The sequence below is a fragment of the Dactylosporangium sp. NPDC049525 genome (genome assembly GCF_040676755.1).
Taxonomy (GTDB): domain Bacteria; phylum Actinomycetota; class Actinomycetes; order Mycobacteriales; family Micromonosporaceae; genus Dactylosporangium.
This window is the reverse complement of record NZ_JBFAPO010000002.1, coordinates 387,926-442,791: the sequence shown is the minus strand read 5'-3', so window position 1 is coordinate 442,791 and position 54,866 is coordinate 387,926. Positions and strand designations below refer to the sequence as shown.

At 73.0% G+C, this 54,866-nt stretch carries 51 protein-coding genes (1 of these 51 cut by a window edge); 19 read left to right on the top strand and 32 right to left on the bottom strand.

From position 1 onward, the window contains the following. The coding region (locus tag AB0K00_RS06345; protein WP_363516229.1) for an acyltransferase family protein at nucleotides 1-1,594 on the bottom strand (1,594 nt) is incomplete at its 3' end. A 517-nt stretch (nucleotides 1,595-2,111) separates the two neighbouring features. Here AB0K00_RS06345 and AB0K00_RS06340 point away from each other — a divergent pair. Then, nucleotides 2,112-5,444 carry a DUF4132 domain-containing protein gene (locus AB0K00_RS06340; protein ID WP_363516226.1) on the top strand — a complete coding sequence of 1,111 codons (3,333 nt, stop codon included), beginning with the start codon at nucleotides 2,112-2,114 and terminating at the stop codon, nucleotides 5,442-5,444. A 175-nt stretch (nucleotides 5,445-5,619) separates the two neighbouring features. Continuing rightward, entirely contained in the window at nucleotides 5,620-6,138 is a 519-nt protein-coding gene (locus AB0K00_RS06335; RefSeq protein ID WP_363516223.1) for a hypothetical protein, read from the top strand. Nucleotides 6,139-6,310: 172 nt separating this feature from the next. Here the strand turns inward: AB0K00_RS06335 and AB0K00_RS06330 are convergent, their stop codons facing one another. The 4 genes from AB0K00_RS06330 to AB0K00_RS06315 form a co-directional block, all read right to left on the bottom strand. Next, nucleotides 6,311-6,646, bottom strand: a complete 336-nt coding sequence (locus AB0K00_RS06330) for a hypothetical protein (protein WP_363516220.1) — start codon at nucleotides 6,644-6,646, stop codon at nucleotides 6,311-6,313. Between the two features lie 80 nt (nucleotides 6,647-6,726). Next, complete coding sequence (locus tag AB0K00_RS06325; RefSeq protein ID WP_363516217.1) at nucleotides 6,727-6,879, bottom strand: hypothetical protein; 153 nt, start codon at nucleotides 6,877-6,879, stop codon at nucleotides 6,727-6,729. Between the two features lie 215 nt (nucleotides 6,880-7,094). Further along, a complete protein-coding gene (locus tag AB0K00_RS06320) occupies nucleotides 7,095-7,907 on the bottom strand; it encodes an MBL fold metallo-hydrolase (protein ID WP_363516214.1) in 813 nt (270 codons plus the stop codon). Next, nucleotides 7,901-8,497 (bottom strand): dihydrofolate reductase family protein, encoded by a 597-nt coding sequence (locus AB0K00_RS06315; RefSeq protein ID WP_363516212.1) that lies wholly within the window; start codon nucleotides 8,495-8,497, stop codon nucleotides 7,901-7,903. The genes AB0K00_RS06320 and AB0K00_RS06315 overlap by 7 nt, the downstream gene beginning before the upstream one ends. A gap of 74 nt (nucleotides 8,498-8,571) precedes the next feature. On the opposite strand from AB0K00_RS06315, the gene AB0K00_RS06310 reads away from it, so the two are divergent. Continuing rightward, entirely contained in the window at nucleotides 8,572-9,069 is a 498-nt protein-coding gene (locus AB0K00_RS06310) for a helix-turn-helix domain-containing protein (protein WP_363516209.1), read from the top strand. 127 nt (nucleotides 9,070-9,196) lie between these two features. Here AB0K00_RS06310 and AB0K00_RS06305 read toward each other — a convergent pair whose 3' ends face one another. Further along, nucleotides 9,197-10,342: a hypothetical protein gene (locus AB0K00_RS06305; RefSeq protein WP_363516206.1), complete on the bottom strand. Its 1,146-nt coding sequence runs from the start codon at nucleotides 10,340-10,342 to the stop codon at nucleotides 9,197-9,199. A 235-nt stretch (nucleotides 10,343-10,577) separates the two neighbouring features. Here AB0K00_RS06305 and AB0K00_RS06300 point away from each other — a divergent pair, with 235 nt between their 5' ends. Together AB0K00_RS06300 and AB0K00_RS06295 are read left to right on the top strand one after the other, a co-directional pair. Beyond that, entirely contained in the window at nucleotides 10,578-10,901 is a 324-nt protein-coding gene (locus tag AB0K00_RS06300; RefSeq protein ID WP_363516203.1) for a CU044_2847 family protein, read from the top strand. Continuing rightward, a complete protein-coding gene (locus tag AB0K00_RS06295) occupies nucleotides 10,859-15,367 on the top strand; it encodes a trypsin-like peptidase domain-containing protein (RefSeq protein ID WP_363516200.1) in 4,509 nt (1,502 codons plus the stop codon). The genes AB0K00_RS06300 and AB0K00_RS06295 overlap by 43 nt, the downstream gene beginning before the upstream one ends. 18 nt (nucleotides 15,368-15,385) lie before the next feature. Here the strand turns inward: AB0K00_RS06295 and AB0K00_RS06290 are convergent, their stop codons facing one another. The 4 genes from AB0K00_RS06290 to AB0K00_RS06275 form a co-directional block, all read right to left on the bottom strand. Next, the gene (locus AB0K00_RS06290; protein WP_363516197.1) at nucleotides 15,386-16,744 is read right to left on the bottom strand and encodes an MFS transporter; all 1,359 of its coding nucleotides are present in this window, start codon (nucleotides 16,742-16,744) and stop codon (nucleotides 15,386-15,388) included. 55 nt (nucleotides 16,745-16,799) lie between these two features. Beyond that, nucleotides 16,800-17,663: a helix-turn-helix transcriptional regulator gene (locus AB0K00_RS06285; RefSeq protein WP_363516194.1), complete on the bottom strand. Its 864-nt coding sequence runs from the start codon at nucleotides 17,661-17,663 to the stop codon at nucleotides 16,800-16,802. Nucleotides 17,664-17,817: 154 nt separating this feature from the next. Continuing rightward, a complete protein-coding gene (locus AB0K00_RS06280) occupies nucleotides 17,818-18,828 on the bottom strand; it encodes an AI-2E family transporter (protein WP_363516191.1) in 1,011 nt (336 codons plus the stop codon). 69 nt (nucleotides 18,829-18,897) lie between these two features. After that, nucleotides 18,898-19,677, bottom strand: a complete 780-nt coding sequence (locus AB0K00_RS06275) for a class I SAM-dependent methyltransferase (protein WP_363516188.1) — start codon at nucleotides 19,675-19,677, stop codon at nucleotides 18,898-18,900. Between the two features lie 170 nt (nucleotides 19,678-19,847). Between AB0K00_RS06275 and AB0K00_RS06270 the strand changes: the two genes are divergently transcribed. Beyond that, a complete protein-coding gene (locus AB0K00_RS06270; RefSeq protein ID WP_363516185.1) occupies nucleotides 19,848-21,029 on the top strand; it encodes a glycosyltransferase in 1,182 nt (393 codons plus the stop codon). Nucleotides 21,030-21,063: 34 nt separating this feature from the next. Here AB0K00_RS06270 and AB0K00_RS06265 read toward each other — a convergent pair whose 3' ends face one another. The 8 genes from AB0K00_RS06265 to AB0K00_RS06230 form a co-directional block, all read right to left on the bottom strand. Then, nucleotides 21,064-21,654, bottom strand: coding sequence for a hypothetical protein (locus AB0K00_RS06265; RefSeq protein ID WP_363516182.1), 591 nt, complete (start codon nucleotides 21,652-21,654; stop codon nucleotides 21,064-21,066). Next, nucleotides 21,644-22,024 (bottom strand): YbaB/EbfC family nucleoid-associated protein, encoded by a 381-nt coding sequence (locus AB0K00_RS06260; RefSeq protein WP_363516179.1) that lies wholly within the window; start codon nucleotides 22,022-22,024, stop codon nucleotides 21,644-21,646. The genes AB0K00_RS06265 and AB0K00_RS06260 overlap by 11 nt, the downstream gene beginning before the upstream one ends. Further along, entirely contained in the window at nucleotides 22,021-22,947 is a 927-nt protein-coding gene (locus AB0K00_RS06255) for a WXG100 family type VII secretion target (RefSeq protein ID WP_363516176.1), read from the bottom strand. The genes AB0K00_RS06260 and AB0K00_RS06255 overlap by 4 nt, the downstream gene beginning before the upstream one ends. Continuing rightward, nucleotides 22,947-23,264: a hypothetical protein gene (locus AB0K00_RS06250; protein ID WP_363516173.1), complete on the bottom strand. Its 318-nt coding sequence runs from the start codon at nucleotides 23,262-23,264 to the stop codon at nucleotides 22,947-22,949. The genes AB0K00_RS06255 and AB0K00_RS06250 overlap by 1 nt, the downstream gene beginning before the upstream one ends. A gap of 89 nt (nucleotides 23,265-23,353) precedes the next feature. Continuing rightward, nucleotides 23,354-24,604, bottom strand: a complete 1,251-nt coding sequence (locus AB0K00_RS06245) for an MFS transporter (protein WP_363516170.1) — start codon at nucleotides 24,602-24,604, stop codon at nucleotides 23,354-23,356. 54 nt (nucleotides 24,605-24,658) lie between these two features. After that, nucleotides 24,659-27,202, bottom strand: coding sequence for an AAA family ATPase (locus tag AB0K00_RS06240; protein ID WP_363516167.1), 2,544 nt, complete (start codon nucleotides 27,200-27,202; stop codon nucleotides 24,659-24,661). 62 nt (nucleotides 27,203-27,264) lie between these two features. After that, complete coding sequence (locus AB0K00_RS06235; RefSeq protein WP_363516164.1) at nucleotides 27,265-27,546, bottom strand: DUF4242 domain-containing protein; 282 nt, start codon at nucleotides 27,544-27,546, stop codon at nucleotides 27,265-27,267. Nucleotides 27,547-29,292: 1,746 nt separating this feature from the next. Next, complete coding sequence (locus AB0K00_RS06230) at nucleotides 29,293-30,087, bottom strand: alpha/beta hydrolase (protein ID WP_363516161.1); 795 nt, start codon at nucleotides 30,085-30,087, stop codon at nucleotides 29,293-29,295. A 52-nt stretch (nucleotides 30,088-30,139) separates the two neighbouring features. Here AB0K00_RS06230 and AB0K00_RS06225 point away from each other — a divergent pair, with 52 nt between their 5' ends. Beyond that, nucleotides 30,140-30,769, top strand: coding sequence for a helix-turn-helix domain-containing protein (locus AB0K00_RS06225; RefSeq protein WP_363516158.1), 630 nt, complete (start codon nucleotides 30,140-30,142; stop codon nucleotides 30,767-30,769). Continuing rightward, on the top strand, nucleotides 30,766-32,184 hold the full coding sequence (locus tag AB0K00_RS06220) for an NAD(P)/FAD-dependent oxidoreductase (RefSeq protein ID WP_363516155.1): 1,419 nt from the start codon (nucleotides 30,766-30,768) through the stop codon (nucleotides 32,182-32,184). Before AB0K00_RS06225 ends, AB0K00_RS06220 begins: the two co-directional genes overlap by 4 nt. Here the strand turns inward: AB0K00_RS06220 and AB0K00_RS06215 are convergent. After that, nucleotides 32,172-32,807, bottom strand: coding sequence for an acetoacetate decarboxylase (locus AB0K00_RS06215; RefSeq protein ID WP_363516152.1), 636 nt, complete (start codon nucleotides 32,805-32,807; stop codon nucleotides 32,172-32,174). The genes AB0K00_RS06220 and AB0K00_RS06215 overlap by 13 nt on opposite strands. A gap of 152 nt (nucleotides 32,808-32,959) precedes the next feature. On the opposite strand from AB0K00_RS06215, the gene AB0K00_RS06210 reads away from it, so the two are divergent. Next, entirely contained in the window at nucleotides 32,960-33,271 is a 312-nt protein-coding gene (locus AB0K00_RS06210) for an STAS domain-containing protein (protein ID WP_363516149.1), read from the top strand. Here AB0K00_RS06210 and AB0K00_RS06205 read toward each other — a convergent pair. Next, nucleotides 33,243-34,559, bottom strand: a complete 1,317-nt coding sequence (locus AB0K00_RS06205; protein ID WP_363516146.1) for an acyltransferase — start codon at nucleotides 34,557-34,559, stop codon at nucleotides 33,243-33,245. The two genes, AB0K00_RS06210 and AB0K00_RS06205, sit on opposite strands and share 29 nt — an antisense overlap. Nucleotides 34,560-34,848: 289 nt before the next feature. On the opposite strand from AB0K00_RS06205, the gene AB0K00_RS06200 reads away from it, so the two are divergent. The 4 genes from AB0K00_RS06200 to AB0K00_RS06185 are packed head-to-tail and all read left to right on the top strand — an operon-like array spanning nucleotide 34,849 to nucleotide 37,145. Beyond that, nucleotides 34,849-35,001: a hypothetical protein gene (locus AB0K00_RS06200; RefSeq protein WP_363516143.1), complete on the top strand. Its 153-nt coding sequence runs from the start codon at nucleotides 34,849-34,851 to the stop codon at nucleotides 34,999-35,001. 18 nt (nucleotides 35,002-35,019) lie between these two features. Further along, entirely contained in the window at nucleotides 35,020-35,856 is an 837-nt protein-coding gene (locus AB0K00_RS06195; RefSeq protein ID WP_363516140.1) for a TIGR03619 family F420-dependent LLM class oxidoreductase, read from the top strand. Next, nucleotides 35,853-36,254 (top strand): TIGR03668 family PPOX class F420-dependent oxidoreductase, encoded by a 402-nt coding sequence (locus tag AB0K00_RS06190; protein ID WP_363516137.1) that lies wholly within the window; start codon nucleotides 35,853-35,855, stop codon nucleotides 36,252-36,254. Before AB0K00_RS06195 ends, AB0K00_RS06190 begins: the two co-directional genes overlap by 4 nt. 9 nt (nucleotides 36,255-36,263) lie before the next feature. Further along, nucleotides 36,264-37,145, top strand: coding sequence for an ABC transporter substrate-binding protein (locus AB0K00_RS06185; protein WP_363516134.1), 882 nt, complete (start codon nucleotides 36,264-36,266; stop codon nucleotides 37,143-37,145). A 177-nt stretch (nucleotides 37,146-37,322) separates the two neighbouring features. Here the strand turns inward: AB0K00_RS06185 and AB0K00_RS06180 are convergent, their stop codons facing one another. From AB0K00_RS06180 to AB0K00_RS06170, 3 genes are all read right to left on the bottom strand, one after another. Then, nucleotides 37,323-37,526 carry a cold-shock protein gene (locus AB0K00_RS06180; protein ID WP_203851697.1) on the bottom strand — a complete coding sequence of 68 codons (204 nt, stop codon included), beginning with the start codon at nucleotides 37,524-37,526 and terminating at the stop codon, nucleotides 37,323-37,325. Nucleotides 37,527-37,779: 253 nt separating this feature from the next. Next, nucleotides 37,780-38,256, bottom strand: coding sequence for an NUDIX domain-containing protein (locus AB0K00_RS06175; RefSeq protein ID WP_363516130.1), 477 nt, complete (start codon nucleotides 38,254-38,256; stop codon nucleotides 37,780-37,782). A 9-nt stretch (nucleotides 38,257-38,265) separates the two neighbouring features. Continuing rightward, entirely contained in the window at nucleotides 38,266-39,864 is a 1,599-nt protein-coding gene (locus tag AB0K00_RS06170; protein WP_363516127.1) for an MFS transporter, read from the bottom strand. An 86-nt stretch (nucleotides 39,865-39,950) separates the two neighbouring features. Here AB0K00_RS06170 and AB0K00_RS06165 point away from each other — a divergent pair, with 86 nt between their 5' ends. The 3 genes from AB0K00_RS06165 (at nucleotide 39,951) to AB0K00_RS06155 (ending at nucleotide 43,527) form a co-directional block, all read left to right on the top strand. Continuing rightward, the gene (locus AB0K00_RS06165) at nucleotides 39,951-41,255 is read left to right on the top strand and encodes an alpha-hydroxy-acid oxidizing protein (protein WP_363516124.1); all 1,305 of its coding nucleotides are present in this window, start codon (nucleotides 39,951-39,953) and stop codon (nucleotides 41,253-41,255) included. A 129-nt stretch (nucleotides 41,256-41,384) separates the two neighbouring features. After that, nucleotides 41,385-42,455 (top strand): acyltransferase family protein, encoded by a 1,071-nt coding sequence (locus AB0K00_RS06160; protein WP_363516121.1) that lies wholly within the window; start codon nucleotides 41,385-41,387, stop codon nucleotides 42,453-42,455. A gap of 94 nt (nucleotides 42,456-42,549) precedes the next feature. Next, nucleotides 42,550-43,527, top strand: a complete 978-nt coding sequence (locus AB0K00_RS06155) for a discoidin domain-containing protein (protein WP_363516118.1) — start codon at nucleotides 42,550-42,552, stop codon at nucleotides 43,525-43,527. On the opposite strand, the gene AB0K00_RS06150 is transcribed toward AB0K00_RS06155, so the two are convergent. Together AB0K00_RS06150 and AB0K00_RS06145 are read right to left on the bottom strand one after the other, a co-directional pair. Then, nucleotides 43,524-44,525, bottom strand: a complete 1,002-nt coding sequence (locus AB0K00_RS06150; RefSeq protein ID WP_363516449.1) for an ADP-ribosylglycohydrolase family protein — start codon at nucleotides 44,523-44,525, stop codon at nucleotides 43,524-43,526. The genes AB0K00_RS06155 and AB0K00_RS06150 overlap by 4 nt on opposite strands. Before the next feature lie 13 nt (nucleotides 44,526-44,538). Then, nucleotides 44,539-44,730, bottom strand: coding sequence for a hypothetical protein (locus AB0K00_RS06145; RefSeq protein ID WP_363516115.1), 192 nt, complete (start codon nucleotides 44,728-44,730; stop codon nucleotides 44,539-44,541). Between the two features lie 169 nt (nucleotides 44,731-44,899). Between AB0K00_RS06145 and AB0K00_RS06140 the strand changes: the two genes are divergently transcribed. Continuing rightward, nucleotides 44,900-46,159: a PQQ-dependent sugar dehydrogenase gene (locus tag AB0K00_RS06140; RefSeq protein ID WP_363516112.1), complete on the top strand. Its 1,260-nt coding sequence runs from the start codon at nucleotides 44,900-44,902 to the stop codon at nucleotides 46,157-46,159. Further along, nucleotides 46,156-46,875 (top strand): pentapeptide repeat-containing protein, encoded by a 720-nt coding sequence (locus tag AB0K00_RS06135; protein WP_363516109.1) that lies wholly within the window; start codon nucleotides 46,156-46,158, stop codon nucleotides 46,873-46,875. Before AB0K00_RS06140 ends, AB0K00_RS06135 begins: the two co-directional genes overlap by 4 nt. On the opposite strand, the gene AB0K00_RS06130 is transcribed toward AB0K00_RS06135, so the two are convergent. From AB0K00_RS06130 to AB0K00_RS06115, 4 genes are all read right to left on the bottom strand, one after another. Beyond that, complete coding sequence (locus AB0K00_RS06130) at nucleotides 46,872-47,990, bottom strand: arabinogalactan endo-1,4-beta-galactosidase (protein WP_363516106.1); 1,119 nt, start codon at nucleotides 47,988-47,990, stop codon at nucleotides 46,872-46,874. The two genes, AB0K00_RS06135 and AB0K00_RS06130, sit on opposite strands and share 4 nt — an antisense overlap. A gap of 131 nt (nucleotides 47,991-48,121) precedes the next feature. Continuing rightward, entirely contained in the window at nucleotides 48,122-49,669 is a 1,548-nt protein-coding gene (locus tag AB0K00_RS06125; RefSeq protein ID WP_363516103.1) for a polysaccharide lyase family 1 protein, read from the bottom strand. 313 nt (nucleotides 49,670-49,982) lie between these two features. Then, nucleotides 49,983-51,578: a right-handed parallel beta-helix repeat-containing protein gene (locus AB0K00_RS06120; RefSeq protein ID WP_363516100.1), complete on the bottom strand. Its 1,596-nt coding sequence runs from the start codon at nucleotides 51,576-51,578 to the stop codon at nucleotides 49,983-49,985. Between the two features lie 125 nt (nucleotides 51,579-51,703). Then, the gene (locus tag AB0K00_RS06115; RefSeq protein ID WP_363516097.1) at nucleotides 51,704-52,525 is read right to left on the bottom strand and encodes a class I SAM-dependent methyltransferase; all 822 of its coding nucleotides are present in this window, start codon (nucleotides 52,523-52,525) and stop codon (nucleotides 51,704-51,706) included. Between the two features lie 75 nt (nucleotides 52,526-52,600). Between AB0K00_RS06115 and AB0K00_RS06110 the strand changes: the two genes are divergently transcribed. Continuing rightward, nucleotides 52,601-53,050: a helix-turn-helix domain-containing protein gene (locus AB0K00_RS06110; RefSeq protein WP_363516094.1), complete on the top strand. Its 450-nt coding sequence runs from the start codon at nucleotides 52,601-52,603 to the stop codon at nucleotides 53,048-53,050. On the opposite strand, the gene AB0K00_RS06105 is transcribed toward AB0K00_RS06110, so the two are convergent. From AB0K00_RS06105 to AB0K00_RS06095, 3 genes are all read right to left on the bottom strand, one after another. After that, a complete protein-coding gene (locus AB0K00_RS06105; protein ID WP_363516091.1) occupies nucleotides 53,007-53,480 on the bottom strand; it encodes a phosphoribosyltransferase family protein in 474 nt (157 codons plus the stop codon). The genes AB0K00_RS06110 and AB0K00_RS06105 overlap by 44 nt on opposite strands. A 90-nt stretch (nucleotides 53,481-53,570) precedes the next feature. Further along, a complete protein-coding gene (locus AB0K00_RS06100) occupies nucleotides 53,571-54,170 on the bottom strand; it encodes a hypothetical protein (RefSeq protein WP_363516088.1) in 600 nt (199 codons plus the stop codon). Nucleotides 54,171-54,263: 93 nt separating this feature from the next. Next, nucleotides 54,264-54,866, bottom strand: the 3' portion of a protein-coding gene (locus tag AB0K00_RS06095) for an alpha/beta hydrolase (RefSeq protein WP_363516085.1). 231 nt of this gene lie beyond the right edge of the window; 603 of the gene's 834 nt are visible here — the last part of the coding sequence; its start codon lies off the right edge, out of view; it ends in the stop codon at nucleotides 54,264-54,266.

Sequence of the window (54,866 nt, the reverse complement as noted above, 5' to 3'; positions counted from 1 at the left end):
CCGCCGAGTCAGCATGCACTGGCAGAGGAACATCAGGCCGCGGCACCGGATCAGCGTGCTGCGGGACAGGGACATCAAGCCGTGGCACCGGATCAGCATGCCGCGGCGCAGGAACATCAAGCAGCGGCACCGGATCAGCGTGCGGCGCCGCCGAGTCAGCATGCACTGGCAGAGGAACATCAGGCCGCGGCACCGGATCAGCGTGCTGCGGGACAGGGACATCAAGCCGTGGCACCGGATCAGTGCGCCGCGAGGCAGGCGCGATTTGCCGCGGCGCGGGGACATCGAGCCGGCGGACAGGGATGTCGAGGCGGCGGACGGGGACGTCGGAGCGGCGGACGGGGATGTCGAGCCGGCGGGCAGCGACGGTTGGACGGGGCACTGGCACGGTCGGCCGTGGGACGGGAATCGGAGGCGGCGCCGGCGGCAGCGCGGGCCGCGGCATCGGCACCGTGGCGGCGAACCGCGGCGCCGGCGCGGCCGTCAGCACCATCCGGTGCCGGCCACGCCACCCCGCGGGCACGACCTCGCCGCGCCCGCTGCGACCGCGGCTGCGCAGCAGGCGCAGCGCCGGCTGTTCCACGCCGTGGTAGACAACCATCGCGGCGATCAGGCTGAACCACAACACGGACGCCGTCGCCACCAGCGCCTGGGCGGGCCCGGCCCGGTGTGGCAGCAGGCCGTACCGGTCGAACCCGGTCAGCACCAGGAAGTGCACGAGGTAGAAGGCGAAGGACAGCTCCCCCAGGTACACCATCAACGGCCGCGACCACAGAGTGGGACGGCCGAGCAGGTCGGCGCGGGCTGCGGCGGCGACGACCAGGGTGACGGGGACGAGGGTCAGGGCGTGCTCGTTGATGGGGTACGGCGCGAACAGCCCCGCGAACATCGTCGGCGGCAGCAGCGCCAGGGACCATCGCAGGCCGGGGCCGCGCCACGCGCCGGTCCGCACCAGCAGCGCCACGGCGACGCCGAGCGTGAACTCGGCCATGCGCACCGGTGGCAGGACGTAGCCGATGTAGGCGGCGGTCGAGTGGGTCGCGGACACGAGGTTCGCGGCGAGCGCGGCGACGCACTCGATCATCATCACCACGATCGCCCACAGCCCGGCCGGCCCCAGCCGGCGCATCCCGGCGAGGAGCAGCGGGAAACACAGGTAGAAGAACACCTCGCAGGACAGCGACCAGCTGACCAGGTTGAGCGCGGCGTAGACGTCGTGGCGCGGCACCCAGCTCTGTGTCAGCGTCAGGTGGGTGGCCAGTTGCAGCGGGCCCGCGCCGCCGACGAGCAAGGCCGCGGCGAGCGTGGTGATCAGGGTCGCGGGGTACACCTTGCTGAAGCGACGCCACCAGAACGTGCCGGCGCGCTCGCCGGGACGGGCCGACCAGGCAAGGACGAAGCCGGACAGGACGAAGAAGAACGAGACACCGAGGCCGCCACCATGGGCGAGCGCGGCCCAGACCGCTGACCGCACGGGTTTCGCCGCGACGAGCTGCGGGTTGTAGTACTGCTCCAGGAGGTGCTGGCCGAACACGATGAGCGCGGCCGCCCACCGCAGTCCGGTGAGCGACGGCAGCCTGCTGTTACGGTCCACCCTCGTTGTCTAACGAACCGCCCGGGTGCGCGATGGCGGACCGCGCGAACCTCACATGATTCCGGCGGCCGCGGTCACATCGGGTTTCACCTCAGGCGCGCGACGGCCTCGTTGCAGGGCACGACGTCGGTGTGCTTGCGGACCACCAATTCCCCGAGGGTCGGGCGTCAGCCGGAGCGCGGCGAGGGGCGACGGCGGTGAAGGCGACCGGCCGGGCCCAGCGGATCTGGCCGGGGGTGTCCGAGAGGCGGGGTGCCGGGCCTGCATGGGCAGCATGCCGAAGTCGGGGTGGGGCACGTCCACAATGGACTGCCGGGCGAGGACGTGCTGCAGGTCCGCGCCCGCTCCCGCGACCCCTGGTCCGGCGACGGCATGTGGTCCCCGGCGTGGCACCGCCTGCCCAGTGTCCGCCGGGCAGGCGGTGCCGTCCCGTTCTCCGCGATTTTTTGTCGGTGGGTGCCGCTATGGTGTTGCCGTTCCGGGGATGCACCGGTGGGACGCGGTCGGGGAGGCCACGATGGGCACGAATGCGACGCTCGACGAGGACACGCTGGTGATTCCCGCCGGATGGCGCGACTGGACCTTTCCGCGGCGCGGCGAGGTCACCGGTTTCGTGCCGCAGCCGACGGCCGTCATCGAGACCAGCGACCTGATTGACCTGCACCGCGACGGGATTCAGGCCGAGCTTGAGCGCGAGGGTGTGCCGGCGGACCTTGCCGCCGCCGGCCGCGCGTGGCTCGCCGGCGACCCCGGGCGCACCCCGCTCGGCGCCGCGGTCGTCGCCGCGGTGCTCCTGGCCCGGCTCACCTGGCGTGACATGGGCCGGGGCCCGTCCATCACCGACGGGTGGATCATCGAGCACGGCCTCGACTTCGCCGCCCGGGCCTGTCTCGAGCTCGCCGGGCTGCATGCGGGCCGGTTCTATGGCGGTCACGTCATGCTGCTGCGCCGGCGCGCGCACGCCGACGTGCCGGACGTCTGGGCCGACACGGCGGCCTCGCGGATCCGTCACGCGATCGCCGCCGCGCCGGACGAGGAGTATGCCGCGATCGTGGCGACCCTGCAGGAGTATCGCGCCGGCGTCGTCAACCAGCGCATCGCCGCCACGTTCCTCGACCCGACCAGGCCCGGGTGGGTCGAGGAGGACATCGCCGCCCTCGCCACGGTCAGCTGGAACGAGGGTGTCGGCCACACCTTGCTGACCTGCGTCACCACGGCCGCACAGGTCGACGCCCTCACCGCCGTCATGACCAGTTTCGGCGTCTTCCGCTCCAACGCGGTGGTGTGCACGCTCGTGCTGGGCGCCGGCGGCGCCGCGCTGGGCCCCTTGCTCGCCTGGCTCGACCACGAACACATCGACCCGGACAGCCGCAAGTTCGTGCTGTCGGGCATCGCGGGGCTGCCGAGCGACGCGGCGTTCGAGGCGCTGCTGGACCGCATCGACAAGAAGCAGGTGGCGGCCGCCGTCATCGGGGCCGCCGCCCGGTTCCCCACCCGCGCGATGCGCCTGCTCGCCCTGCACGGCAGCCGCCGCGCGGTCGCCGACCTGCTCCGCTCCCACGTCGCCCGGCACCGCAAGCTCGCCGAGTCGGTCCTGCCCGCGCTCCCGCCCGACGCGGCCCACCGGATCGTCGCCGTCATCGACGCCATCGACGCCGTGCGGGAGGCGCCCGCCGACGCCCTCCCGCCGATCCTGGTCAGCCCGCCGTGGACCGGCGCCCGGAAGACCGCCAAGCCGATCGTGATCGACGGCCTCACCTGCACTGACGGGCGGTCGGCGGCGTGGGCCCCCGGCGAGCGCGACGCCTGGCGCGGCGGCACGACGCAACTGTCCCGGTTCTGGCGTCCCGGCCTCGACGCCGAGCACATCAGCGCCCAGCTGCGCCTCGGCCCGGTCGCCCCCGTCACCGCGGTCAAGTTCTTCCTGCGGGCGGAGGAGCCCGTCGCGGCCCCGTTGCTCGCCGAGTGGCGCGTCAAGGACACCAGCGACGCCGCCGAGTGGCTGCCGCTGATCGTCGGCCGGTTCGGCGCGGCGGCGTATCCCGTCGTCCTCGCCGTCGCCCGGGCGGAGCCCGCCGCGGCTGCCCGGGCCATGCTGCCCGTCGCCGGCCCGGAGCTCGCCGAGCTGGCCGCCGACTGGTTCTCCCGCGTCAAAACGCTGCGACCCCATGCCCGGGCCTGGCTGACCCGGCACCCGGCGGCCGCGACCCGGGCCCTCATCCCCGCCGCCCTCGGCGAGGCCGGCCCGGCCCGCCAGGCCGCGGGCCTCGCGCTCGCCGTGATCGGCCGGGCCGGGCACCGCGACACCGCGATCGCCGCCGCCGCGGACGCCTACGGGCCACAGGTCGCCGACGTGGTCGCCGGCCTGCTCGACGCCGACCCCCTCATGGGCCTGCCGTCCCGGATGCCGAGCCTGCCGGACTGGGCCGACCCCGCCGTCCTCCCCCCGGTCCAGCTTCGCGCCGACGCCGGCACGCTGCCGTCCACCGCGGCCCGGCACCTGTTGCTGATGCTCGCCATCTCCAAGCCCGACGAGCCGTATGCCGGTGTCGACGTCGTCCGGGACGCGTGCGAGCCGGCCAGCCTCGCCGAGTTCGGCCGGGCGCTGTTCCAGCACTGGCTCAACGCCGACGCACCGAGCAAATGCAACTGGGCCTATGAGACGACGCTGAGCCTCACCGGCGACGACGAGACCGTCCGCCGGCTCAGCCCCCTGATCCGCACCTGGCCGTCGCAGCTCATGCTGGCCCGCGCCGTCACCGGCGTCGAGATCCTCGCCCGCATCGGCTCCGACCTCGCGTTGATGCACCTGCACTCCATCGCGTCCAAGGTGAAAAACCGTGGGGTCCGCGAGCGCGCCACCCTGCGCCTCGCCAGCACCGCCGCCGACCGTGGCCTGACCCCGGAGCAGCTCGCCGACCGCCTGGTCCCCGACCTGGGCCTCGACCCGTCCGGCAGCCTCACCCTCGACTACGGATCCCGCCGGTTCGTGGTCGGCTTCGACGAGCAGCTGACGCCGTATGTCGCCGACGAGGGCGGCGCACGCCGCAAGGCCCTCCCGAAGCCCGGCGCGAAGGACGACCCCGTCCTCGCACCTGCCGCGTTCCAGCGATTCGCCGGCCTCAAGAAGGACGCCCGCACCATCGCCGCCGAGCAGATCCACCGCCTGGAGCGCGCCATGGTCAATCAACGCCGGTGGACCCCCGAGGAGCTGCAGGACCTGTTCCTCAACCACCCCCTGGTCTGGCACGTCGCCCGCCGGCTCGTCTGGGCCGACTACGGCCCGGACGGCTCGGTGCGCACCGCGTTCCGGCTCGCCGAAGACCGCAGCCTCGCCGACATCGACGACACCCCGGCGATCCTCGACCCCGCCGCCCTGGTCGGGGTTGCCCACCCACTGGACCTCGGTCCCGTCCTCGCCCGCTGGTCCGAGATCCTCGCCGACTACGAAATCCTGCAACCGTTTCCGCAGCTGGGCCGCGAGACCTTCGCCCTGACCCCGGCCGAGCAAACCGCCACGGCCCTCACCCGCTTCGCCGACCTGAAGGGTCCGACGGGCCGGTTCGTCGGCCTCGCCCGCCGCGGCTGGCAACTCGGCCCCCCGCTGGACGGCGGCGCCCAGTGCTGGGTGGAGCGCGACGTGCCGGGCGGCCATCGGGTGATCGCCTACCTGTCCCCGGGCATCTTGATCGGCAACCCGGGCCTCGACGCCGAGCAGATCCTCGGCACGGTGCACCTGGCGGAGCCGGACACCGACCCGTATCGCGGCGAACCCACCGTCCCCCTCGGCGTCCTCGACCCCCTCACCGCCTCCGAAGTCCTGCGCGACCTCCTCCTCACCACGGCGTAGGCCCCACCCGCACCGTCCAGCCCCCCGCCGGAGCCACCGGGGGCGCTGGGCAACCCCTCGTCCCGAGTTCCGAAGACCGGCACGTGACGACGCCGGGTCAGATCAGTCGGACTGTGACCAAATACGAAGACGACTGCTGCGTCTCGCACATCGTTGCTGCCATAGGGTTCGGCCGATGATCGACCCTGGTGTCCGGCGCATCGGCCTGTGGCTGGCAACCGCGCTGGTCCTTGTCGTGGCCGTCGCCGCCGGTGTGTTCATTGTCGGCTCGATCGCCGGCACTTGGAACGCGCAGCGCACGGCCGGCCGTCTGCTGGCGGATCCGGGTGCGATCACCGCCGCCCAGGCCGCGGCGCTGCACGACCGGTTCGACCCTCGCGCCGGCGTCTCCAACGGCTTGCTGGTGGCGGTGCTCGTCGCCTTCCTGCTGTGGGGCCTGCTCTGGGAGCCGCTCCGGGCCAGGGCGTTGGACCGGGCCCTCACCTGGTTCCGCTACGCCGTCGTCGGTCTCGTGGTGCTGAGCCTCGTCGCGCAGCGCGTCGTCTACCGGGGCGAGCCGGACCTGCCTGCGGATCTGGTGCGCCAGACTCGCGACGCGGCCCGGCTCGGCCTCGCCCTCGACGTGCTGTGGCTGCCCGCCCTCGTCGCGCTGCTGGTGGGCGTCGTGTCCGCGATCCGCCGCCGCCCGTCCTGACGCGACCGGCGTGGCCACTGCCCCCACAAGCTGGACTTACGCACTTCGCCCGCCGCTCGACCCGCTCAACCCGGTGAATTACTGGCCGCCGAGTAACAGGGATACACCGGGGTTGCAGGGCGCCCCTTGCGCTGCACACTTCGACGACGGTGAGGTCGGCGTCCTGCTCGTGTCATTCGCCGGGTGCGTTGATGAGCCGGCGGAAGAACGAGCGGCGTTTCGGAGCTGCACCCGCCGGTTCGGGCCGCTGATAGCCGCACTCCAGCTCGTTTCCGGCATCGTCGACGACCCAGAACAGGCTCCGGTTGCAGCACACTGCCAGCCGCTGCGAGGACTGCTGGACCTCGAACGGGGCGGAGCTGTCGCCCGGCTCGTCGACGATGACGACGAAGACACGCTCGCCAGGCCTGAGCCAGTAGTCCTCGCCCAGAGGCTCCAGCGCGATCTCCATCATTTCGGTGCCGTCATTGCGGATGCCGAGGCGGACCTCGGGTCCCTCTGTGCCCATGCCACTCCACCCCCGCACGACGACCGGGAGCCCGGTCAGCACGAGCCTACAACTGCTGACCGGGCCGGGCGTTGCACGGATCAGCGGGAGAGGAAGGTGCCGCGGGTTTCGCCGACCAGGGCGCCGGCACGGAAGGCGACCCGGCCCCGCAGCACGGCCGCTGCGACGACGACGCGCTGCTCGGCGGCCTCGGCACCCGGTGGGCGCTGCTGCGCACCGCGTTCAAACCCCACCCGTCCAACCAACTTCGCCCACCCCGGGGCATGGACGCGTCCACTGTGGACTGGGCCGAGTTCGGCGCGCCGGGCCCGGCCCTGCTCACCATTGCCGAACCGGTTGCCGAGAGGGTGCGCCCCCGCAGCACCTGTCACGGCAAGTTCTCCGGCCCGTACACCGTGGCACTCCTGTCCCCCGCCGGCCTTCAGCGGGTGGACGCGTTGCTCGCCGGTCAGGGCGTCCCGTCAGGCCCGCCGCGTTGGGCGAGCTGCTGGACCTGCCGTTCGTGCACGCCGGCCACCCACTCCCAGCCGGGCTTGGCGGACGAGCCGACCCGCGGGTCGCCGGGGTCGTCGCCGTCGCGCAGGGCGTGCACGTACGCCCGGTCCAGATCGATCCGCGTCCGGACCTGATCGGCTCCGCCGACGGAGCCGTGGCCGGGGACGATGACGTCGACGTCGGCCGCCACGCCGTCGAGCAGCCGCAGCGCCGCGAGGTAGCCCTCGATCGGGTCCTCGCCCCCATGCAGGTCGAGCATCGGGATCAGGACGTCGGACAGCATGTCGCCGGCGACAAGGATGCCGCGCTCCGCGATCAGCAGCGCCGCATGGCCCTGGGCGTGTGCCTGATGCTCGATGACCCGGACCTCGGGGCCGTCCCACGGAATCCGCGCGGCGTCCGAGGGCAGGCCGGTGATGCGGCCGAGCAGGTCCAGCGGCACGTCGTCGGGGATGCCGAACCGGCGTGTGTCGATCCCGTTCGACAGCCGCGCCTTGACCGTGTCCGCGCAGCGGGCCGTGCCGTAGCGGGGCGCCTCGCCGAGCGCGGGGTGCCACAGCAGGTGATCCCAGTGTGGATGGGTCGAGAAGCCCACCACGACGGCCTGCCCCGAATCGGACAGGTCGTTGGCGAGGCAGGTCAGCTCGTCGCCGTGCACCCCGGCGTCGATGAGCAGCACGCCACCGCCGCCCTGCACGACAACGGCGTTGCTCTGGCAGAACTCGCTCTCGTGGACCAGTACACCTTCTGCGACCTGCTTCAGCACGAGCCGGCCTCCTTCATGCCGCCGATGGCGTAGTGATGCATCGTGACGCCCTGCTTGAACGAATGCCACTCGATCAGGTCGAGGTCGATCGGCAGGTCGTAGTCGTCGAACAATGGCCGGCCGAAGCCGAGGATCGTCGGGTGGGTCCAGAGCATCAGCTCGTCGAGCAGGCCCGCCCGGAGCAGCTGCGTCGCGAGCGTCGCGCCGCCGACGCTGATGATGCCGTCGGTCCCGGCCCGCAGGGCGGCGAGTTGCTCGATGGCGTCGTCACCGCCGATGATCCGGGTGTTGTGATCGGCGGTGTGGCGGGTGCGGGTGACGAGCACCTTAAGCTTGGCCGTCCAGATCTCGCCGTATTCACGCATGTAGTCCGGCAGCGACGCGTCCTCGCGCGCCCGCGGCCAGTATTCCTCCATCGTCTCGTAGATGACCCGGCCATGGACGATGAGCGCGAGCTCACGCGTCAGCGCGTTGGCCGCGCGGTGCATTTCCTCGTGGATGCGCAGCCACTCGCCCGCGCCGTTGTCCCCGGGAACTTGCTCGATCCGCAGGTCGAGGGACACGTTCATCGAATAGACGAAGCGACCCATCCTCTTCCCACCCCCTTAGTGATTGCGTTCTGCAACTACTATATTGAGGGCGAAATACCTGTCAAGGAGGAATCGTGGAATCACGGTCCGGGTGTCCGGTCAACGCCGCCGTCGAGGTGCTCGGCGACCGCTGGTCGTTGCTCGTGCTTCGCGACGTCATCTTCGCCGACCGCCGCTACTTCCGGGCGCTGCTCACCGGGTCGATCGAGGGCATCGCCTCGAACATCCTCGCCGACCGGCTCGTACGGCTCGTCGAGGCAGGCATCCTCACCCGCGGCACGGCGGCGCGGGGGCAGCGCGCCCGCTACAGCCTCACCGAGGCCGGCATCCAGACGCTGCCGATCATCTACGCCCTCGGCAACTGGGGCCTCGACTGGCGCTCGGGCAGCGCCGAGCTGCGGAGCCGGCAGCAGCTCATGCGCGACGAGGGTCCGGCGTTCATCGAGGAGCTCATGGACGAGCTTCGCGCCCGCCACCTCGGCGCCCCGCCGAAGCCGCACGACGGCCCGGGCCCGTTCGAGCGCCTCGACGCCGCCGCGGCCGCCGGGCGGGAACACGTCGAAGAGCAGTGACGGGACGGCCCCCGGCCGCGCGATGGGTTGCGGGCCGACCAGCGCATCGGTGCAGAGGGGTCACGCCGGCGGAGGGCGGCCGCGATCGCGACCCGTTACCGGTGACGGGCGCGGCGCCGCTCACGCATCATGGCAGCCAGGCGATCACGCGGGAGGCCGCGTCGAGGCCGTCGGCAGGGACGGGGACGGCCGTGCCGGCGTGCATGTCGACGATGACGACCTGCTTGTCGACCACTGCGGCGAGCACCTCGGCGCCCTGCGCCGGCTGCCAGTTCGCGGGCTCGTCGAACAGGTGGACCTCGATGCCGCCGCCGGGCAGGGTGGCGACCGGGGTGGCGCCGACCGCGCGAGTGGCCGGGTCGACGGTCTGGAAGGTCCGCTTGTCGACGGAGAACAGCAGCGGGCGGCAACTGCCGGGCACGAAGAGCACGCCATGGGTGCTGCCGGCGGTGCCCGTGATGGCCAGTTCCGCGCCGGTGAACGCACCGGCCTTGGTCACGTCGCCGTCGCCGGTGCGTTGCCGCAGGTGCAGCACGTCCTTGTTGGTGCCGTTGTTGGCCACGACCCAGTTGCCGCAGATGGCGGTGGGGTGCCACATGCTCGGCGAGTCGAGCAGCTTCGGGTTCTTGCCGCCGAGCACCGCGACGGTCGTGGTGTCTGCCTCGACGACGACGTCGGTTTCGAGGGCTTTGACGTTGATGGTCTCCGGCAGCGACTTGCGCCGGTCGAACGTGACGTGCGTGTTGTCCAGCCACTCGCCGCAGCCCAGCGCGGTGGTGGCGGTGATCGTGCCGGTGCCGTACTTGTCCCGCTTCACCTTGTCCAGCACGGTCACCTTGCCGGCGAGGTCGGCGACGACGAGGTCGTCGGCGCGGCGGAACGAGACCCGCTTGCTGTCCGGCGAGGTCCGCAGGCACAGCTTGTTGCTCTTCGCGTCGCTCGCGAGCTTCTTCTCGCTGCCGTCGGCGAGGTTGCGGGCGGTCACCACCGCACCCGTGCGGTAGACGAGGGTCTTGTGGTCGGCCATGACCTCGTACTCCTCGAACTGCGGCACGTCCAGGGGCGCGTTGGACAGGTGCCCGTCCGCCTCCTGGGTCAGCAGCTTCAGCCGGTTGCCCGCCATGACCAGCAGCTTGCCCGGGACCTTCGGCGGCGGTGGCTTGGACACCGGCGCCGACCCGGACGATCCCGCCGTTGCCTTCGCGTCCGTGGCCGACCCGCAGCCGGCCAACCCGACGATGAGCACCCCGAAAACCGCACCAAGACGGCGCATGTGTACCTCCCCCGTACGGAGGAGTTTCTAGCACACCTGGCGTTCTGCCAGGGGGCAAGGGTGAGCAGGCGCCGACCATGCGGCCATCGACGTCGATGAGGACGCCGGCGGTGCCGGGCATGTCCCCCACCGCCTACCCCGGGTAGACCAGCGCGATTCGGGATGGTCCGTTCGGGTGGTACGACCCATCAGGTATGTCGATACGCTGTCGGCAACCGTTGACGGATGGGTGGTCATGGGATCGCAGGTAGTGACATACAGCGCGAACGGCGTGGCGGTTTCGTTCGAGATCGAGCCGGTTGCCGGGTTCGTCCCGGCGGCCGCGCCGGGCGATCTCATCGGCCGGGTCCGGGAGGCTCTGGAGCCCGCGGTCGGTGCCGCCCGTGAGGTGCTGGAGCAGGTGCGCAAGGTGGCGCCGGACCGGGTCGAGGTCAAGTTCGGCGTCAAGGTCACCGGCACGATGAACTGGCTGGTGGCCAAGGCTGCGTCGGAAGGCAACTTCGAGGTCACGCTGGCGTGGGAACCCGAGCCGCCGGCCGGATCGGCGCCATCGGCGTGACCGCCGGCACTGGCAGGCCGGGCGAGCAGGTGACCGGTCCCGCGGCGGACCCGTGGACGGTGGCGATCCACGCTGCAGCCGACGACTGGCAGCCGCGCGGCGCCGGAGTGCTGGTGGACCGCAGTCACGTGCTGACCTGCGCACACGTCATCGCGTCGATCGGTCCGACGGCGGAGCTGTGGGTGGCGTTCCCCAAAGTCGACGGGGTGCTGGAACGCCGCCGGGTGGCCTCGGTCATCAACCCGGTCGGCGTGCCGCCGTCGCTCGCCGATGTGGTCGCGCTGGTCCTGCAGGATCCGGCCCCACCGGAGGCGGCGCCCGCGCCCCTGCGCGACCCCGCGGCGGCGGGCCTGGTCGGCGGGGAATGGTGGGCGTTCGGGTTCCCGCAGGGCGATGCCTGGGGCAGCGTGGCGTTCGGCTACGTCGACGCGGCGCTCGGGTACGGGTGGGCCCGCCTGCGCACGGTGTCGGGCTACAAGGTCGAGCAGGGTTTCAGCGGCGCCGGGCTGTGGTCCGACGCGTACGGCGCGATCGTCGGCCTCGTGGGCCAGGCCCAGGCGGCCGGCGATCACCAAGGCGACGGGCGGGCGCTGACGCTGCGGCAGATCGCCGCCTGGCTGCCCGGCCTGGACGTCGTCGCGTTGACGCGCTGGTCGGTCGAGGCCTCCGGCGAGGCGGCGCTCGCCGCCTGGGGTTGGCGGCTGGCCGACGACCCGGAAGCAGGTCGGCACTGGCGCCCGCGGGCCCGCGGGGTGAGCAGCGACAGCGAGGCCGGGTTCAGGTTCCGGGGGCGCACGGCGGCGCTCACGGTGCTGATCGACTGGTTGGTCCGGTCGGCGCCGGACCTGCGGCCGCTGGTCCTCACCGGGTCACCGGGCGTCGGCAAGTCGGCCGTCCTCGGCCGGATCGTCACCACCGCGGACCCGGTGATCCGGTCCGCCCTCCCCGACGACGACACAGGCCCCAAGGCGCCGTTGGGCTCGATTGCCTGCGCTGTGCACGCCAAGGGCAAGACCGCGCTCGAGGTCGCCGTCGAGATCGCCCGGGCCGCGTCGATCCCGCTGCCGACCCGGCTGGACGAGCTGGCTCCCACGCTCCTGGCCAGTCTCGAGGAACAGCCGGCCCACCGGTTCAACCTGGTGATCGACGCGCTGGACGAGGCATCCGGGCCGGCACAGGCGAGGTCCATCGTGACCGACATCGTGCTGCCCCTGGTCGAGACCTGCAGCGGGGCTGGTGTTCAGGTGCTCGTCGGCACCCGCCGCCGCGACGACGCCGGTGATCTGCTCGGCGCCTTCGGTCCCGCCGCCGAGGTGGTCGACCTCGACCACGACGCGTACTTCACCCAGGACGACCTGGTCGCCTATGCGCTCGCGACCCTGCAGCTGACCGGCGACGAGCGGCCCGGCAACCCCTACCTGAACGTCCGCCACGGCGAGCCGGTCGCCCGGCGCATCGCCGACCTCGCCGAAGGCAACTTCCTCATCGCCGGTCTGGTCGCCCGCCGGCACGGGCTGTTCGACACCGTGCCGGTCGCCCCCGAACAGGTCGTGTTCGCGCCCTCGGTCGGTGCCGCGCTGCGGATGTACCTGGACGACCTGCCGCCCGTCGGCACCGTTCCGGCGACCGAGGTGCTGACGGTGCTCGCCTTCGCCGAGGCGCCCGGCCTGACCGTGGGGCTGTGGCGGGCCGGCGTCCACGCGCTGGACGGCACAATCCTGACCGATCGGGACCTGCAGCGGTTCGCGCAATCGGCGGCGGCGAACTTCCTGATCGAGACGTCGGACACGCAGGGACCGGCGGACGCCTCCACCGTCTGCTACCGGCTGTTCCATCAGGCACTCGACGACGCGCTGCTGGCCGCCCGCGGCAGCACCCGGCGCCGGACGACGGATGAAGCCGCCCTCACCCGGGAATGGCAGGCGATCGGCCTGAAGTCGGGCTGGGCGTCGGTGCCGGCATACCTGTTGCGCAGCCTGCCCGGCCATGCCGAGCAGGCCGGTCTCATCGACAGCCTGCTGCTGGACAGCGCCTACCTCTGCCACGCCGACCTGACCCGGCTGCTGCCGGTCGCCGAGCAGGCCGTCACGCTCAACGGCCAGGACCGCGCCCGCATGCTGTATCTCACGCCGCAGGCGACCGACGCGGCGCCGGCCGTCCGGGCCGCGATGTTCGAGCTCACCACCATCGTCGAGCAGCTCCAGCCCCGGTTCACCAGCCTGCCGTCGTCGCCCTACCGCACCCGCTGGGCGGCCGCGTCACCACGCACCGAACGCAACGTCCTCGGTGGGCACAGCGTGAACGTCACGACGCTGTGCACGGTCGACGTCCTCGACGGGCGGCAGCTGCTCGCCGCCGGCAGCTCCACGATGATCCGCGTCTGGGATCCGGTCAGCGGCCAGGCGATCCACACGCTCACCGGCCACACCGGGCCGATAAACGCCCTGTGCGCGGTCACCGCGACCAAGCCGCTGCTCGCTTCCGGCGCCGACGACGGCACCGTGCGGATCTGGGATCCGGCCAGCGGTCAGGCCGTCCGTGCCCTGACCGGGCACACCGGGCCGGTCCGAGCCGTGTGCGTGGCCGCTGACCCCGCCGGTCGTCACCTGCTCGCCTCCGCCGCCGACGACGCGACGGTGCGCATCTGGGATCCCCTCACCGGGCAGGCAATCCACACGCTCACCGGCCACACCGGACCGGTCCGTGCCCTGTGCGCGGTGCCCGACCCCGTCGACCGGCCGCTGCTCGCCTCCGCCAGCCTCGACGCGACGGTGCGCGTCTGGGATCCGATCTCCGGGCAGGCGATCCACACGCTCACCGGCCACACCGGGCCGGTCGACGCGCTGTGCGCGGTGCGCGACCTCGCTGGCCGGCCACTGCTCGCCTCGGCCAACGTCAGCGGCAAGGTCCACCTCTGGGACCCGCTCACCGGCCGGGTCGCACACACACTGGCCGGCCACACCGGACCGGTCTACTCGCTGTGCGTCGTCACCGACTCGACCGGCCGGCAGCTCCTCGCCTCCGCCAGCAGTGACGTGGTGGTCCGGATCTGGGATCCGTCGACCGGCCTGGAGATACAGACGCTGACCGGCCATACCGCCTGGATCGTCGGCCTATCTGTCGTCCCGGGCGAGGACGGGCAACTCCTCGTCTCGACCAGTCACGACCGGTCGGTCCGCGTCTGGAATCCGGTCACCGGCAGCGAGGTGTACACAGTGACGAAGCGCGCCGACGCCACCAGCATCCTCTGCGCGGTGTCCGGGGCGGGTGGCCGCGGGTTGCTCGCGACGGCCGGCGCCGACCGGACGATCCGCCTCTGGCGGGTCGCCGCCGGCCACGCGGACGTCGCCCATGGTGCCCTGCAGACCAGGGTCCGGGCGATTCGCACCGCGCCAACCTTGGTCGAGGGTTGGCTGGCGTCCGCCACCGACGATCGGAAGGTTCGCGTGTGGGACACGGCGACCGGCCAGGTCCTGCACACGCTGACCGGTCACACCGGCCTGGTCTACGCGCTGTGCGTGGTCACGGACCCCGACGGCTGCCGGCTGCTGATCTCCGCCGGTGAGGACAGGACCGTGCGGATCTGGGATCCGCTCACCGGTGCCGAACTGCGCACCCTGCTCGGCCATGTCGGCATGGTGTACGCGCTGTGCCTGCTGACCGACCCCGACGGCCGCCAGGTGCTCGCCTCGGCCAGCAGCGATCGGACGGTGCGGATCTGGGATCCGTTCACGGGCCTGCAACTACCCGGCCGGGAGCTGGTCGGGCACACCGACTGGGTCGTCGCGCTGTGCGTGCTCACCGACGCCGGCGGACGTCAGCTGATCGCCTCGGCCAGCGATGACAAGACCGTGCGGATCTGGGATCCGCTCACCGGCACAGCGATGCACATCCTGACCGGTCACACCGGCTTGGTGCTCACGCTGTGCGTGGTGACCGACGCCGCCGGGCAGCAGTTGCTGGCATCGGCCAGCGACGACCGGACGGTGCGGATCTGGGATCCGCACGACGGTCGCGCGATCCATGTCCTCATCGGGCACACCGACGCCGTCAGCACACTGTGTGAGGTGACGCTCCCCGACGGACGACGGTTGCTCGCCTCAGCGGGAGAGGACAGGACGATCCGGATCTGGGACCTGGACACCGGTCGCGCGGCCGGGATCATCACCGGCCACTCCAGGGCCGTGAGCATGCTGTGCACGGTGGTTGTCGACGGCAGGGAGTACCTCGCGTCGGGAGGCAGCGACCAGACGGTCCAGGTCCACGACGTCGGCACCCGCCAACGGGTCTGCCTGGTCGACACGCATTATCCCGTGACCGCCGGCGCCGTTGAGGACAACACGCTGTTCGCCGGACTATCAGCCGGTCTCGTCGCGGTACAGATCCGGCCCGACGGGCGGGACCACCTCCGCGCGGCCGTTCGGGTAGTTCGCCGGCTCTTCAGCGACCCCGGCGGGCCAGGGTGAGGTCGGCGGCGGGCGGGCTCAACGGGACCGGCGGGCGATGGTCACGTCGGTCACAGCGGCGGCGAGGGCGAGCACCAGGGAACCGATCGCGACCATCAGTGCCGTCTCGAACGCGGCCGTCCAGTTGCCGGACGCCGCGGCGAGCCGGGCGAAGAACACCGCGCCGATCGCCGCGATGCCGAAGGCCGCGCCGACGCGTTGTGCGGTCTGCACCACGCCGGCGGCGCTGCCGGCCCGGTCGACCGGCACGTCGGCGAGGGTGAGCGTCTGGTTGGGGGTGATGACGAGGCCGCTGCCGACGCCGGCGACCAGCAGCGGCGCCGCCAGGGCCCACGGTGTGTCCACGGTGTACAGCACCGCGATCGTCCCGGCCAGGCCGGTGATGACGGTGAGCAGCCCGACCACGACGAGGGGGCGGCCGAACCGGTTGACGACCCGGCCGCCGGCGAACGCGGCCAGCCCCGAGCCGAGCGCGAACGGGGTGACCGCCAGGCCCGCCTGCAACGCCGTGAAGTGCTGCCCGCGCTGCAGGTACAGGGTGAGGATGAAGAAGTTCGCGGTGAAGCCGGCGAAGTACAGCAGCACGACGATCGTGCCGAGCGCGTAGGACCGCCGGCGGAACAGTTGCAGGTCCGCGAGGGGCACCCCGGGGTAGCGCAGCTCCCACCAGACGAAGCCGCCGAGCGTCACGATGCCGGTGCCCACGAGGTACCAATGGCGCTGTTCGATCAGGGGCAGCAGGATCTGCATCACGGCGAGGCCCAGCAGCAGCACGCCGACCGGGTCGAGGCTCTCCCGCCGGCCCCGGGGCGCGGCCCGCTGCGGCAGCAGCCGCCACCCGAGCACGGCGGTGACGAGCCCGACCGGCACGTTGATGTAGAACACCCAGCGCCAGCCGTCGGTCGCGCCGCCGAACTGGATGATGACCCCGCCGAGCAGCGGTCCGGTGGCGGTGGCGATGCCGATCGTGGCACCGAGCAGCCCGAATGGCCGGCCTCGTTCCGGCGGCGGGTACAGCCGCTGGATGAGGCCGGTCACCTGCGGGTTCACCACGCCCGCGAACGCGCCCTGCACGAGGCGGGCGGTGACCAGCCACGCCTCGCTCTGCGCCGCGCCGGCGGCGGCGCTGGCCGCGGTGAACCCCAGCAGCCCCACCACGAACACCGGCCCGATGCCGCGGGCGTCGCCGAACCGGCCGGCGGGCACCAGCAGCAGCCCGAACGTCAGCGCATAGCCGGACAGTACCCATTGCAGCCCGCTGGCGCCCATGTGCAGGTCGGCCTGCATGGACGGGATGGCGACGTTGACGATGCTGACGTCGAGCAGCGTCATGAACGACGCGACCAGCGCGATCGCGAGCGCCCGACCCCTCATCATCGGCGCCGGTGATACCCACCGGCCGGCGGACTATGCGGACCGCACAGCCGGCCGCTCACGTGCCGGCCGGCTCGGTCAGTGAGCGGACCTTCGCGCGGTCGGCCTCGACGACCGGCACCTGCACCACCATCAGCAGGTCGGCGTGCTCGACCGGACGGACCTGGAACATCTCCAGCTCAACGGCGCCGATCCCGGGGTGCGCGATCGTGATCGTCGCCGGGCGGAAGTAGCGGATCGGGTGCTCGTCCCACCAGTCGCGAAACTCCGGGCTCGCGTCACGCAGCCGCGCCACCATCGCCGGGAACCGGTGGTCGTCGGGGCGCTGGCCGACCGCGGACCGGAACTGGCTCAGCACCGCCCGCGCGGCGGACTCCCAGCCGCCCATCGTGGTCCGGCACGACGGGTCGCCGAACAGGTACCACAGCAGGTTGCGCCGGTCGGCGGGCATCGCCGCGGGGTCGTGCCGCAGCCGCGTGTAGCACGCGTTCCACACCACGTAGTCGAAGTGCAGGTCGTAGACGGAGGCGGCCCACGGCAGGGCGACGTCGACCAGCCGCTGCAGCCGCGGGACGGCGCCGTCCACGGCGGTCAGCGGCACCGGCGCGGTCAGCCCCGCCAGGCCGCGCAGGTGCCGGTGGTGGTCGGAGTCCAGGCGCAGCGCGCGGGCAAGGGCATCGATGACCTGTTCCGAGGCCGAGACCGTGCGGCCCTGCTCCAGCCACGTGTACCAGGTGACGCTGACCTTGGCGAGCTCGGCGACCTCCTCCCGCCGCAGGCCAGGGGTGCGGCGCAGGGCGGGCTCGCCGTGCGGGGTCAGACCGACGTCGGCGGGGCGCAGCTGGGCCCGCCGCGCCCGGAGGAAGGCCGCGAGCTCGTCCCGGCGGGCCGCCTGCCCCTGCTCCCGGTCACCTCTCGCCACACGCCGCTCCCCATGTGCGTCCCGGCGCGAGTCGCGGCACGCACCCGCGCCGACCGCCTCCCGCTCCGGCGCCGATCGTAGCCGGAGCCGAAAACCGGAGCCCGGAGACGGAGCCCCGGAGACGCCGAGGCGGCGAGGCGGCGAGGCGGCAGGGTCACCCGTCGCGGAGCATCGCCCGCCACGAGACCGCGATGGCGGCGAGGGGCGGGGCGAGCAGCACCCCGACCAGCCCCGCGAGCGCACCCCCGGCAATCGTCACCGCAAGGATTGCGACCGGGTGCAGATCCAAGGCCTTGCCGAACACGTACGGGCGCAGCACACCCTCCAGGACGTTCTGCGTCACCAGCACGATCACCAGCATCCAGACGGCGGCCGTCACACCGCCGGCACCCAGGGCGACGACCACCGCGAAAATGGCCGACACCCACGCGCCGACGTACGGCACGTAGGCGGCGACGAACGTGATCAGCGCGATCATGCCGATCAACGGCAGCCCCAATGCCACCGCGCCGACCGTGATGACGAGGGTGTCCATGGCCGCGACGACGGTCGTGCCCAGGACGTACCGGCGCAATCGGAGCGCGGCACTGTCCAGCATCTCCCGGGCCAGCCCGGGGCGCAGCGGCAGCCGCCGGTCGAGGTGTGCGACGCCTGCGGGGCCGTCCTTGAACAGGTAGTACAGCACGAACGCGCCGAGCAGCACGCCGATCGCGGCCTGCGCGGCCAGTGCGGCGCTGCTCAGCACGGCCGAGCCGACGCCGAGCAGGGCGCTCCGCCACTCCTGCGAGCCCAGCAGCGTGTCGAGGGGGTCGGCGCCCAGCACCGAATGCAGCTGCCGGCCCGCGTCGGCGGTGACGCCGGTCCAGGTCGCGCCCGCGGTCGACACGGTGTGCACCACGAGCACGGCGATCAGGATCAGGAGGGCCGGCACCAGCAGCGCGCCGGCGAGCGCGGCGAGGGTCGGCGGGACCCCGCGCCGGCGCAGTCCGCCGACGAGCGGTTGCAGCGCCGCGGCGACGACCAGGACGATGAGCACCGGCGCCAGGATGGCCAGCACCAGGCTCAGCCCGACGACCAGGGCGGCCGCGCCCACGAGGACGCCGGTGACCAGCCAGCCCGACCGGCCCAGCCGGGACAGCCAGGCCGGCGGGTCCGTGGGACGCATGCCGCGGCACTGCCCGCAGACGGCGCCGTTAACCCACGTCCACGCAGGGCACCCGTCGCGGGGTGACGGTCAGGGCGCGGTGGCGGTGGCGGACATCCGGCGCAGCGAACCGAACGTCTCCAGGGCGCGGCTGCCCTCCTCCTGCAGCGACCGCATCGCCGCGTCGGGTTCGGGCTGCGCCGCCACCGTCTCCCACAGCGTCCGCTCCGCCTGCCGCCAGTCGGGCCGGTCCCGGACCTCCACGTCGGCGAAGCCCGCCGCGGTCAGGTCCCGCAGCAGGTCCACGGCGCGGATCCGGGGCGGCACCAGCGGGTCGTCCGGGTCGACGGCCTCCCAGCAGGTCAGCGCGAGCCGGCCACCCGGCTTCAGCAGCCGCCGGAATTCGTGCAGCGCCGCGAGGGGCGGCTCGGCGAACTGCACCGCGTCCACGCACATCAGCGCGTCCGCGGCGCCGCCGGGCAGCCCGGTCTCCAGCAGTGTCCCGACCCGGAACTCGGCCTGCCCGGCCGGCAGCCGCTCCGCCGCGGCGGACTCCGCCTGCCGCAGGGCGGTCGCGGAGAAGTCGACGCCGATCAGCCGCGCGCCGGTGCGGTGGGCGATCTCGATGCCGTAGCCGCCGCGGCCGCAGGCGATGTCGAGCAGCAGCCCGTCGCGGGGGACCTGGAGCCGGTCCGTCAGCTCGGCGATGCCCTGCCAGGTGAGCAGGCTCGTGGACCGCAGGTGTGCCGGCAGCCCGAGCATGCGGGCGACGATGGCGTCACGGCTCGTCGAGTCGGCCATGTCGGCATACCACTGGTCGAAGTAGTCGGCCCCGGGCATCGCCGCCGCGGCGGGCTTGTGCGTCGTCATCCGGGCATTGTGTCCCAGGGGGTCACCTCGCCACAGACCCGTTCCACGCAGCGCGAATTCCCCCCATTGGAACGTATAGCACGGTGGGGGTCTTGCGGCAAGACCCGGGTCCTCGGCCAGAATTCGTGACCGCGAGCCGGCCCGGCTCGCGGTCGACGAAGGAGAAGAGCATGCGTGTGCTGGTGTCGTCCGCAGGGACGCGCGGCGACGTCCAACCGGTGCTGGCCCTCGCCGTGCAGGTCCGCGGGCTGGGGCACGAGGTCCGGTTGTGCGTGCCGCCGAACTTCCTGGACTGGGTCGGCGGCCACGGGTTCGACGCGGTGCCGATGGGCGTGCCGATGCGCGCACCCCGGCCCGGCGCCGCGCCCGTGCCGGTGCCCGATCTCATCACGGACCAGTTCGACACGCTCGACACGGCCGTCAAGGGGTGCGACGTCGTCCTCGGTGCGAACGCCCACCAGTACGCGGCCCGGTCGATCGCGGAGCGGGAGGGCGTGCCGTACGTCAATGCCCTCTACGCGCCGGTGGCGCTGCCGTCGCCGGAGCACGCGCCGCCGCCCGCGCCCGGTCAGGCGTGGGAGCCGGGCAGCCGCGCCGGCAACGAGCGGCGGTGGAGCGACACCCGTGCCGCCTGGAACGCCAGGGCGCTGGAACGGGTCAACCACAACCGGGCGCGGCTGGGCCTGGCCGGGATCGACGACGTGCTGCGGCACAACCTGACCGACCGTCCCTGGCTCGCCGCCGACGCCACGCTCGGGCCGGCGCCGGCCACCCCGGGCATGGACGTCACGCAGACCGGCGCGTGGCTCCTGCCGGACCCGGATCCGTTGCCGCCACCACTGCAGGCGTTCCTCGACGGCGGTGACCCGCCCGTGTACGTCGGCTTCGGCAGCATGCCGATGCCCCCGGACACCGGCCGCATCCTCATCGACGCGGCGCGGGCCGCGGGCCGGCGGGTCGTGCTGTCCCAGGGCTGGGCCGAGCTCGGCCCGGTCGACGACGGCGCCGACTGCATCGCGGTCGGTGACGTCAACCAGCAGGCGCTGTTCCCGAGGGTCGCGGTCGCCGTGCACCACGGCGGCGCGGGCACGACCGTGGCCGCCGCTCGCGCCGGGGTGCCGCAGGTGGTGGTCCCCATCTTCAGCGACCAGTTCTATTGGGCCGCTCGGGTCGCGACGCTCGGCATCGGTACGTCGGTGCCGCCCGGCGTGCTGAGCACCGGCACCCTGGCCGCGGCCCTGCACGAGGCCCTGCTCCCGGCCGTCGAGGAGCGGGCCGGCGCGACGGCGTGGGAGGTCAGCACGGATGGCGCCGCCGTCGCGGCCCGCCTGCTCGTGGCGGCCGCCGGCTGACGGCGCCGGGCGCGCACCGGGTCGGGCCGCCGCCTCAACCGTTGAGGGCGGCCACGATCGTGCTGGCCTTGCGGCGTCCCATCTGGAACAGGCTGGCGAACGACGCCCACGACCCGTCGGTGAACTCGATCGTCAGCCGGTTGCGGTGCAGGCGGTGCCAGCCGACCCGGGCGGAGCGGACGGCGGAGCGCGGCGTGTCCCACAGCGGCAGCAGGCGTTCGGTCGCGGGCTTGGCGGCGTTGCCCGCGTCGTCGACGAAGTACGCGCCGTCGCGCGGCTCGTACAGGCGCAGCCGTGTGTCGGTGACGACCAGCATCAGCGGGTGGTGCCCGAGGCAGGCGCGGCGGGACGCGGCGGCCGTGGAGGTGGGCGCGCCGGCGGCCGAGCGGCCGAACAGCAGCCACCAGAAGAACCCCTGACCGGGCTTCGGCGGGGACAGGATCGTCGCGGCGACGGACCCGGCGGCGGACCCGGCGGTCGCCGGGTGGTCCCCGCCGTCGGGCGGCAACGGCGGGTCGAGGCCCATCGGCGCGTTGGTCACGACGGCGGCGAGGACCCGCTCCCCCGGCGCGAGCTCAGCCAACGGCGCCGCGTAGACCTGGAGGACGTCAGGGTCAAGGTTCATCCGGATACCACCCCGCGTCGCGCCGGTCGGCCGGGTCGCGCCGGTCGGCGGCGCCGGGGATCGGGTCGAGCAGCGCCCGCACCGCCTCCTTGGACAGCTCCGCGGCCTGCTCCTGGGCCCGGGTGGCGGCCTGCAGGAACTCCTCGGCCAGGTCCTGCGACCCGGCCCGCATGGCGCGCGGGTCGATGCGCACGTCGGTGATCGCGCCGTCGGCGGACGCCCGGACGAGGACCAGCCCGGAGTCGCTGACGCCCTCGGCGCTCTGCCCGGCGAGCGCGCCGAGGCGGTCGCCGAGGTCGCGGCCCATCGCGTCGAGGCCCTGGACCAGCGCCTCCAGCCGGTCCAGCGACGGATACTCCCTGCTGCTCATATCCCCACCAGGTCGATCAGGTCCTGAATCGGTCTGAAGTACTTGCCGGTGACGTCCTTGTAGGTGCCGTCGTGGACGTAGTTGCGGTCCTTGTGGCCGTCCTTGAGGTCGTTGTACCCCACGACGGCGTCGAGCGAGGCGCCGCCCAGGCCGGGGATGTTGATCGGCGAGGCGACGTTGATGGCCAGCTTCCCCGGCAGCGACCAGAGGAACTTCTCCATCTGGAAGTTGAGCCCGGCTCTGGAATACATCGCCTTCTTGAACGGGGAGAACTGCCGCTTCATGGCGAAGAGCTGCTTCATCTTCGACGCGTACTTCATCAGCAGCTCGGCCACCTTGCCGATGCGGGTGGCGAGCCGGCCGAGGACGGTGGCGAACCGGCCGATCACCCGCCACATGCGCCCGAGCGTGGCGGCTAGCCGGGCCACCGCCCGCACCGCGAACGCGACCGCGCTGGCGCCGAACGACACGGCGGCCGCGACGGCGGCGATGATCAGCTCGGCGACATACCACAGGATGAACTCGAAGATGATCTCGCAGAGCAGGTTGAACGCCTCGACGGACGCGTTCGCCGCCTCGACGAGGATCTCCGCCAGCTGCTTGAAGCCGTCGGCGAGGTCCTCGACGGCGCACGCGAACTCCTCCATCGGACCCTTGAACGCGTCGCACGCGGGTCCGCGCCAGTGCGGGGTCAGCAGCGCCACGTTCTGGCGGTGCTGCCCGGCCGCCTCGCGCACCCGGTCGCCGGTCATGGCCGCCTGGCGGGCCGCTTCGATCAGGTCGTCGGGCTCGCCGGCGACCAGCTCCAGCAGCTGCTCGAACGGCCACAGCACCGCCTGGGTCAGCCCCTTGAACGGCTCCGGGCACCACGCGACCAGCTGCTCGAAGTAGGTCTTGTTGCGCTCCAGCGCGACGGCGCTCATCACACCTCCCGCGGCTTGAAGAGATCCAGGTTGGCCAGCTCGTTCGCCTCATACGCGTCGCGCTCGTCCGCGACGCCGGCGGCGACGTCCTCGAACGCGGCGAACCCGTCCGACAGCCCGGTCCGGCACGCCTCGGCCACCTGCTGGTAGACGTCCCACAACTGGAACGAGGCCGGCAGCAGCCCGAACGCCATCCGGCCCACCTCGGTGCCGGCGCCGCTGCCCTGCAGGTGCTCGAACCGGTCCGCGACAGCGTGGGTCCTGTTCACGAACGCCGTCATCTCCGCCGGGTCGACGTAGCTCTCGTCTGTGGGCATCCGTGCCCCCCGTCCTGCTCGAATGCGTTCGAGGTTATCAATCCGCCGCGCGGCCGTGGGGGCGGCGCCGCACCGGTATCCGCGTGACGTCAGGCCGTGGCCGGGTCGTGCTGCTCGTCGGCGTGGGCGATGCGGGTCAGCTCCCGCCACAGCAGCGCCACGAAGACGGCGGAGCCGGCGAAGGCGAACCAGAACGGTGCCGTCACGCCGACCCGGGTCGCCAGGACACCGCCGATCACCGACCCCACGACCAGGCCACCGAAGACGCTGATCGTGTTGACGCTGCCGACGCGGCCCTGCAGATGGGTCGGCACCGCCCGTTGCCGCACGGTGATCGACGTGGTGCCCCAGATGAACGCGTGCGCGCCGAAGACGAAGAAGATGGCCGAGGCGACCCACGCCGACGTGGTGACGGCGAGCGCGAGGTGCGTGAGGGTCTCGATGATCAGACCGGCCCGCATCACGTTGCCGAGGCTCACCCTGCAGGTCAGCCAGCCGTACATGCCGGTGCCGAGCAGGCCGCCGACGGCGGACACGGTGCTGAGCAGGCCGAACCCCACGGCGCCCAGGCCGAGGCGCTGCGACGCGTACAGCACCAGGACCGACCAGGCGGCGCCGAACGTGACGTTGAAGATGAGGATCGTCAGCGACAGGGTCCGCACGGCGGGGTGCCGCACCGTCCAGCGCAGCCCCTCGAGGACCGCGTGCCACGCCCCAGTGCGCGTCTGCGCCGCCGGCGTCTCCTGTTTCGGCAGGACGAGCCGGGTCACCAGCAGCACCCCGGCGCCGACCAGGACCGCCTCGGCGACGAACGGCCACGCCAGCCCGGCCGCGAACAGCGCCGCGCCGATCGGGGGACCGACGAGCTGGTTGACGGTGAGGAACCCGGCGGTGATGCGGGCGTTGGCGATCGCCAGGTCGTCGCGGTGCACCAGCATCGGCGTGAGGGTCGCGGCGGCGTTGTCGGCGAACACCTCCGCCGTCGTCAGCAGCCCCAGCGCGGCGAGGGCGAGGGCCACCGTCAGCCGGTCGGTGACCATCAGGGCGACCAGCGCGACGAGTACGACGGCGCGGAACCCGTCGGCCGCCATGACGATCCGCCGCCGGTCGAGCCGGTCGGACAGCACCCCCGCATATAGGCCGAACACCAGTGGCGGCGCCCACCGCAGCAGCGCGGCGAGGGACACCAGGAACGCGTTGCCGGTGAGCGACGCCACGAGCAGCGGCCCGGCGGCGACCGCGATGCCGTCGCCGAGGTTGCTCGTCCACGACGACGCCAGCAGCCACCGGAACCCGGTGCCCAGCCGTGCCGGTACGAGACCTTCGACGATGTTGCCCATGAGGTGAGGACCTTACGGCGGCCGGCGCCACCCCGCACGCCCGTTACCGCCCCATCAGGAGAGTTTGAGCTCCTCGGCCTGGACGACGACGGCCCGACGGTTGGCGAGGCCGAGCTTCGTCAGTACCGCCGAGACATGGTGATCCGCGGTCTTGACGGAGATGAACAGCTTGCCGGCGATCTCGGCGTTGGTGAGCCCGCGGGCGACGAGCTTGGCCACGTCCAGTTGCCGGTTGGTGAGCCCGGCGGGGTTGGCGCGGGTGACGGCCCTGGGCCGCTGCGGCAGCTGGGCGACGCCGCGGCGGCGCAGCTCCCGCCGGAGCCGGTCGGACACGGCGGTGGCACCGAGCAGGTCGAGGCGTTCGATCGCCCCCACCTGGTCGTCGACGTCGGGGGCGTCGGCGAGGGCGAGGGCCTCGTCGAACGGCGCGCCCGCGCGGCGCCACCAGGCGGCCGCCTCGTGGTGCCGGCCGGTCAGCGTGAGCCGGTGCGGCTCGGCGACGGGACCCGGGTCGACGTCGACGCCGAGCCGGCGCAGCCACACGGCGAGGTCCCCGGCCGCCCAGGCCAGCGCCGGGGACTCGGCCGCCCCCGCGACGGTGTCCGCGGTCACCCGCGGGTCGGGTTCGCCGGTCAGCCACACGCGTTCGGCGAGCGCGGCGAGCACCGGCAGCCGGCGCAGCGGCTCGTCGAGGCGTTCGGCGACGGCCCAGGCGGCCTCGAGGTGCTCGTTCGCGGCGCCGTCGCGGCGCAGCGGCAGCAGCCCGCTGATCAGGTGCGGCCACAGCGTGGCCAGGGGCATGCCGGCCCGGCCCAGCACGTCGGTGGCGTCCTCGGCGGCGGCGCCCCACCGCCCGTCGAGGAACCGCAGGCGGGCCCGGACGGCGGTCTGCCAGTGGTTGCAGATCGGGATGTCGCGGGCGACGGTGAACGCGAGGGACTGTTCCAGGACGTGTTCGGCGTCGCGCAGGCGGCGCTGCTCGACGTCGAGGTAGCTGAGGTTCGAGTAGCCGCTCGAGGCGACCTCGTCGAGGCCGTGGGCCTTGGCGTCCTCGATCAGGGTGAGCAGCTGCGCGCGGGCGCCGGGCACGCCGAGCCCGAGGCCGATCTCCGTCCGCACGACGGCGCTGCGCAGCGCCAGGGCCGTGTCACCGGTGGCCTCGGCAATGCGGGTGGCGTCGGCGCACAGCCGCCCCGCGACGTCCTGTTCGCTCTTGTGGTACGCCAGGTAGCCCTTCGTGACGAGCGCGCCGCCGTACTGCGGGCCGGTCCGCTCCGGCAGGGCGGCCGTGGCCCGGTCCGCGTGCTGCTCGGCCTGCCGGCGGCGGCCGCTGTAGTACTCGAACAGGGCGCACGACTCGTGCGCCGCGGCGAGCCCCGCGCGGTCCCCGGCCGCGTGCCAGAGCGGGAAGGTCGCGCTGACACTGCCGATCGCCTGGTCGAGGCGGCTCGTCATGTACTGCTCGTACGCGAGCCGGGTCAGCACCCGGGCGCGCTCGCCGGGCGGGGCGCCGTGCAGGCTGGCCGCCGCGATCTCCAGGAACGCCGCCGCGTCGGTGTGGTCGCCGGCGCGGGCCGCCTCGAGGGCCGCGTCCTGCGCGTAGCGGGCCGCGCGGGGCGCGTCGGCGGCGGCGACCGCGTGGTGGGTGAGCACCGCCGGGTCCCGCGGTTCGAGGCGTTCGAGGGCCTCCAGCAGCCGCGCGTGCAGGCGCGCCGCGCCGCCGGCCGGGACGGTGCTCTCCAGCGCGAGCCGGGCCAGCTCGTGGCGGAACACCAGGCCCTGCCGGTCGCGCAGCAGCAGCCCGGTGTCGTGCAGCCGGCGCAGCGTCGGCAGGTCCACGCCGAGCGTGGGCAGCACCCGGTCGGCGAGCCGGTCCGGGGCGGTGGCCGCGAGCTGCAGGACCTCGAGGTCTCCGGGTGCGATCCCGGCGGTGCGGGCCAGCACGGCGTCGCGGACCGTGGCGGGCAGCGGCCGCCCGGGCTCCTTCGCGACCTCCGCGACGAAGAACGGGTTGCCGCCGGTCAGCGGGTGCACCTGCGCGGCGTCCAGCGCGCTGCCCCGCAGCAGCATCGCCACGCCGTCGACGGTGAGCGGGTTCAGCCGCAGCGTGGTGAGGCCGTCGAGCTTGGCGAAGTCGCCCAGCAGTGGCCGCAGCTGGTGCTGGGCGCCGATCTCGTCGTCGCGGTACGTGACGATGAGCGCGCACGGCAGGACCTCGAGCCGGCGCACCAGGAAGCGCAGCACCTCGACCGACGCGCCGTCGATCCAGTGCGCGTCCTCGACGACCAGCACCGCCGGCTCGGCGCGCAGGGCCTCGTAGGCGGCCTCGCACGCCGCCGCCGCGTCCTGCAGGTCGGCCGGGCGCAGCCCGGGGATCACGTCCCGGAACGGTCCGAGCGGCCGCGGCGCGACGAGCGGGTCACAGCCGCCGCGCAGCACGCGCAGGCCGGTCGCCGCCGCGCAGGCGACCTCGACCAGCGCCGACTTGCCGGCCCCGGCCTCGCCGACGACCGCGACCCCGGCGCCGCTGCCACCGACGGCCGCGGCCACCGCGCGCGACAGCGCGGCGAGCTCGCCGTCGCGTTCGTACAGGTCCATGAGGGTGACTGTAGGAGCGGCGCCGCCGGGCCCGGAAGACCCGGCGACCGCCGATCCCTCCATCAGGCCGTCGCCGCCGCCGTCTGGGGGCCGAACTCGTTGGCGACCACCGACACCACGTCGGCCGGGAACCCGCCGCGGCGGGCGTGCTCCCGGATGGTCTCCGCGTCCTCGGTCTCGTGCACGCAGTAGATCTTGTCGCCGGCGACGTAGCTGGTCACCCAGGTGTACGGCACACCCAACGACGCAACGGCCGCGTTGGAGGTCTTGGCAATCTCGGCCAGCTGCGCCGGCGTGAGGTCGGCGGCACCTTCGATCTGGCGTTCGATGAGAAAACGATGCACTGTCGTGCTCCTTGTCCACTGCCCCCGGCACGGTGCCGGCGGCGATGACGCAAGCCTCGCCGCCAGCGGCCGCACCGACATCGGGAGCGGTTCCCTATTCGCGCCGGCGGCAGGCCCTAGACAGGACGACGAGCCCACCGGCGCCGGGACCTAGGCAGGACGACGAGCGCGCCGGCAGCGGGCCCTAGACAGGACGGCGAGCACGGCGGAGGCGGTCAGCAGCAGCGCCGTGCCCACAGCAGCAGCACGGGCAGGAACCCGCCGTCGCCGGTCGTCGGCAGCGCCTGCCCGGCGACCTCCGCGGCGGTCGCCGGGCGTCGGCTCCACGGTGAGCCCCGCGACGATCGCCGTGTCCACCGGCCCGGTCACCGGGGTCGCTGCCGCTGTTGCACTCGGTGTCCACTTGCGGATTCGCCGACGGGGTGGACGGAGTGGCAGTGCCGGGCGCGCCGGTGGCCGGACGGCAGTGCGACAGCTGGACGGCACCGCAATGCCGCCAACATCACTGGCACTGACAGCGGCCACCCCGCCTGCAAAGCGAACCCGTCAACGAGCCTCGGTCGGGTGCGCTTTACCGATGAAGCGATGCGCCCGCCACAAGTCCGGCTGGAGGCGGCGGACCCAGGCAGCGGGCACCGAGCCGAACCACGCCGAGCAGCAGGCAACGGCCGCGCCACGCCGCGGACAGACGGCGAGGCGGCTACGTCCTGGCGGGCAGCCGAGAATCAAACGGGAGCGATCCCGGCGGAGGACGCGCCACCACCGCCGGCAGAGCGGCAGACGGCAGGGCGGCGGACGGCAGGCGTCCGACTCCACGGCGCGCCGCAATCGGGTCCCGGCAAGTGTGTCCACACCGCGGATGGAACCTCCTGCGGCCAACACCAAAGAGTGCCAGCGTGCAGAACTGGCGCCCTCGATGATGTCGCCGGATTCGCACACCGCCGCTGCGACAGGATGTGGTGGCCACAACCCTCGACTCGGCACCCGCCGACGGCTCGACCAGCGCGCACGGCTCCGCCGCAACCCCCGGCGGCTCGACCGTTGGATGTCCGAGCGCCGGGCAGGCAGGCGTAGGGGCTCGACCAACCGGCGCGGCAACCAGGTCACCGGTCTCGGCGCCGTCTTGCGCGGCCACCGGAGCCGGCAAGGCGGCCGCTGGAGACTGAGGTCCTGGACGCTGGGGTGCTGAGCGCGGGAGTGCTGGGCTGGGTGAGGCGGGACCGGCGTTGACCGTCGGCGCGGCCGTGGGACAGCCTGGCTCCGACATCGCGCCGGCCGTGGGGCGGTCTGACTCCGACTTCGCGCCCGCCAGGAGACGGCCAGGCTCCGACATCGTGCCCGCCATGAGACAGCCCGGCTCCGACATCGCGCCGGCCGTGGGGCGGTCTGACTCCGCCAACGCCCTGGTCGAGCGCACCCGCGCCAGTTTCGCCGCGTGGCGGGCCGCCAGGCCGTGCTTGCGGGCCTCCGCGAACTCCGCGCGAACCCGCGCCCGCTCCTCGCGCCGCCGCTCGTGCTCAGCCATGGCGGCCGCGAACCGTGCGTCCCAGTCGATCGCCTCGAACGGCGCTGGTGGGCCGGAATCTGGTGCGTCCAAAGAGAAATACGGTCTCGGCACGTGCCGCCTCCCCCCGGTAGGCGCTGCCCCTCCATTCTCGACCGTGCACATCCCCACGTCCAGCGCCATGACGGCGCGTGACCAACGCCGCACCCTACGCGCGCCACGCAGGATGAACGCGCCCGTGGTCAGGCGGCGGCAGTGGTGCGGATCAGCGACGCGCAGGTGTCCGGTGCGTCGGAGAACGGCAGGTGGCCGCAGCCCGCAAGCCGGACGTGCCGGGCGGACGGCAAGGCCACAGCAGCGCGGCGGGCCTGGAACGCGGGCAGAATCGCGTCGCGGCTGCCCCAGGCGACCGTGACCGGAATCGATGCCAACCGGCCAGGTTCGCCGAAGCGGTGGCCAGCAAAGGCGGCCCGCGCGGCCCGGAAGCCCGGGGCAGCCACGAGCGCGTCCACGTCCGCGACGCACGCGGCCGGGTCGAGCCGGGCAGGGTGACCGAAGAACAAGCTGAACAGCGCGATCCGCCCTGGCGCCGTGGCGGCAAGTGCCGGCAATGCCGGGCGGGCGAGCCGCCCAAGGAGCCGGGCGCCGCTCACCGACGCCTGACACCAGCGCCGCGACAACGGCCCCCAGAAACCGATCGGGGCGAACGCCGTCACCGACCGAGCCACCCCGCGGCGGCCGAGTTCGAGCGCCACGCCCCCACCGAGAGAGCTGCCAGCGACGTGAAACGACGGGAAGATCTCGGCGGCGAAGTCGGTGACGGCGTCGGCAAAGGCACCCACGTCCGCGGCCGAGCCGCCCGAAAAGCGCGACAAACCAGCAGAACCGCCAAACCCGGGCAGGTCGAGCGCGACGACGTCGAATCGGGCCGCCAACAAGGGCAGGATCGGCTGCCACAGCTGCCAGCGGCTGCCGATGCCATGGATCAGCACGAGCGGGTCGCCGGAGCCCGAGCGGTGGTGCGACAACGCGGTCACCCGCTCACGGTACTTGTTGACACCCCGCCAACAACAGGGCACGGTGGCTGCCATGGGGATGAGTGGCGAGCGTGGGCGGCGGCTGGAGCCCGACGTCCGGCGCGAGCAGATTCTCGCCGTCGCGGTGCGGCTGTTCGGGGAGCGGCCGTATGCCACGGTGTCCACGACGGACATCGCCGAGGCCGCCGGGGTGGCGCGCGGCCTCATCAACCACTACTTCGGCACCAAACGAGGGCTGTTCATCGAGGCGGTGCGGGTGCTCGTCACGATCCCGGCGGTGGCCGTGGAGCAGCTCCCGGAGGGTGACCTCGCGACCCGGGTCGACGCCAGCGTCACCTGGTTTCTCGACGTGGTGTCGCGGCACAGCAGGTCGTGGCTGGCCGCCGTCGACGGTGGCGGCGTGGGCCGGGACGAGGACATCGAGCGGGTCCTCAAGGAGGCCGACGACATCGCCGCGGACAGCATCCTCGTCGCGGTCGGCCTGGACGGCGAGCAGGAGCACCGTGATGAGCTGCGGGCCATGGTACGGGCGTACTGCGGCCTGGCGAAGGCAACCGCGCGGGAGTGGCTGGAACACCGGACGCTCAACCGAGCGCAGGTGCACATCCTGCTGTCGACGATGCTCATCACCCTCGTCGAGCGGGTGTTCAGGACGCTCGGAGTGACCGGGACGCGGCCGTGAGGATCGCGGTCGTCGGCGCCGGTTTCGGTGGCATCGCCGCGGCGCACCTGTTGCGCCAGGCCGGTTTCCGCGACGTCGTCATCTTCGACAAGGCGGACGGCGTCGGCGGCGTCTGGCGGGACAACGTCTACCCGGGCTGCACGTGCGACATCCCGGCGCCGCTGTACTCGTACTCGTTCGCCCTCAATCCCGACTGGTCGCAACGGTTCCCGCCGCAGCCGGAGATCCTGGCGTACCTGCAGAAGTGTGTGCGCGACTTCGGCCTCGCGGAAAATCTCAGGCTCGGCGTCGACGTGGTCGCCGCGGACTGGACCGGCGAGGCGTGGCGGGTGGCGTTCAAGGACGGCACCACGGCGCTGTTCGACGTGCTGGTGCCGGCGATGGGGCAGCTGTCGCGGCCGGTGATCCCGGTGCTGCCAGGGCACGAGGATTTCACCGGTCCCGCGATGCACACCGCGCGCTGGGATCCCGGCCTCGACGTGACCGGACGACGCGTCGGAGTCATCGGCACCGGGGCGAGCGCGATCCAGCTGGTGCCCGCGATCGCCGGCCGGGCCGCGCGCGTCACCGTCTTCCAGCGCTCGGCGCCGTGGACGTTGCCGAAGCCGAACCGGCAGTACAAGGCCTGGCGCCAAAGGCTCAACCGCCGGGTGCCGGCCGTGATGCGGGCGGCGCGGGCCGGCACGTGGCTGCTGACGGTGGTGACCGGCAAGGCGGTGACCGGCAGCCGGCCGGCCAGGTTCGCGGTGTGGGCGCTGTCCAGCGGGCAGCGGTTCGTCCAGGCGCGGCGCATGCGGAAGACCGTCACGCCGGACTACGCGATGGGCTGCAAGCGGGTGCTGTTCACCGGAGACTGGTTCAGGACGTTGCGCCGGCCCGACGTCGCGCTCGTGACCGCGGACATCGAACGGTTGACAGCACAGGGCATCCGCACCGCCGACGGCGAAAGCCATGCGTGCGACGTCATCGTCTACGGTACCGGCTTCGCCGCCACCGAGTTCCTGGCGCCGGTGCGGATCACCGGGCGGGACGGCCGCGCGCTGCACGACGAGTGGCGCGACGGCGCCTTCGCCCACCTCGGCATCACGGTGCCCGGCTTCCCCAACATGTTCCTCATGTACGGGCCGAACACCAACACCGGCAACACGTCGGTGGTGTACTTCCACGAGGCGCAGGCCCGCTACATCGTGCAGGCCGTGCAGCTGCTGCAAACACAGCGCACGGTCGAGGTGCGTGCGGACGTGGCCGCGGCGTTCGACGCGGAGATGCGGCGGCGGCTCGGCGCCAGCGTGTGGGCAGGCTGCGACAGCTGGTATCGCACCGGCGGCGGCCGGGTCGTCACCAACTGGCCCGGCCTGGCCGGCGAGTACGCAGCACGCACCGCTCGCCTCAACGAAGCCGACTACACACGCTGAGCGGTGCCGAAGCGCATCGTGAACCCTGCGGCCACGAACGACAGCAGGGGACGCTTCCCGGCGAGGAACCGCAGCGGCCCGTCCGGCGCGATCGTCCACGCCACCCTCGCGAGGCCGTAGCGCGCGGTGGACCGGACGGGAGTCGTGCACGGCCGCCCCGCGAGGTCCTGCACGACGTTGAACCCGACCGGCAGCCGCGGCGGAATGCCGTTGCCGCGCGGCAGGGCCGCCGACGCGACAGGCCCGTCAGCGGTCGAGGCAGCCGCCGCACCCTCAGCAAAGACGGCGAGGTCCTTCGGGATGCCCCAGAGCGCCCGGCCGCCGTCGCGGGACGCGACGCTGTCGACCCAGATGTGTGTGATGGTGACCCGCGGCCGCCACCCGGCCCGGGTCAGCACCGCCGCCAGCAGCTCGTGGTAGCTCAGGTCGCCGCCGGGCTGGTAGTCGACCCACGCAGTGCCGATGAACGCGCGGCCGAACAACCGCACCACCCGGACCGCGCCGGACAGCGCCGCCGGCAGCGCCGGCACGTCGGCGACCGGCACGGCCCAGACGGACACGTGCATCCGCCCCCGCAGCGACCACGGTGACGGCGGATATGCCATCGACGGGCTTCCCTCCACGACGGCACTCTACGCCTCTTGACAGTCTGCCAACAGGCCGAGGTAGCTGCCTCCTCAGCGCCGCGACGGGCGCTTGCCTGATGACAATGAACTGCCGGTGAACAGGGCGGATAGTGTTCCACCGATCGGACGTTGGGACGGTTTCGGTGGACTTGAACCTGCATGTGCAAGGACGCATCGGTGGCGGCACCGTCATCGTCGCGCGAGGCGACCTCGACTATGCCGCCGCCGACCGCTTCCAGGCCTGCGTCGAACGGGCGCTGCAGCGGCCACCGGCCGCGCTGTACCTCGACCTGCGGCTGGTGACGTTCGTCGACTCCAGCGGTATCGGCGCCCTGGTCTCCGCGCACAAGCAGGCCGAGCGGGCCGGGTCGCGGCTGGTCCTGGAGAACCTGTCGGCGGCGCTCCTGCAGACCCTGCGCACCGCCGGCCTGGTCAGTTTCTTCGGCCTGCCGCCAGGATAGGTTCGTCCGCCGGGCGGGGCGCCTGCGCCGGCACCTTCGCCGTGGGCTTGCGCCAGCGGCGCGGCGTCCAGTCCTTCCACGCCAGGGCGTGCCGCTCGACCAGGTGCCAGGACAGCGCGGCGGCCGCGAACGCGGCGGCGAGGGACATGGCGATGTAGGGCAGGTAGCCCCACCGGCTCCAGCCGAGACTCGCGAACACCTGCTGGCCGATGAACCCGTAGATGTAGACGCCGTAGGAGTAGTCGTTGCGCCGGCCGATCCAGCGCAGCGCCCGCGGCATCCGCACGGCCGCCCACGCCAGCACGTACACCAGCGCCGGGAAACCGACCACGAAGAACCCGCCGCACAGCAGCGACGTGATCAGGGCCGCGAGGCAGGCGAACCCGGCGCCGTCGTGGATGACGATCCGGTCCCGGTACAGCTCCAGCATCGCCCCGCCCAGGAACAGCAGCCCCAGGTACATGAGCCAGTGGAACGAGATCTCGCCCAGCAGCGGCAGGTGCACGGAGCCGTAGTGCGGGGTCGGCGGGCCCAGCAGCGGCCGGCCCTGGATCTGGTCGACGACGACGACGCCGTACAGCGCGGCCACCAGGCACCCGACCAGCCACTTGCGGCGGCGCAGCACCGCGGTCACCGCGAGCGCGCCGGCGACGCAGTAGCACAGCATCTCGTAAACCAGGGACCACAGCGCCCCGTCGAAGACGCTGCCGCCGGACTGCAGCCCCCAGGGGGTGGACGCGAAGAGGTCGTGGATGCCGTACTGGCGGACCCCGGTGAACCAGTTGCCGGTCACGTACTGCAGCGGCCCCTTCGGCCCGGACCAGAACCCGTCCAGGGTCCCCCACTGGCGCAGCGCGACGAGGGGCGCGACGGCGAACGCGGTCACCAGCAGGCACACCCACAGCCCGGGCAGGATCCGCAGCATCCGGTGCCACGCGAACCGGCCGAGCGACGTGCGCGCCGCGCTGCGGGTGATCAGCATCCCGGACAGCACGAAGAAGCCGAACACGGCGAGGGTGCCGGTGTTGGTCTGGTTGCGGAACAGCGACTCGCCCAGGTCTTCCCAGCCGAAGCCGAGCGACGTGCCGTGCGTGAACACCACGACCACCGCCAGGCCGAGCCGGATCGCGCCGATGCCGTTGTCCCGTCCGGCATACAGCTGCCCGAGGGTCGCCGGCCGCCGGCCGTGCCTGGCCTTGGACCGTTGCCAAGGCCGCAACCGCGATGGTGGCTGCGGCCGTTGTGGAGGCACCACCGGCCCCGCCCGGTCCTGCCCGAGTTGCGTCACCGCGTCCCTCTCCGTCGCGCGCGAACCACGGCCTGGCCTGCATTGCGCAGCACCAGGTCCGCGAACCTTGCCGGGGGGAGTTGTGCGCGGGACATCCAGGTCCCGCGCCGAAGTCGGATGCGATGACGGCCGGGCGGGCCCACATCCACGACGAGGCTATCGCATTGATCCGGCCACGCAGGGTGAATGCCGGGCGGCGTTGCGGTGAAGTGTCACCGGGTGAAACCCGGCGCCCGAGCGATCACCTCCCGCAGGTTCGGCGCCACCTCAAGCGGGGTATCAGCAGGGTATGCCAACGATCATGCAGAAGGTCATGCGCTTCCTCAACAGTCCGGCCGGGCGCCGGGTCGTCGAGCAGGGCCGCAGGGAGCTCGCGAAGCCCGCCAACCAGGAGAAGTTGCGCCGCCTCGCATCCCGGGTCAAGGGCACCCGTCACCCCTGAACGGTGTAGGCAGGGGGAATGGATTTCGGAGTCGGATACTTCCCCACCCACGATGCGATGGGCCCAGGGCCGATCGCCCGGCTGGTCGAGGAACGCGGGCAGAGCGCGCTGTTCTTCGCCGAGCACACGCACATCCCGGCGAGCCGCGACACGCCGTACGGCGACGGCAGCACGCAGCTGCCGCGCCGGTACTGGCACACCTACGACCTGTTCGTCGCGCTGACCGCGGCCGCCGCGGCGACGAGCCGGCTGCGGGTCGGCAGCGGCATCTGCCTCGTCATCGAACGCGACCCGATCATCACCGCCAAGGAGGTCGCGTCCATCGACCACCTGTCCGGCGGCCGGTTCGAGTTCGGCGTCGGCGCCGGGTGGAACCGCGAGGAGATGCGCAACCACGGCACCGACCCCCGGATCCGCATGCGCGTCATGCGGGAGCGGATCGAGGCGATGCGGGCGATCTGGCGCGACGATGAGGCCACATACCACGGCGAGCACGTGTCGTTCGACCGCATCTGGTCATACCCGAAGCCGGTCCAGCGCCCGCACCCGCCGATCCTCGTCGGTGGCACCGGCCCCGGCGTCCTGGACCGGGTCCTGACGTTCGGCACCGCGTGGTTCCCGAACTACGACGAGAGCATCTTCCCCCGCATCGCGGAGCTGCGCGCCCGTGCCGACCGCCCGATCGACGTGCAGGTGCTCAGCGCCCCTGCCGACCCTGCCGCGCTGCAGCGCCTCCACGACGCCGGGGTACAGCGTGCGAGCCGCTGGCTGCCGTCCGCGGCCCAAGGGCCGGTGGAGCGGGCGCTGGAGCGCTGGGAGGCCGCGATCGCCGACTTCGCCGGCGAGGGCGGGTGACCGAGGCCGAGGCCCGTGCCCGGTTCGCGGCGTCGCCGGTGGCCCGCCTGGCCACCGCGACGCCGGACGGCCGGCCACATCTCGTCCCGATCGTGTTCGCCCTGCACGGTGGCACGATCTACCACGGTGTCGATGCCAAACCCAAGCGCCACACCAACCTGCGCCGCCTCGCCAACCTCGACGCCAACCCGCACGCCAGCGTCCTCGTCGACCACTACGACGACGACTGGGACACGCTGTGGTGGGTCCGCGCCGACGGTACGCCCCGGGACGTCGACCCGGCCGGCTCCGAGGGACGTGCGGCGGTGGCGCTGCTGGAGGAGCGGTATCCGCGATTCCAGTTGCGGGGGCGGCTGATCGCCGTCGACGTCACCGGATGGTCCTGGTGGACCGCCTAGGGTTGGGGCATGCGTCTGGTGTCGTTGCTGCCGTCCGCCACGGAGATCGTCTACGCGCTGGGGCTCGGCGGCGACCTGGTCGGCGTGACGTTCGAGTGTGACGAGCCGCCGTCGGCGCGGCAGGACAAGACCGTGGTCGTCGGCGGCCGGGACACCCGCGGGATGGCGCCGGGCGAGATCGACGCCTACGTGCGGGGGCAGTTCGCCGCCGGTGCCGACCTGTACACGCTGCACGCCGGTGCGCTCGCCGGGCTCGACCCGGAGCTGATCCTGACCCAGGACCTGTGCCGGGTGTGCGCGCTGCCGTCCGGTCACGTCGAGGACGCCCTGGAGCATCTCGGGTGCCGGGCGGACGTGCTGTCGCTCGACCCGCACTCCCTCGACGAGGTGCTCGGCACGTTCGTCGAGGTCGGCGCGCGGGCCGGGGTGCCCGATCGGGCGCAGCGGCTGGTCGCCGGGCTGCGGGCGCGGCTGGACGCGGTGGCGGCGGCGGTCCGCGGCCTGCCCCGGCGGCGGGTGCTGGTGGTCGAGTGGGTCGACCCGCCGTTCACCGCTGGGCACTGGGTGCCGGACCTGGTGACCGCGGCCGGCGGCGACCCGGTGGCCGCGCATCCGGGGGCACGGTCCCTCGCGACGACGTGGCCGGCGTTGGCCGGGGCGCGCCCGGACGTGGTCGTGGTGTCGCCGTGCGGCTTCCACCTCGACGGCGCCGCGGAGCAGGCGCGGCTGGTGGCACCGCGGTTCCCGGGTGCCGAGGTGTGGGCGATCGACGCCGACGGCATCGTGGTGCGGCCCGGTCCGCGGCTGGTCGACGGGGTCGAGGCCCTGGCCGCGGTCCTGCACCCCGGCGCGGTCCCGGCCCGCTCCGGCGCCGTGACTCGCATCGCATAAGCCATGACCGGCGGTACACCAGCAGCACATGACAAACGGGCCCGTGCGAGGCCCATTCACATGGACCTTGCACGAGCCCGCTCTGTCCAACCAGCGGGGCCGCGCTCAGCTGCTACGAGTCAACGGCACGCGCGCTGCGGTCACCGGCGTGTGCACGGTTTCCGAAGCAGGTGTTTGTCAGACGCCGCGAACGTTGTCGGCCTGCGGGCCCTTCTGGCCCTGGGTGACGTCGTACTCGACCTTCTGGCCCTCGGCGAGCTCGCGGTAGCCGCTGCTCGCGATGGCCGAGTAGTGCACGAAGACGTCCGCGCCGCCGTCGTCCTGCTGGATGAAGCCGAAGCCTTTTTCGGAGTTGAACCACTTCACGGTACCGCTAGCCACGCGTTCCTCCTGAACACAGTGAGTCCTGCCAGCCATCTTTGCCGACAGTGAAGACCTCACCGAGGAACACCGTACTGCCAGTGACCTCTTAGAGACAGCCGAGAACGCCATCTAAACCAGGCTGATTGCGCCATTCCCCTGGTCGAATGAGCCATAAAACAGGCGAAACACCAACAAAACAACCCGGAAAGTTTCACTAGATCGTTTGTAATTCGCAACACGAATGTTCGCCCGATGGGCTGAACGCCGGACGTCACACCCCGGGGAGGGCCACCCGCCACGGGCCGTCCGGGATCAGGGCGGCCAGCACCTCCAGCAGGTGCGGCGGCTCCAGGCGGTCCGGCAGCGCCGCCAGCTCGGACCAGCCGACCCAGGCGTGGGTGTCCAGGTTGACCTGCTCGTCGGGCATCAGCCCGGTCCGCATCAGCGGCGGCCGGTCACCGTCGAACCGCGCGACGAAGAAGTGCTCGGCCCCGGTGTAGTGCGTGCCGTTCCACCACACGTCCCGCTCGACCGGCACCGACCGGTCCTGCACCGCCGCCGGGTCCAGCCCGGTCTCCTCGGCCAGCTCCCGCCGCGCCGCCGCCAGGGGCGTCTCGCCGGGCTCGATGCCGCCGCCGGGCGGCTCCCAGAGCTGCCGGCCGTCGAACGGGTCCCGCCAGTGCAGCAGCAACACGCGGTCCGCGGCGTCCAGGCAGATGACCCGGGCGGCGGGCCGGTGCTTCGTCACGGCCCGACGCTACTGCAACCCCAGCGGCAGCATGTGCCGGATCACGGGCCTGCCCTCGGCGAGCGCGACCGCCCTCCGTTCCTGTGCCTTCTCGTCGAGCGTGAGCCGGCCGTAGTGCTGGCGCATGTGCTCCTCCCAGGACGGCACCAGGAATGCCTCCACGAAGCGGTCGGGCACCTCGCCCTCGCGGAAGAGCCGGTAGCGGCTGGCACCTGTGCGGCGGCGGGCCTGCCCGATCGGGGTCATCGCGGCGACGAACGCGTCCTGCCGTTCCGGGCGCACGGTGTACGTGACGGTCACGAGCACGGGTCCGCCCCCCGGTTCGGGTTCCATGACCAGATGCGGCTCCGGCCAGTAGACCGCCGGGTTCTGGTTGATGCCCCTGGTGTCCGGCAGCGGCCAGCGGGCCGCCGTGAGCACCCCGGCGACGAGCAGGCCGGCCGCGGCCAGGAACGCGGCCCGCAGCCCGAAGTGGTGCCCGACCAGCCCCCAGCAGCCGGCCGCGATGGCCTGGCCGCCGATGACGAAGACCTGGTAGACCGCCAGGCCGCGGGCCCTGACCCAGCCGGGCAGGAACAGCTGGATCTGGGCGTTGACGTTGGCGAGGATCGCGACCCACGCCACCCCCGCGGGCACCATGCACACGGTCAGCGGCACCGGCCGACGCAGCACGGCCATCGCGACGAGGGTGCCGGCGTACGCGAGGCTCGCCACGGCGACCGTCCCGTTCGTCGACGGGCCGGCGGGCAGCCGGGGCAGCAGCACCGCGCCGAGGATCGCACCGACGCCCAGCGCGCCGAGGAGCAGCCCGTACCCGTCGGGTCCGAGCCCCAGGTCCCGGCCGGCGAACAGCGGCAGCAGCGCCCAGATCGCGGTGGCCGGCACCACGAACAGCACCGCCCGCAGCAGGATCCGGCCCACCACCCGGGTGTGCCGCACGTAGCGGCCCCCGGCGTACAGCGCCGCGGCGAAGTGCTCCCGGTCCTCCGCGACGCCCTTCGGGCCGATCCGGCCGAACACCAGCAGCGTCGCGAACCCCAGCGCCGCGGCGGCGTTCAACGCGAACACGGTGGTGGCGCCGGTCGCCGCGATGATCAGCCCGGCGATGGCCGGGCCGACGGCGCGGGCGACGTTGACGCTGATGGCGCCGAGCGCCGACGCCTCGACCAGCTCGGCGCGCGGGACCAGGTCGGGGATGAGCGCGCCGATCGCCGGGGCGGACAGGGCCGCGCCGGCGCCGAGCGCGAACGTCGCCATCAGCAGCATGCCCGGTTCCAGCTCACCGATCGCGCCGAGCACCGTCATGCTGACCGCGACCGCCGCGATGAACAGCTGCGCGCCGACGAGCAGCCGGGTGCGGTTGACGATGTCGGCGAGCGCGCCGGCCGGCATCGCCAGCAGCAGCACCGGCAGGGTCGTCGCGGTGTGGACCAGTGCGACGAGCGCCTCGCCGCCCATGTCGGCGACGAGCATCCACTGCGCGCCGACGATCTGCATCCAGGCCCCGAGGTTCGCCGCGGCCGTGCCGATCCAGAGCATCCGGAACGCCCGTACGCGCAGCGGAGACCACGCCGTCACCGGCCGGGCACCCGCCGAGATGGCCGTCACCCGCAGCCAGCTACCCGCCCGGCCCGCCCGCGACCCCTGCCGGGCCGCTTTTCTTCGGCGCCGGTCGTCGCCGATGATGGGCAACCATGACGAGCACCGAGGCACCCCGTCCCGCGCCCGGCCCCGGGCGCATCAGGCAGAACGCCATCTACCGCGCCGGGGTGCTCGGCCGGGTGCCGTCCGTGCCCACCGACGCGGCCGAGCTCGAGCGCCGCGCCCGCAAAGCCATGTCGCGGAAGGCCTGGGCGTACGTGGCGGGCGGCGCCGGCAGCGGCGCGACGATGCGGCACAACCGGGCGGCGTTCGAGCGGTGGCGGGTCGTGCCGCGGATGCTGCACGGCGTCACCACCCGGGACCTGTCCACGGCCGTGCTCGGCACCCCGCTGCGCGCACCGCTGCTGCTCGCGCCCGTCGGCGCCGGGGCGCTCGTCACCCGCGGCAGCGACGTGCGGATCGCGCAGGGCGCGGCGGCGGCCGGCGTGCCGTACATCTTCTCCAGCCAGGGCAGCAGCCCGATGGAGCGCACCGCGGCCGCGATGGGCGACACGCCGTTCTGGTATCAGCTGTACTGGTCGACCGACGAGCCGCTGGTCGACTCGATGATCCGGCGCGCCGAGGACTGCGGCGCCCGGGCGCTGGTCGTCACGCTCGACACGACCCTGCTCGGCTGGCGGCCGCAGGACCTCAACCTGGGCTCGCTGCCGTTCGCGCGGGGGCTGGGCATCGCGCAGTACACCTCCGACCCGCGCTTCGGCGAGATCATGCGGGACCGCATCGCCGCCGCGGCCGGGCGGCGGGCCGAGCGGCCGCGGGTGACGCTCGCCGCGCTGCGGGCCCTGCTGTCGATGGCCCGCGAGTATCCCGGCGGCACCGGCGCCAACCTGCGCTCCGCCGAGCCGAGGGCGGCGGTCGAGACGTTCCTGGACATCTACTCCAACCCCGGCCTGAGCTGGGCCCACCTGGAGACGCTGCGGCGGCGCACGACGCTGCCGATCCTGCTCAAGGGCATCCTGCACCCCGACGACGCCAGGACCGCCCTCGAGGCCGGCGTCGACGGGATCATCGTGTCGAACCACGGCGGGCGGCAGGTCGATCACGCAGTCGCCGCGCTCGACGCCCTCGTCGCGGTCCGCGCCGCCGTCGGCCCCGACCCGACGGTGCTCTTCGACAGCGGCATCCGTTCGGGGGCTGACGTGTTCGTCGCGCTCGCGCTGGGCGCGGACGCCTGCCTGCTCGGCCGGCCGCACATCTACGGGCTCGCGATCGCCGGCGCCGACGGGGTGCGGCAGGTCGCCGAGAACATCGTCGCGGAGCTGGACCTGACGATGGCCCTCGTCGGCGTGCCGGACGTCGCCGCCGTCACCCGGGAGCTGCTCGTCCCCGCGCCCTGACCGCCTTCTACCTGACCCGGCAAGCGTCGCTCTTTCGACAGTCCCCGACCCGATGTGCCTGCTCCTGCGTGCTCCCTCAGTACAAGCCGGCCGACGGAGGTCGATGGACTGACGCTAGGGGACACCGAGATGAGCGACACACTGCAGCTGGGCACCGCCGCCGAGACCACCGCGCCGGAGCGGCCGCCGAGGTCCCGCGAGTCGTGGGCGGACGTGGCCAAGGGCGCCTGCATCCTGCTGGTCGTGCTGTGGCACGTCATCACGAAGGACTACCTGCAGGTCGACTGGCACCTGCCGGTGCCGCTGCCCGGCGCGTGGGGCCTGCTCGGCGAGCAGCTCCTGCCGCTGCGGATGCCGTTGTTCTTCGCCATCTCCGGCATGTTCGCGGTCGGCGCGGTCGGCCGGTCGTGGCGGGTCCTCGGCCGCTCGAAGGTGGCGAAGTTCGGCTACCTGTACGCGGTCTGGCTGCTGATCCACACGTTCGTGCTGGCGCTGGTGCCCGACTTCGACACCGCCCGGGCCAGCGGGCCGCTGCAGCTGCTGGAGCAGCTGACGATCACGCCGTCGAACCTGTGGTACCTGCTGGCGCTCGCGGTCTACTTCACCGTCGCGAAGGCGGTGCGGCGGCTGCCGACGACCCTGGTCCTCACGGTCGCCCTGGCGCTGTCCGTCGTGGTCGCCGCGGACCTCCTGGCGACCCCCGGCAACCGTGGCGGCCTGTACCAGAACCTGGTGTTCTTCCTCGCCGGGGTGCGCCTGCGGCCGGTCGTGGAACGCCTGGCCAACGCCGCGAACTGGCGCCGGCTGGCGCTGCTCGGCGGCGGCTACGCGCTCGGCCTGGCCGGGCTGCGCCTGGTGCCCGGCACCGGCCCGCTGGTCAGCGTGGTCGCGGTCGCCTTCGGCGTGACGGCGGCGGCGCTCGCGGCGCGGTCGCTGGTGGTGGCGCGGGTGCTCGGCGGCATCGGCCGGCGGACCCTGCCGATCTACGTGCTGCACATGCCGATCCTCGCGATCTGCCACGCGGTGCTGATCGGGCCGATGGACCGGGCGGACCCGCCGATGCAGCTGCTGCTGGCGGTCACCGAGCCGGTCCTGCTGACCGTCGTGGTCACCTGGTTCTGCCTGGCGCTGGAGCGCAGCCTGCCGGCGGTGCTGGTCGACCTGCCCGGCCGTGCCAAGCGGCCCGCTGTCACCGGCTGACGCGCTCGCACCGACGTTCCTCAGCGGCGGCGGCCCGGCGGCCCTATGCTCCGAACCGTCGGGCTCCGACGATCAGCCGGAGGGAGGGCGTTCGGTGGCGAACGACGACGCCGAGCCGCCCCGCCTGGTCCGGCCCTACATCACGCCGTCCCCGGACGACCCCGCGGACCCCGGCGAACCGGTCGGCCCGGCGGGCGCGCCGGCCGCGGCGCCGTCGACGGGTGGCGCCCACCGCGTCCCTGCCCGGCCGTCCGCGCTGCGCCGCCCGGGCACCACCCGGGCCGGACCCGCGACCGGCCGGGCCGCGCCGGGCGGCACCCCGCCGGGCGGTGACCGGACCGGGCCTGGCGGCGACGGGGTGGCACAACCGGCGTGGCGGCGCCTGGTCCTGATCGTCGTCGCGGCCGTCGCCGTGGTCGCCGGGCTGGTGGCGGTGGCCGTCCTCGCCGGCCGGGACGGCCCCGGCCCGAGCGCCGCCCCCTCCGCGCTGCCGCTGCCGTCCGGCCTGCCGGCGCCGCCGGACGCCGGCGACCCGTCCCCCGCCGCGTCCACGCCCAGCGCGTCCGGCGCCCCGAGCGCATCCGCTGGGTCCAGCGCCGCCAGGTCGCCGTCGCGGAGCGTCCCCCCACGCAGGTCGGCGACGGCGTCGGCGTCGATTGCCGGTACACCTTCCGCGGCGAATCCGGACGGCGCCAACCTGGCACTCGGCCGGCCCGCGACGGCCTCGTCCGTGGAGGGTGACGCCTACGCGCCCCGCTTCGCGGTCGACGGCAACCCCGGCACCCGGTGGAGCAGCGCGTTCAGCGACCCGCAGTGGATCAGCGTCGATCTCGGCCGGCTGTGGCTCGTCACGCAGATCACGCTGCGGTGGGAGGCGGCGTACGGCGTCGAGTACGACCTCGCAGTCAGCGCCGACGGCACGACGTGGCGCAGCGTGTGGCGCACCGGCGAGGGCGCCGGCGGGGTGCGCGACGTGCGGATCGCCGCCACGCCGGCCCGGTTCGTGAGGATGACCGGCACGCGGCGGATCGGCCAGTACGGCTACTCGCTGTTCGAGTTCGAGGTCCGTTAGTCCCAGGCCTGGCCGAGCCGGGCGAGCTGGCCGGCGTATTCGATGCGGTCGAGCCAGGCGACCGGCCACGCGACCATGCCCCGCTCGGCGCCGATGAACGCGCCGGCCAGGCAGGCGATGGAGTCGGAGTCGCCGGAGGTGGTGGCGGCGCGGGCGAGGGCGGTCACCGGGTCGCCGGCGTGCCGGACGGCGCACAGCAGGCCGGTCGCGAGGGCCTCCTCGGCGATCCAGCCGGCGCCGGTGGCCGCGCACGGGTCGCCGCCGTCGTCGGGGCGGGACAGGGCAAGGTCGAGCCGGTCGAGCACGTCGACGCACTCGTCCCAGCCGCGGCTGATGAAGTCCTCCGGGCTGATCACCGCCGGCTGCTGCCACAGCGTGCCGAGCCACTCCTCGCGGTAGGTGGTGCGCTGCGAGTGGCACCGGTCGCGCAGCGCGGCCGGCAGCGACGCGAGGTCGGCGCCGTCGCGCAGCAGCCGCACGGCGTACGCGGTCAGCTCGCTCGCCGCGAGGGCGGTCGGGTGCCCGTGCGTCATGGCCGCCTGCAGCTGCGCCACCCCGGCCAGGGTGTCCAGGTCGTAGGTCGGGACGAGGCCGACGGGCGCGACCCGCATGTTGGCGCCGCAGCCCTTGGAGCCGGCGACGGTGGCCTCGACCCAGGGCACGTCCCGGGCGAGGCCGCCGCAGGCCCGCAGGCACGTCATGCCGGGCGCCCGGTTGTTGTCGGGGCTGTGCGCCCACTCCACGAACCGCTTGCGCAGCAGCGGCTCCAGCGCGGCCGGGGTCGGCGAGGGCGCGTCCAGCAGCGCGTGGCCGACCGCGAGGGCCATCTGCGTGTCGTCGGTGACCAGCGCCGGGTCGCCCTCCAGGTCACGGGGGCCGCCGAAGCCGTAGCGTTCCTCGATCGCGGCGACCGTCATGAACTCGGTCGGTTTGCCGAGCGCGTCACCGTACGCCAGTCCGAACAGGCACCCTGAGGCCGAAGTCGACACGCAGTGTATCGTAGCGGCTCGGCTACCTGATGGGATCGGCGACGGTCGAGGGCGTCGTGGCGAGCTGCTTCGCCGTCGCCTGGGCCTGCGCGAGGGTCGGGTTGGCGCGCAGCTGCCGGGCGCCTTCGACGATCTGCTCGTACTTGCCGCGGCCGGCACGGGTGCCCAGCACGTAACCGGTGGCGAGCCCGGCGGCCAATGTCAGCAGTTTCATCCTGGTCTCCTTCGAAGGTGCGTCGCTCGAATCCCCCGCCGTGGTGCCCGCCCCACCGGCCACTCAAACCCCGGGCGACGTTCCCTCCCCGGAGGTGACGCCGCCCGCGACGGAATTCGTGATCGTGCAGAGAGACGATGTACGTCTGCGCGAGCGGAGGGCCGGTTCATTGGGTACACCCGTCCGCGCGGGCACTGCCGTGCTCGGCCTGCTGCTGGTGCTCGGAACGCTCGGCGGCTGCACGTCGGACGCCCCCGCCAAGCCGCCGCCGTCCGGGCCGCCGCCGGTCACCGACCCCACCGACTTCAGGCACGGGCCGGTGGACCCGTCGGCGAGCGGGGACGCGGCGGTGTCGGTCAGCACCGTGGCCCGGCACCTGGACATCCCGTGGGGCGTGACGTTCCTGCCCGACGGCAGCGCGCTGGTCACGGAGCGGCGGACCCTGCGCATCCTGCGGATCGGCCCCAAGCGGGCGGCGAACGGGACGCTGACGGTGTCACCGGTGGCGAAGATCAGCGAGGCGACCTCCGACAACGAGGGCGGGCTGCTCGGCATCGCCGCCTCGCCGCGCTTCGCCCTCGACCAGACCGTGTACATCTACTACACGACCGACACCGACAACCGGATCGCGAAGCTCAAGCTCAACGAGCGGCCCAAGCCGATCGTCACCGGCATCCCCAAGGGCGGCATCCACGACGGCGGCCGGCTCGCGTTCGGCCCCGACGGGTACCTGTACGCCAGCACCGGCGAGGCGTCGCGGACCGAGGGGGCGCAGGATCTCGGCAGCCTCGGCGGAAAGATCCTGCGGATGACGACGGACGGCAAACCCCCGCCGGGCAACCCGTTCCGCAATTCGCTGGTGTGGTCCTACGGCCACCGCAACCCCGAAGGCATGGACTGGGACGCCGACGGCAACATGTACGTCGCGGAGATCGGCGAGGCCGTGTGGGACGAGCTGAACATCATCAAGCCCGGCGGGAACTACGGCTGGCCGAATGTCGAGGGGATCGGCGGCAACCCGAAGTACGTCGACCCGGTGGTGACCTGGCATCCCGAGGTCGGGGTCAGCGCCGGCGTGGCGGTGCTCGGCAGCACCGCCATCATCACCTGCCTGCGCGGGCAGCGCATCTACCTCGTCGGCGTCGGCGGCGTCGGCCGCGAGCAGGGGGCCGGCAGCCGGCCGACGGAGGGCGGCGAGCCGGACACGTGGGGCGTCCGCTGGCGGCCCGGGGCCGGGGTGACGGGGCGGCCCGTCGAGGCACTGGCCACGAAGTACGGGCGGCTGCGCACCGCGATCAAGGCGCCGGACGGCAGCGTGTGGCTCACCACGTCCAACCGCGACGGCCGCCTCGACAAGGGACCGTCCACTGAGGACGACCGGATCCTCCGGCTGACGCTGCGGCCGGTCGCCTCGCCGGGCCCGCGTTGACGCTCGGCTCGCGCCTGCGGGCGCTGCCGCGGGCGATGCCGCGGCGGCGGGCCTTCTCGCGTGGTGCGCGCCTGCGGGCGGCGGCCGCCTGCCTGGCCGTCGCGGTCGTGCTCGGCGTGCTGCTGCTGGCCCGCGAGCGGCCTGGCGACACCCACGGGCGGCGCTGCTCAGACCCCGGCGCCGTGTCGATGGCCAACCGGGTGGTCATCGACTCGGACCTGTCGCAGCGGAAGCTGCGCTGCGCCGACCTTGAACGCTCCACTGTGGAGGGTTTCGTGCGGGAGGCGAACCTGAGCGGGTCCAACCTGCACGCGGCGCGCCTGAGCTCGCTGTCGATGGAGAACGTCGACCTGTCCGGGGCCGACCTCACCGACGCCGCCGCCCGCGACGCCACCCTCACCGGGGTCGAGCTCGGCCGCGCCGACCTGACCCGCACGGTCTGGCAGGGCAGCACCTTCACCGACGTGGGGCTGCGCGGCGCCGTGCTGCGCGACGCGGACCTGCGCCGCACCGAGATCCGCCGGTCCGACCTGGGCGGGGCGGACGCCCGCAACGCGGACCTCACCGGCGCGGCGCTGATCGACACCGACCTGCGCGGCACCCGCCTCGATGGCGCCCGCCTCGACGGCACCATGTGGGTGAACGTGGTCTGCCCGGACGGCACGAAGTCCGGCGGCGCCCGCGAGTCCTGCTCCGGTCACCTGACGCCGCGTTAGCAGCCCCGGAAGACCTCCAGCGCGGGCAGCGCGCGGCCGTCGAAGTCGAACAGCGCCTGGTTCTCCCAGCCGTTGCCGGAGGCCGGATCGGCCGGGTCCCATCCGGCACCGGTCACCGCGGTCCACGTGGGCTCCCAGTAGACGAAGCCCAGACCGCGCCCGCCCGGCACCGACGCGACGACGTCGGCGACGGCGCGCACCGCGTCGGCCTGGCCCTGCGGCGTGGCCGGGTGGCCGCCGGCGGCGGCAAGGTCGGCGGTGAAGATCTGGGCGGTCGGGTCGTCCTCGGCCGTGGTGAAGCCGTACGCGGTCTCGGCGACGAGGACATCCTTGCCGTAGCGGGCGGACAGGTCGACGATGTTGGCCCGCAGGCTCTCCGCCGTGCCGTGCCAGTACAGGTAGTGCGACACCGCGATGACGTCGAACGGCACGCCGAGCGCGGTGGCGTTGTCGAACCACCAGCGGTGCCCGCCGTTGTTGCCGCCCTCGGCGAGGTGCAGCACGACCCGGGTGCGGTTGGAGACGGCCTTCGCGACGCTCGCGCCAGCGGTGAGCAGCGCGGCCAGGTTCGGCCAGTTGTCCCAGCGCCCGTCGGGCCACAGCAGGCCGCCGTTGATCTCGTTGCCGATCTGGACCAGGTCCGCGGTGGTGCCCTGCCGGTGCAGCGCGTGCAGCACGTCGTAGGTGTGGTCGCGCACGGCCGCCTTGAGCTCCTCGAAGGCGTACCCCGCCCAGGCGGCCGGCTTGTTCTGCTTGCCGGGGTCGGCCCAGGCGTCGGAGTAGTGGAAGTCGATGAACAGTCGCATGCCGCGGGCCTTGGCCCGGGCGGCCATCCGCAGCACGTGGGCCTTGTCGTTGTAGCCGTCGGCCGGGTTCACCCAGACCTTCAGCCGGGCGACGTTGACGTCGTGCTCGCCCAGGATGGTGAGCGCGTCGGCGCGGCGGCCGTTCGCCCGGCGGTACACGGCGCCGAAGTCCTCGTTCTTGGCCAGGGTCGACACGTCGGCACCGCGGATCGCGAGCCGGCGGCGGGGTGCGGCCGACGCCTCGGCCGGGGCGGCGACACCGGCCACCGGAGCGGCCGCGGCGGCGGCCAGGATGGTACGTCTGCGCATGGGTGTCCTCACCTCACGTGGGCGGATGGAACCGTGAACGCTCCCAGTATCGGTCTGATAATGGCGCCATCTATTGCCGGAAATCAAGACTTGTAGACTGGGAGCGTTCACGGTTCATGCCCTGCCAGGCGTCAGAGGTGGCCGGTGCCGGCGTTTCCGGTGACGGAGGCGGCCACGGTCGAGGCGGGTTCCAGGGTGTACGGGTACGGCGGGCTCGTGAACGTCCCGACCTGGGTGATGAGGTTCGGCCCGCACCCGGTGTAGACGTTGCCGCGCTCCACCGCATAGCCGTCCTGCACGCTGAGCGTGGTGGTCTTGACCGGGGTGGCGACGTTGGCGAACACGTTGCCCTCGACCAGGACCTGGGCGCCCATGCGGGAGTGCACGCCGTTGTTGTCGTCGTGGTAGTAGTTGTTGAACACGTGCGCGGTGCCGAAGCGGATGCTGGGCAGCCGGGCGTCGAGGTTGTAGAACTCGTTGTGGTGGTAGGTCACCGTGAGGTGCCCGACGTCCTCGGCGGCGTTGTCGTCGTCGTGGCTCACCAGCGACGTCTTCCAGTGATCGTGCAGCTTGTTCCACGACACCGTGACCCAGTCGCTGGCGTGGGTGATGTCGATGAGCCCGTCGTAGTAGTCGATGTCGTGCGCCCGATCGCTCCACAGCTCGTTGTGGTCGATCCAGACGTGGTCGGCGTCCTGCACCGTGATGGCGTCGGTGCCGACCGGGTTGGACAGCTTCAGGTTGCGGATGATGACGTTGTTGTAGTGCGAGATCTTCAGGCCGCCGCCGTTGATCCCGGAGTTGGCGCCGAGGCCGACGATCGTCTTGTCGCCCCGCACGGTCGCCTGCCCGGAGCCCTGCAGGATCCCGTTGACCTGCACGGTCTCCGGCGTGTGCCGGCCGACCTCGGTGACCAGGTCCGCCCACGTCGACACGGTGACGGTCGGGCCGCCGGCGCCGCCGGTGGTGCCGCCGGCCAGGGTCGCGTAGCCGACCATGCCCGCGGGCGGGTTGCCGGTCGGCGGCGCGCTGGAGGTTGCGCTGGTGGGTGGTGTACCGGCCACGCCGGTGACCCGCACGTCGTCGACCGACGCCGACGCGTGGTAGGTCCACACCCCGACCTTGCCGCTGCCGAACGCGGTCGAGGTGCCCTGTGCCACCAGGGTCCCGCCGACGTAGCCGCGCAGGGCGGTGCCGACGGCCTCGACCCGGACCGTCGCCCAGGCGCCGGTCGCGGCGGTGTGGGTGCCGGCGCCGAGCACGGTCACCGCGCCGTTGCGCACGGCCTCGAGCTGGGCCCGGCCGTCGGCGTACAGCGCGAACCGGTAGGCGCTGGTGGAGCTCTGCTGGCGCACGGCGAGCGCGACGAAGCCGTCCGCGGCCCGGTCGACGGGCCGCAGGCGGGCCTCGGCGGCGACGTCGGTCCACGCCGAACCGGCGTAGGCGCGGGCGTCGCCGGTGGTGGCACTGGTCTGGCGCAGCACGCGGGAGCCGTCGGTGAGCACCGACCAGCTGCCGCCGGACTTGGACCAGCCGTTGGCGTTGCCGTCCTCGAAGTCGTCGGTGAACAGGGTGGTGTCGGCGGCGGCGATCCTGGCCGCGCCGAGCAGCAGCGCGACGACGGCCACGGTGACGGCGGCCACCGACGGCCACCGCCGTCGGATGGGCGGGATGTGCATGTGCGGCCTCCTGGCGGGGAGTGGAGGCCGGGGGCGGGTCGGGCACCGCGGGGGTCGGCGCCCCCTCAACCGGCGCAACGGCTGAGGAAAACGGTTTCCCCGAACGTAGGACGCGGATTGCCGACTGTCAATGCGTGGTGGGTCCACCCGGGAAGATCTGCAACAATCCTGCACATCGACGTTCGTCGACGTCCCGTGATGCGGCTCCTGGCGTCCCGGGAAAGGCCTTTCCTCAGGCCTTTCCGCCGTCCCTTCAAGGTCACGGACAAGGACCGGCCGGGGAGCCTCCCTCCCCGGCCGGTGCCGTGTGCGCTCAGATGTGGCCCGTGCCCGCTCCGGCGAGGACCGCGGCCTTGACCGTGTCCGCGCTCTGCGCGGTGTAGCCGTAGTAGGTGCCCGGCTCCTGGACCGTCCCGCCGATCGTGCCGGGTGCGCTCTCGCCGATGAAGAGGTTGCCCCGCGCGACGATCCGCCCCTTCGGGCCGGCGTAGTCGATGGCGTACGCCTCCTCGGTGTTCTCGAAGACGTTGTTCTCGATCACGCAGCCGGCCGACGCCTGGCAGGCCACCCCGATGTCGGTGTTGTAGAGGAAGTAGTTGTTGAACACGTGCACCGGCTCGCCGAAGCGCACCCGCGGGTTGCGCTGCGGGGTCCGGTCGAAGAAGTTGTGGTGGTAGGTCACCTTGAGCTGGCCGGTGTCCTGCGCGCCGTTGCTGTCGTCGTGGCCGAGCAGCATGTTCTTCGTGTGGTCGTGGGTGTGGTTCCAGGACACCGTCACGTAGCTGGAGCCGCGCTTGATGTCCACCAGGCCGTCGTAGCCGTGCGACAGGTCGTTGTGGTCGATCCACACGTGGTGGCTGAACATCTGCACGTTGACGGCGTCGTCGGGGGTACCGGTGAAGACCAGGTTCCGGATGATGACGTTGTGCACGGCGTTCGCGGGCGGTGCCGTCATCGCGTTGTCGACCGGCAGCCCGACGTTGAGCCCGCCGCCGGTCAGGCCCGAGGCGGCGCCGACGCCGACGATCGTCTTGTCCGACGTCACGTCGTGCATGGGGCCCGGCAGCGTGATGACGCCGTTGACCCGGATGACCAGCGGGCCCGTGCGGGCGATCGCGGCGAGGAACCCGGCCGCGTCGCTGACGGTCACGGTCGGTCCCCCGCAGCCGCCGGTCGTGCCGTTCTGCCCCCAGGCGTTGACCGCGGCGAACCCGATGACGGCCGGCGGGTTGGTGCATTCGCCCGGCGGCTCCGGTGACTGCGACGGCGTGGGCTCCGGTGATGACGGCGGCGTGCCAGTGGTGGTGTCGGCGGTGACGTCGTCGAAGGTGGCGCTCGCGTAGCTGGTCAGCAGGCCGAGCCGGCCGGTGGCGAACGTGGCGTCGGTCGCCGTCACGACCTGTGCGCCGTTGACGAGACCGCGCAGCGTGCCGCCGGCCACCTCCAGGCGGACGGTGGCCCAGGTGCCGGCTGGCACCGACGCGACGCCGGTCGCGATGGTGCTGACCGCGCCGCCGACCCGTTTGACGAGGCGGGCCTGGCCGCCGGTGAGGGTGAGCGCGTAGTAGTTGCTGCTGTTCTGGGCGCGGGCGATCACGCCGACCGACTGGCCGTTGTAGGAGATCGGTTTGATCCTGGCCTGCACGGCGTAGTCCGTCCAGGTCGTCGCGCCGGCGAACGCCCGGGCGTCGCTGCTGGTGCCGGCCTGGCGGAACGCGCGGGAGCCGTCGGTGACGACGGACCAGCTGCCACCGGACTTTGACCAGCCGTTGGCGTTGCCGTCCTCGAAGTCGTCGGCGAACAGCGGCGCGCCGAACGCGATGCCGGCCGCGCCGACAACGACCACGACTGTGGTCACGGCCGCCGCGACGCCGGCGACGCGTCTGGAGATGGGCAGGGAAAGGTGCATGGTGCCTCCCGGTGCGGAGTGTGGCGGAGCTCCTTGGGAAAGGCCTTTCCTGAGTCGACGCTAGGCCCATCAATCGATGAGCGTCAACGAAATTCGTTCGCAGGAAAGTTGCAGCGCCGCGCCCGTCACTCCGCCGCGGAGCCGTCGACCTGCCAGCAGGCGGCGGTGAAACGGACCTCCGCGCCGTGCACGTAGGGTTCGAACGCGGCGCGGACCGTGTCGACGACCCGTGCCCGGGTCTGCTCGTCGGCCTGGCCCAGGACCGTGCCGAGCGGGCCGAGCCGGGTGAAGTACCGCACCAGGTCGCGCTCCGGCAGCACGCACGGCACGTCGACCGGCCGGATGTCGACCCCGGTCCAGCCGCCCCGGTCGAGGACGTCGCGGACCAGGGCCCGGTCGGCGAACGCGAACTGTCCCGGCTCGCCGGGCCGCCGGACGGGCAGGTCCGGCACGAGCGGCGCGGCGGCCCGCTCGGCGGTGGTCATGAACGGGTTCTCCGCGATGTCGCGCCACACGACGGCCCGCAGGACCACGCCGGTCGTCGCGGCGCGGCGCAGGTTGGCGAAGGCGCGGGTGGGGTCGGCGAAGAACATGACGCCGAAGCGGGAGATGACCGCGTCGAAGCCGCCGGGGGTGAAGTCGTGCTCCTGCGCGTCGGCGTGGATGAACGCCACCGGCACGCCGTCGCGTGCGGCGCGGGCCCGCGCGGCGGCGATCATCGGCTCGGCGATGTCGACGCCCACGCAGCCGCTCGTGCCGAGCCGGCGGGCGACGGCGACCGTGGTGCCGCCGGTGCCGCAGCCGACGTCGAGCACGCGCTCGGCGGCGGCCGCCGCGACCTCGGCGACCAGGAGGTCCTCGAAGGGCCGGAACACCTCGTCCAGCATTGCCTGCGCGTCGATCCAGGCCTGTCCGGCGATGCCGCTCCAGCGTGCCGTCTGGTGCATGTCCGTCTCCCGTGGTTGCGATGTGAGCCGTTCGGATGCGACCGTTGCACTTCAAGCCGACTTGAGGTCAACCGCATGACGAACCTGGACATCGCCGAGGTGGCGCGGCGCGCCGGCCTGCCCGCCTCGACGCTGCGGTATTACGAGGAGAAGGGCCTGATCGCGTCGGTCGGCCGGGCCGGGCTGCGCCGCCAGTTCGATCCGGGTGTGCTGCAGCGGCTGGCCCTGATCGCCCTGGGCCGCACCGCGGGCTTCTCCCTCGACGAGATCGTGCTGATGTTCGGCCCCGACGGGCAGCCCCGCATCGACCGGGGCATGCTCTCGGCGAAGGCCGACGAGCTGGACGGCACGATCCGCAGGCTCAGCGTGCTGCGCGACTCGCTGCGGCACGCCGCCGCCTGCCCCGCACCGAGCCACCTGCAGTGCCCGACCTTCCAGCGGCTCATCCGCGCCGCCGAGTCCGGCGTGGTGCCCTCGCCGGTCAGGCCGCGGTCACCGGCGGTTCGTTCGACCAGGGGAAGTTGATCCAGCGGTCGGTGCGCCGCCACACGTATTCGCACCGCACGACCGTCTGCGGCTTCTCGTACAGCACGGCGCAACGCACGTCGGCGGCGTGCTCCACGCAGAAGTCGCGGACCACCCGCAGCGTCGCTCCGGTGTCGGAGACGTCGTCGGCGATGAGCACCCGCTTGCCGGCGAGGTCCTCCCCGTCGGGCGTGGGCCGCAACACCACCGGGGCGGCGAGCCGCTCGTCGATGCCGGTGTAATACAGGACGTTCATCATCACCAGGTGCTTCACGTCCAGCGCGTAGCCCAGGGCGCCGGCCAGGAGCAGGCCACCGCGGGCGACGCACAGCACCACGTCGGGCCGGAACCCGTCGTCGACGACCGCCTGCGCCAGGGCCCGCGAGGCGTCGCCGAACGTCTGCCAGTCCAGCTCTTCCCGCTCATCCATGGTCGCTCTGCCTTACGTCGCGGGGGCCGGTGCTCCCCTCCGAGTTTACCGGCCCCCACGAACGGCTCAGCCCTCCGGTCAGCCCTCCAGTCAGCCCTCCAAGGCCTTCCACAGTTTCGGCGTCCACACCCAGTGGCCATTGACGTTGACCAGGCCGTCATACGCCACGCCGGAGCTCTCGCCCGGCTTGACGTACCGCCAGCGGAACCAGGTAAGTCCCGGCTTCAGGTGCGGGCCGACCTGCTGGTAGCCGCCGGGGAAGTTCGCCTGGACGGTGGTCGACCAGGACCGGATCTCCTCGCTGGTGGCGTGGAACAGCAGCAGCTCGGTCTTCGCGGCACCGGTGTCGATCTTGAGGTTGGCGGGGTCGTTCCACAGGCTCGTCGCGTAGAACTGCTCGGCCTTCGCCGCGGCGTCACCCACGAACAGCGCCTTGTAGTCCTCGGTCGTCGGCTTGAGCCGCAGCGCCAGCTGGGGGTCCTCCGGCAGCGCCTTCAGCAGCGCGTTCGCGCCCTTCTCCGAGTTCGGGTACGCGTCGCCGGCCGGGCTCTGCCCGGACGATGGCGGCGTGGTCGGCTGCTGAGCCGCGGATGACTGCGCGGCCGGGGTCTCCGCCGCCTCCTTCTCGCAGCCGGCGACGGCCACGCCGAGCAGGGTTGCCAACAATGTCGAAAGCGCCAGGCGCCTCATATGTACTCCTCGTCAGTTGATCCCGGCGGGGTGACCCGCCACAAGCGGGGATCACCGTACAAACCGGGGTCAACTCAGCACCCGGAGCGAGGTTCAGCGCAGGAAGGCGGCGACCGTCGTCGCCAGCCACGACGGGTCGTCGAGCCACGGGGAGTGGCCGCCGCCCGGCTGGACGGCGACCTCCGCGTGCGGGAACAGGCCGGCGTACTCGGCGGCGCGCTTCGGTGGCAGGGCCACGTCGTGCTCGCCGGCGACGAGCAGGACCCGGACCCGCAGGTCGGCCAGGGCGGCACCCACCCGCGACACGTCGACGCCGGCGTAGTAGGCGTCCGCGGCGGCGTCGTTGCGCTGGTCCCCTTCGCCGGCGACGTCGGCGCGGGCGGCGTCGTCCCACCGGCCGTACCTGAACGGGGTGATCGCGGCCCAGTCGGCCGGGGTCGGCGCGCCCGCCCAGATCCGCTCGAACGCGGCGTACGCGTCGGGGAACCAGGGCTCGCCGCGGCGCAGTTCGGCGGTCTCGCGGCGGTCGGCGTCGGTGACGTCGAGGGAGACCACGCGCGGGGAGGGATTGACGAGCACGAGCCGGCCGATCCGGTCGGGGTGGCGGATGGCGTAGAGCACCGCGACGGCCGCACCGGCGGAGTGCGCCAGCAGGTCGATCCGGTCGAGTCCCAGGTGTGCCCGCAACGCCTCGAC

Excerpts from the sequence above, each read along its gene's own strand:
- AB0K00_RS06225 (WP_363516158.1), top strand. The coding sequence starts at position 30,140 with ATGGGGATGAGTGGCGAGCGTGGGCGGCGGCTGGAGCCCGACGTCCGG.
- AB0K00_RS06275 (WP_363516188.1), bottom strand. The coding sequence starts at position 19,677 with ATGACGACGCACAAGCCCGCCGCGGCGGCGATGCCCGGGGCCGACTAC.
- AB0K00_RS06120 (WP_363516100.1), bottom strand. The coding sequence starts at position 51,578 with ATGCACCTTTCCCTGCCCATCTCCAGACGCGTCGCCGGCGTCGCGGCG.
- AB0K00_RS06130 (WP_363516106.1), bottom strand. The coding sequence starts at position 47,990 with ATGCGCAGACGTACCATCCTGGCCGCCGCCGCGGCCGCTCCGGTGGCC.
- AB0K00_RS06290 (WP_363516197.1), bottom strand. The coding sequence starts at position 16,744 with ATGATGAGGGGTCGGGCGCTCGCGATCGCGCTGGTCGCGTCGTTCATG.
- AB0K00_RS06240 (WP_363516167.1), bottom strand. The coding sequence starts at position 27,202 with ATGGACCTGTACGAACGCGACGGCGAGCTCGCCGCGCTGTCGCGCGCG.
- AB0K00_RS06185 (WP_363516134.1), top strand. The coding sequence starts at position 36,264 with ATGCGTCTGGTGTCGTTGCTGCCGTCCGCCACGGAGATCGTCTACGCG.
- AB0K00_RS06305 (WP_363516206.1), bottom strand. The coding sequence starts at position 10,342 with ATGCGCCGTCTTGGTGCGGTTTTCGGGGTGCTCATCGTCGGGTTGGCC.
- AB0K00_RS06105 (WP_363516091.1), bottom strand. The coding sequence starts at position 53,480 with ATGGATGAGCGGGAAGAGCTGGACTGGCAGACGTTCGGCGACGCCTCG.
- AB0K00_RS06300 (WP_363516203.1), top strand. The coding sequence starts at position 10,578 with ATGGGATCGCAGGTAGTGACATACAGCGCGAACGGCGTGGCGGTTTCG.
- AB0K00_RS06340 (WP_363516226.1), top strand. The coding sequence starts at position 2,112 with ATGGGCACGAATGCGACGCTCGACGAGGACACGCTGGTGATTCCCGCC.
- AB0K00_RS06265 (WP_363516182.1), bottom strand. The coding sequence starts at position 21,654 with ATGAACCTTGACCCTGACGTCCTCCAGGTCTACGCGGCGCCGTTGGCT.
- AB0K00_RS06125 (WP_363516103.1), bottom strand. The coding sequence starts at position 49,669 with ATGCACATCCCGCCCATCCGACGGCGGTGGCCGTCGGTGGCCGCCGTC.
- AB0K00_RS06260 (WP_363516179.1), bottom strand. The coding sequence starts at position 22,024 with ATGAGCAGCAGGGAGTATCCGTCGCTGGACCGGCTGGAGGCGCTGGTC.
- AB0K00_RS06195 (WP_363516140.1), top strand. The coding sequence starts at position 35,020 with ATGGATTTCGGAGTCGGATACTTCCCCACCCACGATGCGATGGGCCCA.
- AB0K00_RS06100 (WP_363516088.1), bottom strand. The coding sequence starts at position 54,170 with ATGAGGCGCCTGGCGCTTTCGACATTGTTGGCAACCCTGCTCGGCGTG.
- AB0K00_RS06330 (WP_363516220.1), bottom strand. The coding sequence starts at position 6,646 with ATGGGCACAGAGGGACCCGAGGTCCGCCTCGGCATCCGCAATGACGGC.
- AB0K00_RS06250 (WP_363516173.1), bottom strand. The coding sequence starts at position 23,264 with ATGCCCACAGACGAGAGCTACGTCGACCCGGCGGAGATGACGGCGTTC.
- AB0K00_RS06160 (WP_363516121.1), top strand. The coding sequence starts at position 41,385 with ATGAGCGACACACTGCAGCTGGGCACCGCCGCCGAGACCACCGCGCCG.
- AB0K00_RS06255 (WP_363516176.1), bottom strand. The coding sequence starts at position 22,947 with ATGAGCGCCGTCGCGCTGGAGCGCAACAAGACCTACTTCGAGCAGCTG.
- AB0K00_RS06335 (WP_363516223.1), top strand. The coding sequence starts at position 5,620 with ATGATCGACCCTGGTGTCCGGCGCATCGGCCTGTGGCTGGCAACCGCG.
- AB0K00_RS06200 (WP_363516143.1), top strand. The coding sequence starts at position 34,849 with ATGCCAACGATCATGCAGAAGGTCATGCGCTTCCTCAACAGTCCGGCC.
- AB0K00_RS06145 (WP_363516115.1), bottom strand. The coding sequence starts at position 44,730 with ATGAAACTGCTGACATTGGCCGCCGGGCTCGCCACCGGTTACGTGCTG.
- AB0K00_RS06245 (WP_363516170.1), bottom strand. The coding sequence starts at position 24,604 with ATGGGCAACATCGTCGAAGGTCTCGTACCGGCACGGCTGGGCACCGGG.
- AB0K00_RS06115 (WP_363516097.1), bottom strand. The coding sequence starts at position 52,525 with ATGCACCAGACGGCACGCTGGAGCGGCATCGCCGGACAGGCCTGGATC.
- AB0K00_RS06315 (WP_363516212.1), bottom strand. The coding sequence starts at position 8,497 with ATGGGTCGCTTCGTCTATTCGATGAACGTGTCCCTCGACCTGCGGATC.
- AB0K00_RS06110 (WP_363516094.1), top strand. The coding sequence starts at position 52,601 with ATGACGAACCTGGACATCGCCGAGGTGGCGCGGCGCGCCGGCCTGCCC.
- AB0K00_RS06165 (WP_363516124.1), top strand. The coding sequence starts at position 39,951 with ATGACGAGCACCGAGGCACCCCGTCCCGCGCCCGGCCCCGGGCGCATC.
- AB0K00_RS06270 (WP_363516185.1), top strand. The coding sequence starts at position 19,848 with ATGCGTGTGCTGGTGTCGTCCGCAGGGACGCGCGGCGACGTCCAACCG.
- AB0K00_RS06280 (WP_363516191.1), bottom strand. The coding sequence starts at position 18,828 with ATGCGTCCCACGGACCCGCCGGCCTGGCTGTCCCGGCTGGGCCGGTCG.